The 57671-nt window shown below is 53.5% G+C and carries 45 protein-coding genes, 1 rRNA gene and 1 pseudogene (1 of these 47 running past the window's edge); 22 read left to right on the top strand and 25 right to left on the bottom strand.

Going from position 1 to position 57671, the window contains the following annotated elements; translation table 11 throughout:
• The 5 genes from IMQ33_RS08205 to IMQ33_RS08185 form a co-directional block, all read left to right on the top strand.
• On the top strand, window positions 1-536 hold the 3' portion of the coding sequence (locus IMQ33_RS08205; RefSeq protein WP_024527844.1) for a fimbrial protein. 52 nt of this gene lie to the left of the window's left edge; only the last 536 of its 588 coding nucleotides appear in the window; the start codon falls outside the window, past its left edge; the stop codon is at window positions 534-536.
• Window positions 537-540: 4 nt separating this feature from the next.
• Window positions 541-1059, top strand: coding sequence for a fimbrial protein (locus IMQ33_RS08200; protein WP_196061719.1), 519 nt, complete (start codon window positions 541-543; stop codon window positions 1057-1059).
• The gene (locus tag IMQ33_RS08195) at window positions 1056-1538 is read left to right on the top strand and encodes a fimbrial protein (RefSeq protein ID WP_186580538.1); all 483 of its coding nucleotides are present in this window, start codon (window positions 1056-1058) and stop codon (window positions 1536-1538) included. The genes IMQ33_RS08200 and IMQ33_RS08195 overlap by 4 nt, the downstream gene beginning before the upstream one ends.
• A 21-nt stretch (window positions 1539-1559) precedes the next feature.
• A complete protein-coding gene (locus tag IMQ33_RS08190) occupies window positions 1560-2093 on the top strand; it encodes a fimbrial protein (RefSeq protein WP_196061718.1) in 534 nt (177 codons plus the stop codon).
• Between the two features lie 82 nt (window positions 2094-2175).
• Complete coding sequence (locus IMQ33_RS08185; protein WP_186580534.1) at window positions 2176-3042, top strand: hypothetical protein; 867 nt, start codon at window positions 2176-2178, stop codon at window positions 3040-3042.
• 291 nt (window positions 3043-3333) lie between these two features.
• On the opposite strand, the gene IMQ33_RS08180 is transcribed toward IMQ33_RS08185, so the two are convergent.
• Window positions 3334-3771, bottom strand: a complete 438-nt coding sequence (locus tag IMQ33_RS08180) for a DUF3574 domain-containing protein (RefSeq protein WP_098929389.1) — start codon at window positions 3769-3771, stop codon at window positions 3334-3336.
• A 231-nt stretch (window positions 3772-4002) separates the two neighbouring features.
• On the opposite strand from IMQ33_RS08180, the gene IMQ33_RS08175 reads away from it, so the two are divergent.
• Window positions 4003-4620 carry a trimeric intracellular cation channel family protein gene (locus tag IMQ33_RS08175; protein ID WP_024527839.1) on the top strand — a complete coding sequence of 206 codons (618 nt, stop codon included), beginning with the start codon at window positions 4003-4005 and terminating at the stop codon, window positions 4618-4620.
• Here IMQ33_RS08175 and ligB read toward each other — a convergent pair.
• Window positions 4617-6338, bottom strand: coding sequence for an NAD-dependent DNA ligase LigB (ligB, locus tag IMQ33_RS08170; RefSeq protein ID WP_196061717.1), 1722 nt, complete (start codon window positions 6336-6338; stop codon window positions 4617-4619). The genes IMQ33_RS08175 and ligB overlap by 4 nt on opposite strands.
• Before the next feature lie 284 nt (window positions 6339-6622).
• Between ligB and gmk the strand changes: the two genes are divergently transcribed.
• The 5 genes from gmk to recG are packed head-to-tail and all read left to right on the top strand — an operon-like array spanning window position 6623 to window position 12491.
• A complete protein-coding gene (gene gmk, locus IMQ33_RS08165) occupies window positions 6623-7246 on the top strand; it encodes a guanylate kinase (protein WP_024482944.1) in 624 nt (207 codons plus the stop codon).
• A gap of 54 nt (window positions 7247-7300) precedes the next feature.
• Window positions 7301-7576, top strand: a complete 276-nt coding sequence (rpoZ, locus tag IMQ33_RS08160; protein WP_024482945.1) for a DNA-directed RNA polymerase subunit omega — start codon at window positions 7301-7303, stop codon at window positions 7574-7576.
• Window positions 7577-7594: 18 nt separating this feature from the next.
• The gene (spoT, locus tag IMQ33_RS08155; protein ID WP_024482946.1) at window positions 7595-9709 is read left to right on the top strand and encodes a bifunctional GTP diphosphokinase/guanosine-3',5'-bis pyrophosphate 3'-pyrophosphohydrolase; all 2115 of its coding nucleotides are present in this window, start codon (window positions 7595-7597) and stop codon (window positions 9707-9709) included.
• Window positions 9710-9714: 5 nt separating this feature from the next.
• Entirely contained in the window at window positions 9715-10413 is a 699-nt protein-coding gene (gene trmH / locus IMQ33_RS08150; RefSeq protein ID WP_196061716.1) for a tRNA (guanosine(18)-2'-O)-methyltransferase TrmH, read from the top strand.
• On the top strand, window positions 10410-12491 hold the full coding sequence (gene recG, locus IMQ33_RS08145) for an ATP-dependent DNA helicase RecG (RefSeq protein ID WP_196061748.1): 2082 nt from the start codon (window positions 10410-10412) through the stop codon (window positions 12489-12491). Before trmH ends, recG begins: the two co-directional genes overlap by 4 nt.
• Before the next feature lie 40 nt (window positions 12492-12531).
• Here recG and gltS read toward each other — a convergent pair whose 3' ends face one another.
• Window positions 12532-13734 (bottom strand): sodium/glutamate symporter, encoded by a 1203-nt coding sequence (gene gltS, locus IMQ33_RS08140; protein ID WP_065683717.1) that lies wholly within the window; start codon window positions 13732-13734, stop codon window positions 12532-12534.
• A 237-nt stretch (window positions 13735-13971) separates the two neighbouring features.
• On the opposite strand from gltS, the gene IMQ33_RS08135 reads away from it, so the two are divergent.
• Window positions 13972-15369 (top strand): NCS2 family protein, encoded by a 1398-nt coding sequence (locus IMQ33_RS08135; RefSeq protein ID WP_024527836.1) that lies wholly within the window; start codon window positions 13972-13974, stop codon window positions 15367-15369.
• A gap of 141 nt (window positions 15370-15510) precedes the next feature.
• On the top strand, window positions 15511-17175 hold the full coding sequence (locus IMQ33_RS08130) for an AsmA family protein (protein WP_196061715.1): 1665 nt from the start codon (window positions 15511-15513) through the stop codon (window positions 17173-17175).
• A gap of 460 nt (window positions 17176-17635) precedes the next feature.
• Here IMQ33_RS08130 and IMQ33_RS08125 read toward each other — a convergent pair whose 3' ends face one another.
• The 6 genes and pseudogenes from IMQ33_RS08125 to IMQ33_RS08100 form a co-directional block, all read right to left on the bottom strand.
• Entirely contained in the window at window positions 17636-18343 is a 708-nt protein-coding gene (locus tag IMQ33_RS08125) for a YnfC family lipoprotein (protein ID WP_196061714.1), read from the bottom strand.
• Window positions 18344-18534: 191 nt separating this feature from the next.
• Window positions 18535-18723: a hypothetical protein gene (locus tag IMQ33_RS08120; RefSeq protein ID WP_161738537.1), complete on the bottom strand. Its 189-nt coding sequence runs from the start codon at window positions 18721-18723 to the stop codon at window positions 18535-18537.
• A 184-nt stretch (window positions 18724-18907) separates the two neighbouring features.
• Window positions 18908-19024: pseudogene (locus tag IMQ33_RS26140) on the bottom strand (IS5/IS1182 family transposase); the annotation flags it as partial.
• Between the two features lie 83 nt (window positions 19025-19107).
• Window positions 19108-19398, bottom strand: a complete 291-nt coding sequence (locus IMQ33_RS08115; RefSeq protein WP_059199308.1) for a barstar family protein — start codon at window positions 19396-19398, stop codon at window positions 19108-19110.
• Window positions 19399-19653: 255 nt separating this feature from the next.
• On the bottom strand, window positions 19654-20088 hold the full coding sequence (locus tag IMQ33_RS08105; RefSeq protein ID WP_196061713.1) for a hypothetical protein: 435 nt from the start codon (window positions 20086-20088) through the stop codon (window positions 19654-19656).
• Window positions 20088-20477 (bottom strand): hypothetical protein, encoded by a 390-nt coding sequence (locus IMQ33_RS08100; protein ID WP_196061712.1) that lies wholly within the window; start codon window positions 20475-20477, stop codon window positions 20088-20090. Before IMQ33_RS08100 ends, IMQ33_RS08105 begins: the two co-directional genes overlap by 1 nt.
• A gap of 553 nt (window positions 20478-21030) precedes the next feature.
• Between IMQ33_RS08100 and IMQ33_RS08095 the strand changes: the two genes are divergently transcribed.
• Window positions 21031-21375: a hypothetical protein gene (locus tag IMQ33_RS08095; protein WP_196061711.1), complete on the top strand. Its 345-nt coding sequence runs from the start codon at window positions 21031-21033 to the stop codon at window positions 21373-21375.
• Window positions 21376-21412: 37 nt separating this feature from the next.
• Here IMQ33_RS08095 and IMQ33_RS08090 read toward each other — a convergent pair whose 3' ends face one another.
• The 8 genes from IMQ33_RS08090 to typA form a co-directional block, all read right to left on the bottom strand.
• Window positions 21413-21769: a hypothetical protein gene (locus tag IMQ33_RS08090; RefSeq protein WP_074029789.1), complete on the bottom strand. Its 357-nt coding sequence runs from the start codon at window positions 21767-21769 to the stop codon at window positions 21413-21415.
• A gap of 2 nt (window positions 21770-21771) precedes the next feature.
• On the bottom strand, window positions 21772-33786 hold the full coding sequence (locus IMQ33_RS08085) for a hemagglutinin repeat-containing protein (protein WP_196061710.1): 12015 nt from the start codon (window positions 33784-33786) through the stop codon (window positions 21772-21774).
• Between the two features lie 22 nt (window positions 33787-33808).
• Window positions 33809-35479 carry a ShlB/FhaC/HecB family hemolysin secretion/activation protein gene (locus tag IMQ33_RS08080; RefSeq protein WP_098929380.1) on the bottom strand — a complete coding sequence of 557 codons (1671 nt, stop codon included), beginning with the start codon at window positions 35477-35479 and terminating at the stop codon, window positions 33809-33811.
• 357 nt (window positions 35480-35836) lie between these two features.
• Window positions 35837-36784: a fatty acid biosynthesis protein FabY gene (gene fabY, locus IMQ33_RS08075; protein WP_024482957.1), complete on the bottom strand. Its 948-nt coding sequence runs from the start codon at window positions 36782-36784 to the stop codon at window positions 35837-35839.
• A 21-nt stretch (window positions 36785-36805) separates the two neighbouring features.
• Entirely contained in the window at window positions 36806-37243 is a 438-nt protein-coding gene (gene dtd / locus IMQ33_RS08070) for a D-aminoacyl-tRNA deacylase (protein WP_024527827.1), read from the bottom strand.
• On the bottom strand, window positions 37240-38133 hold the full coding sequence (locus tag IMQ33_RS08065; protein ID WP_196061709.1) for a virulence factor BrkB family protein: 894 nt from the start codon (window positions 38131-38133) through the stop codon (window positions 37240-37242). The genes dtd and IMQ33_RS08065 overlap by 4 nt, the downstream gene beginning before the upstream one ends.
• 50 nt (window positions 38134-38183) lie before the next feature.
• The gene (gene yihX / locus IMQ33_RS08060) at window positions 38184-38774 is read right to left on the bottom strand and encodes a glucose-1-phosphatase (protein ID WP_196061708.1); all 591 of its coding nucleotides are present in this window, start codon (window positions 38772-38774) and stop codon (window positions 38184-38186) included.
• 165 nt (window positions 38775-38939) lie between these two features.
• Window positions 38940-40763, bottom strand: a complete 1824-nt coding sequence (typA, locus tag IMQ33_RS08055; RefSeq protein ID WP_059199303.1) for a ribosome-dependent GTPase TypA — start codon at window positions 40761-40763, stop codon at window positions 38940-38942.
• Between the two features lie 370 nt (window positions 40764-41133).
• Between typA and glnA the strand changes: the two genes are divergently transcribed.
• The 4 genes from glnA to IMQ33_RS08035 all read left to right on the top strand — a co-directional run bounded on the left by glnA (window position 41134) and on the right by IMQ33_RS08035 (window position 45630).
• Window positions 41134-42543, top strand: coding sequence for a glutamate--ammonia ligase (gene glnA / locus IMQ33_RS08050; RefSeq protein ID WP_024527823.1), 1410 nt, complete (start codon window positions 41134-41136; stop codon window positions 42541-42543).
• A 208-nt stretch (window positions 42544-42751) separates the two neighbouring features.
• Window positions 42752-43801, top strand: coding sequence for a nitrogen regulation protein NR(II) (gene glnL / locus IMQ33_RS08045; RefSeq protein WP_024482963.1), 1050 nt, complete (start codon window positions 42752-42754; stop codon window positions 43799-43801).
• A 10-nt stretch (window positions 43802-43811) separates the two neighbouring features.
• Window positions 43812-45224 carry a nitrogen regulation protein NR(I) gene (gene glnG / locus IMQ33_RS08040; RefSeq protein ID WP_024482964.1) on the top strand — a complete coding sequence of 471 codons (1413 nt, stop codon included), beginning with the start codon at window positions 43812-43814 and terminating at the stop codon, window positions 45222-45224.
• A 283-nt stretch (window positions 45225-45507) separates the two neighbouring features.
• The gene (locus IMQ33_RS08035) at window positions 45508-45630 is read left to right on the top strand and encodes a YshB family small membrane protein (RefSeq protein WP_137751101.1); all 123 of its coding nucleotides are present in this window, start codon (window positions 45508-45510) and stop codon (window positions 45628-45630) included.
• A gap of 48 nt (window positions 45631-45678) precedes the next feature.
• Here IMQ33_RS08035 and hemN read toward each other — a convergent pair whose 3' ends face one another.
• The gene (gene hemN / locus IMQ33_RS08030) at window positions 45679-47052 is read right to left on the bottom strand and encodes an oxygen-independent coproporphyrinogen III oxidase (RefSeq protein WP_121608278.1); all 1374 of its coding nucleotides are present in this window, start codon (window positions 47050-47052) and stop codon (window positions 45679-45681) included.
• A gap of 186 nt (window positions 47053-47238) precedes the next feature.
• The gene (gene yihI / locus IMQ33_RS08025; RefSeq protein WP_024482966.1) at window positions 47239-47787 is read right to left on the bottom strand and encodes a Der GTPase-activating protein YihI; all 549 of its coding nucleotides are present in this window, start codon (window positions 47785-47787) and stop codon (window positions 47239-47241) included.
• A gap of 746 nt (window positions 47788-48533) precedes the next feature.
• Between yihI and yihA the strand changes: the two genes are divergently transcribed.
• Window positions 48534-49181 (top strand): ribosome biogenesis GTP-binding protein YihA/YsxC, encoded by a 648-nt coding sequence (gene yihA / locus IMQ33_RS08020; RefSeq protein ID WP_024482967.1) that lies wholly within the window; start codon window positions 48534-48536, stop codon window positions 49179-49181.
• A gap of 554 nt (window positions 49182-49735) precedes the next feature.
• On the opposite strand, the gene polA is transcribed toward yihA, so the two are convergent.
• Both polA and IMQ33_RS26135 read right to left on the bottom strand, forming a co-directional pair.
• Complete coding sequence (polA, locus tag IMQ33_RS08015) at window positions 49736-52531, bottom strand: DNA polymerase I (RefSeq protein WP_141133231.1); 2796 nt, start codon at window positions 52529-52531, stop codon at window positions 49736-49738.
• Window positions 52532-52933: 402 nt separating this feature from the next.
• Window positions 52934-53173: a hypothetical protein gene (locus IMQ33_RS26135; RefSeq protein WP_230326676.1), complete on the bottom strand. Its 240-nt coding sequence runs from the start codon at window positions 53171-53173 to the stop codon at window positions 52934-52936.
• On the opposite strand from IMQ33_RS26135, the gene IMQ33_RS08010 reads away from it, so the two are divergent.
• Window positions 53058-53921, top strand: a complete 864-nt coding sequence (locus IMQ33_RS08010; protein ID WP_337925194.1) for an acyltransferase — start codon at window positions 53058-53060, stop codon at window positions 53919-53921. The genes IMQ33_RS26135 and IMQ33_RS08010 overlap by 116 nt on opposite strands.
• A 49-nt stretch (window positions 53922-53970) precedes the next feature.
• Here IMQ33_RS08010 and dsbA read toward each other — a convergent pair whose 3' ends face one another.
• The 3 genes from dsbA to IMQ33_RS07995 all read right to left on the bottom strand — a co-directional run bounded on the left by dsbA (window position 53971) and on the right by IMQ33_RS07995 (window position 55973).
• Window positions 53971-54594, bottom strand: coding sequence for a thiol:disulfide interchange protein DsbA (gene dsbA / locus IMQ33_RS08005; RefSeq protein ID WP_121608275.1), 624 nt, complete (start codon window positions 54592-54594; stop codon window positions 53971-53973).
• A gap of 29 nt (window positions 54595-54623) precedes the next feature.
• Window positions 54624-55610 carry a serine/threonine protein kinase gene (locus IMQ33_RS08000; protein WP_196061706.1) on the bottom strand — a complete coding sequence of 329 codons (987 nt, stop codon included), beginning with the start codon at window positions 55608-55610 and terminating at the stop codon, window positions 54624-54626.
• Between the two features lie 93 nt (window positions 55611-55703).
• A complete protein-coding gene (locus IMQ33_RS07995) occupies window positions 55704-55973 on the bottom strand; it encodes a YihD family protein (protein WP_024527814.1) in 270 nt (89 codons plus the stop codon).
• Window positions 55974-56124: 151 nt separating this feature from the next.
• Between IMQ33_RS07995 and mobA the strand changes: the two genes are divergently transcribed.
• Complete coding sequence (gene mobA, locus IMQ33_RS07990; RefSeq protein ID WP_065683697.1) at window positions 56125-56715, top strand: molybdenum cofactor guanylyltransferase MobA; 591 nt, start codon at window positions 56125-56127, stop codon at window positions 56713-56715.
• The gene (gene mobB / locus IMQ33_RS07985) at window positions 56712-57233 is read left to right on the top strand and encodes a molybdopterin-guanine dinucleotide biosynthesis protein MobB (protein ID WP_196061705.1); all 522 of its coding nucleotides are present in this window, start codon (window positions 56712-56714) and stop codon (window positions 57231-57233) included. The genes mobA and mobB overlap by 4 nt, the downstream gene beginning before the upstream one ends.
• 279 nt (window positions 57234-57512) lie before the next feature.
• On the opposite strand, the gene rrf is transcribed toward mobB, so the two are convergent.
• Window positions 57513-57628, bottom strand: a 5S ribosomal RNA gene (rrf, locus tag IMQ33_RS07980).
• Between the last annotated feature and the right edge of the window lie 43 nt (window positions 57629-57671).

Raw genomic sequence — 57671 nt, 5'->3', positions numbered from 1 at the left:
CTCATGCGCAAACGAACCTGCCTGGTCAATGGAACGGAGATGGCGTATCAGGAAAAATTCAAGTTCGGGGAGTACTGACCGAAGGCGCCTGTAGATTAGATCTACATTCGTCTTATCAGGAAATCGATCTTGGAACGCTGTCGGCTGCGCATTTCCAGCACGTTGGGGATCCTGGCATACCCGTACCCTTTAGTTTGATGCTCAGGGACTGCATAAGTGCTGGTACCCTGAATCGCGATGATTGGACGGGTAATAAAGTGATAGACCGTCATCAGCCCTCAGTGACCTTCTCGTTTTTAGCCCCTGCGGTTACATCAAATCCCGGGCTGGTCGCTGTGACTGGGGCTTCTGGAATAGGTCTGGCAATAAAAGATGAAAATAATAAACCTGTCAGGCTCGGTTTCAGGGGAGTACCACTGCTAGTTACACCAAAGCAGGACGCCCTTAATTTCACTATTACACCGGTGAGAACAGCGGCACCGCTTGGTGCCGGTGCATTTCGTGCCAGCCTCTTTTTCTATATGAGGTATGACTAAGAATATGAAATCTATGATTCGGCTCACCGTAATTTATCAGGTCTTCGCCCTGATCCTCGGATACAGCACTTTTTCGCGGGCTGTCCCTGCCCCGCAAAGTATTACCGTGAATATTCAGGGAAGAATTTTGGAACCTGCGCCCTGCGTCATTGCGGGTACTGGAGATAAAGGTGTTATCTCGGTTGATTTTGGCAACAATGTCATGATAAACCACATTGATGGCATTCAGTACCGAATGCCTGTGAGTTACGACATAAATTGCTCAGCACAATATACCAATTCGATGATGATAAGAGTCGTAGGAACAGTCGCAGGGTTTGGAGACGGTAATCTGCAGACCACCGTTACCGATCTGGGGATAGCCTTAACCGATGGCACAACTGCTTTTCCGGTGAATTCGTTCCTTAACTTTAACTATCCCGTCTTACCTCAGCTTTACGCTACTTTGGTAAAACGACCAGGGGTAACACTCAAAGGACAAGTTTTTTCCGCGACAGCGATCATGCAGGTATATTATCAATGATTAATATATGGCGGCAGATACTTATAAGCGCATTAGTTGGTTTTACCGTGTCTAATACCTATGCAGTTGACATGGTATTTAAAGGGACGCTGATTGAACCCCCTCCTTGTGTAGTTAACGGCGGGCAAGATATTAACGTTTCATTTGATAAGGTCGGCATTAATAAAATCGATGGTGACAGTTATCGTAAGGAAATTAATTTCATATTAGACTGTATAGATTCTCCGCCTTGGACCATGAGTATGACATTATCGTCTAGTTCGGTTGCTTCTTTTTCGTCTGGGACAATTCAGAGCACGATTAACGGACTTGGCATAAAGATTTATAGTGATGGAAAACCCATTGTATTTTCTCAGCCCATTTTAATTGATCCCGCGCGTAGGCCAAAGCTTGAAGCGGTTCCGCTGAGCGAAAGTGGTGTGACTCTCTCCGAGGGGAAGTTTACTGCATCTGCAACGTTAACCGTACAGTATCAGTAGAAATATTAGGAAGATGAATCAATGAATGTTGGACTATTCAGAAATTTGATACTGAGTTTCATATTTATTTCATCTGGCGGGTATGCGGCGGAAAATCTTAAATTCTCCGGGGAACTGGTTAGACAGCCTTGCGTACTTTCACCGGGTGATGAAAGCATACCTTTGGACTTTGGTGAAATCATCGATAAATATCTTTATACTCACGAAAGGGTGAAGAGCCAGACGATTACTATTCATTTGCAGAATTGTGATACATCGCTGGCAAAAATGATTCGTGTTTCTTTTACCGGAGCAGGAAATGACGCTCTACCAGGTTATTTGTCGGTGAGTTCCGGTGATATAAATTCAGGATTGGCCATTGGCCTTGAAAATACGAAAAACGGCGAGCCGATAAATATTAACAATGGCACAAATATGAGCATTGAAATAAATCCCGGCACTATGGATATAAACTTTAATGCCTTCGTCCGTGGTGAGCCTAAAGCTATAGTCAATAAGACAATCAGCCGTGGTGTTTTTAATGCGATACTCAACTTTAGTTTGATTTATGAATAACTTTTACTTTGTTAAATAATGATTACGGCCACGGAATTTTCAGGAAGAACAATGGAAATGCCTATTCAGGAGTATTTTGATCATGATAAATAAAATTATAAATATGGGACGTTTTTGTTTAATCCCATTCCTTCTTGTTTTATCTCCGGTAAGTTTGGCTGAAACAGTTTACATTGGTCGTATTTTTGTGACTTCACCAGATAGTGCAGGTATGATGACTATTCGTGCAATCGAATGGACTGCTGCCGCACCACCTAGTGTTATACGCGCCTGTACCCCAAACAAAGACCCCGCTCTTGAAACATGTATGGTGGAAATGTCTTGCATGGTAAAAAACTTTGTAGACTCTTCAGGAGAGGTCTTGGGGCAAGAATATAAAATGACCAAGGCGGGTTTGAGGAATATTTTATACGCTTATGTTGGTAATAAAATGTCGTATATAGGTTGTTTTAGAAAGAGCAGCGGGGGACGTTATACATTTGTCCGTACCCCCTCTTTGTTTGTGGGTGCATTACCCATAACAGGTGGGAAAAATACCGATATAGATCTGTATTTGTTTGATGCGATTGATATGATAGATCCAACACCTAATCTGAGCTGTAAGGCCACGAGCACAAATGCGACAATAGATTTTGGAGAAATCCTCTATAATTCTGTCAATGGATCAACAAAGAGTGCCACGATAGATATTAGTTGTACTAATGGCGATGGCTTTGCGCACGTTTCTTCCGTTAGTTATGATAATAGCACAGGTGTTTTACTCAGGCCGGACGGTTCTCTTAGCGCTTTGATGGAATTTAATGATGTGCCAGCAGATGTGCCATCCAGCTATTATATTGAGAATAATACCTCACGCAGTCTGGTGATCAAGGCAACCTTACGCTCCACCAACGCTCTTAAAGGTGGACTTTTCAGCGGTTCGCTGGTTGTTAATATCACTTATGATTGATATCCGAAATATTAAAGCATGAAAGGCTGACAGATTATCCAACGTCTATGCTTATCAATTTCGGAGGTTCCTGGAGTAAAGCCAAGAGTCCGGTCGGCTTCATTGTCCGCTAGCCTTTCCGAGCTTTATTAGTAAGGGGCTACAATGGTTTTTAACTCAGCCAGCTGAAATATTTCAGAAAAATTGAGCCACACTTTTACGTTGCTGCAGGCAGATTTTATTGTCTGCTCAGCAGCCATTTTGCTGGAACAATAAACCTGCTTGTTGCAGTTGCGGCAAGCCGGGTATTCATTAAAACGCGACGCACACTGGCGCATCGACACGCATCACAGAGTCTTGGCTAAACTGTTGTTTATAGCGGGTGCGCAGCGCCTCAATGTTTTGCTCACTGGCCGTATCAGGGCTATGGATCAACATCAACGCCTTGCTGTTTTCCCGCGCCAGCTTGCCATCGTTCCCCAACCATTGCCCTTTGGCATCAAATACCGATAACCCATCTTTAAAACGCGGGGTTACCTGCTGATCGACAAAGGTCTGCCATTCAACCGCCGTAATTACCGGCCCTGCCGGGCGATTCAAGCCAAAATAGAGCGTGGTCTGGGTCATCGGCTCGCCGATGCTGCACGTTGCTTCCGGTTTAAACGGTGATGCCTTTTGCACTGGCGCTACGCAACCGCTCAACAGCAAGGTTATGGCGACGGTGGCCGCCAATATCGGGGTGTTTTTCATCTCGCTTTCATATTCCTTAAATAATTACCAACAGATACTAGCGATAAATTTCTAATGCGTTGTAAAAATCACAAGTAGCACTAGAGACTAGCAGTAAGCAAAAATAACCCATTTAACATTAGTTAAAGTAATTCGAAAGTAACACCAGCAAAAAAACTCAGTGGTGCGTTGCCACCAGGCTCGTTACCCTCCGGCGTTGACACTTTTGCCCTCCGACCCTGTGAATCCACTATGTTACTGAGCATTCTTTATATTATCGGCATCACCGCAGAAGCCATGACCGGCGCGTTAGCCGCAGGCCGCCGCCAAATGGATTTGTTTGGCGTGATTTTTATCGCCTCCGCTACCGCCATTGGCGGGGGCTCGGTGCGAGATATGCTGCTTGGGCACTTCCCACTGAGCTGGGTAAAACACCCTGAGTATATTGTTATCATAGCCATAGCGGCAATTATCACCACCTGGATGGCTCCGCTGATGCGCCACCTGCGCCATCTGTTCCTGGTGTTGGACGCCATTGGGCTGATTGTTTTCTCGATCATCGGCGCGCAGGTGGCTCTGGATATGGGCCATGCTCCACTGATCGCAGCCATTGCCGCCGTGATCACCGGCGTTTTCGGCGGCGTACTGCGCGATATGTTCTGCAACCGTATCCCGCTGGTTTTCCAGAAGGAAATCTATGCAGGTATCGCCTTTGCCGCTGCCTGGCTGTATATCGGCCTGCAATACCTTAACTTGCCGCATAACATGGTAATTATTATTACCCTGGTTGCAGGCCTCAGTGCTCGCCTGATCGCACTGCGCTTTCGCCTTGGCTTGCCCGTGTTTAACTATCAGCATCCCGACCATTAATTCGCGAACGCATCGCCAAGCGGTTCGGCACGATCGGGAACCGTTTCAAAGCCGCTAATATGGTGCTGCTGCAAGGTTTGAACCAGTGCCAGAAAGGTAGGGTGTTGCAAAAATTCCTGCACTTTTCTGGCTTTTTGCGCACCCATACCAGCAAGCTCCTGCCACTGTGCCAACGTCATCTGCTGTAGCTGTGACCAATTTTGCAACGTGGCCGACTGCAATGGCGAAATGGGTACGCCGAGGGCGATCGGCCAACGCTCGAAAGGCTGCCGCCGCGCCAGACGAAATTGTTGGTAAAGGACCTGTGCACGCTTTGCCCCCAAGCTGGGCACCGCGCTGAGCTGTTCGGGAGTTAACTCCAACCAATCCAGCAGGTTATTCACCAATCCCTGATCGACCAGCACCTGCCAACCAGCTTTATTCAACCCGCTAATGTTCAGCCCATTGGAACTGCTCAACCAAACCAGCCGCGCCAGAAACTGCTGGCGGCATCTGGGCTGCAAGGTAAAGCAACTCAGCGCATGATAATCCTCCGGTTTTGGCGCAATGGGTGTTGCCCTGGTAACCTCACGCCAGACCACCTGTTTCAAATGCGGAATGCCATGCCCCATCAGGCTAATCGCAATATGATCGCCAGGTACGATGTCCCCTTTTTGCCACAGAGCTAGCGAGCCCACGTTAACTCGCCGGATCCATTTATCGTCCATACGCACCGGATCCAGGCGGAGCATCACGGCAATTTTGCCGGTACGGCCTATGGCAAACTCAACATCCGTGACTCTGGCCACTTGCTGGACCGGGGGATATTTCCAGGCAGCCGCCCAGTCATTGGGTTTAGCCTGCCAGTAGCGCCCCTGAGGTTCTTGCCCTTGGTGGATCACCACGCCATCGGTGACAAACGGCAAAGGGCCGCTGTACCAAGCTGCCCGCCACTGCTCCACCTCCGCCAACGTGGTGACCGGCTGTGAATATTGCTGCGGCAGCGTAAACCCCATGGCGGCAAGCTGTTGCACGCGTTCGTCCATGGTTGGCGGGCCATCGGGCCACGCCCAGACGAACAGGCCAAGCTGCTCAAGTTGCGCAGTGCGCGGATTACGCATCATCATCCCGGCAACCTTGGAGCGGGCGTTGATGCCCCCTTGGGTTTGCTGGTGATGATCGTTCACCATCAGGAACAGCTCCCCTTGCAGTACCAAATTGGCCGTAACCTCCGGTAAAACGTTGGGGATAGCGGGGATCGCCTTGACCTTTTCCAGCCAGTTTTCACCCTTTTGCCCGTCCCCCCGGCTAATGGCGTTCACCAATACGCCTTGCCGGTAAACCAAAGTGACCGCCACACCATCAACCTTGGGTTGCACCCACAGATCGTGACGGCCCTGCATCCATTGTTCTACGGCACGAGAGTTGCGCAGTTTACGCAATCCGGTATGCGCCACCGGATGCGGTACTTTGCCCACTGGCAGTGGCCGCGTATCCTCTTCCACCGCACCGACACAACGCCGCCAGTCTTGCAGTTGCTGTAGCAGGCTGTCGTAGAGCTCATCATCAATCGGGCTGTTACCCAGGCGATAATAAGCCTCATCCCAGCGCCCCAGTTGATCATCCAGCGCCGTAATTTCCACCTGCATGCGCTCTGGCGACCACGCCGGACAGCTTGCCCATGCCGAGCTACACAGAACTCCAATCACCACCAACGCCCGATAAATACCTCTCCACATTGAGCACCTCCTTGCTTCCCGGCAGTAAATACTCAATCGCCTTTGCTGGCTAACGCCAAAAAACGGAGGTGCTAAACACTTCCCAAAAGGAATGTGCATTTGCTGAAAACGGCAAAAATTTCCAGATCCGCCGCGCAAATTGACTTTTTCACGCTGTTTTTAGCAGAAAGCGGCGGCCAAAATGCGAGCTAACGCTGCATACCGCCCGTTAGCCGTGTATACTGTGCGGAGAATTTACACATCCGCTGTAACTGACTTATCAACCGCTAGCAACGAACATCATCATGGCTCAAGGCACGCTTTATATTGTCTCTGCTCCAAGTGGCGCAGGGAAATCAAGTCTGATTCAGGCTTTGTTAAAGACGCAACCGCTGTACGATACGCAGGTTTCGGTTTCACACACCACGCGCGATAGCCGCCCGGGTGAAAATCACGGCGAACACTACTTTTTCGTCTCCAAAGACGAATTCCGCCGTATGATTGAGCAGGATGCGTTTCTTGAGCACGCAGAAGTGTTCGGCAACTATTACGGCACGTCCCGCGCGGCCATCGAGCAGGTACTGTCGACCGGCGTTGACGTCTTCCTGGATATCGACTGGCAGGGCGCACAGCAGATCCGTGCCAAAATGCCCCAGGCGCGCAGCATCTTTATTCTGCCGCCGTCGAAGGAAGAGCTTGGCCGCCGCCTGCGTGGCCGTGGGCAAGATGCGGATGACGTGATCGCCAAGCGCATGGCGCAGGCCGTCGCGGAGATGACGCATTTCGCGGAGTATGATTATTTAATCGTGAATGACGATTTCGATTTGGCCCTGTCCGATCTGAAGACCATTATTCGCGCCGAACGCTTGCGTTTGGGCCGTCAAATGCTGCGGCATGATGCTTTAATCAGCAAACTATTGGCAGACTGAAGACAGTTTCAGTATTATGCCCAGTCTTTTCGTCACCTGTGGAGTAGCACAAATATGGCACGCGTAACTGTTCAAGACGCTGTAGAGAAAATTGGTAACCGTTTTGACCTGGTGTTGGTCGCTGCTCGTCGGGCACGTCAAATCCAGACCGGTGGTAAGGATGCACTGGTACCTGAAGAGAATGATAAGTACACCGTTATCGCTCTGCGCGAAATCGAAGAAGGCCTGATCAACAGCCAGATCCTCGATGTTCGTGAGCGCCAGGAGCAGCAAGAGCAGGAAGCCGCAGAGATCCAGGCGGTTACCGCGATTGCTGAAGGTCGTCGTTAATTAGACTGTGAGTCTGCCTTGTACCTGTTTGAAAGCCTGAATCTGCTGATTCAACGTTACTTGCCTGAGGAGCAGATTAAGCGCCTCAAACAGGCATACCTCGTCGCACGTGATGCTCACGAGGGACAGACACGCTCCAGTGGTGAGCCCTACATTACTCACCCGGTTGCCGTGGCCTGTATTCTGGCGGAAATGCGTCTCGATCATGAGACGCTGATGGCAGCCCTGCTGCACGACGTCATCGAAGACACCCCGGCCACCTATCAGGATATGGAACAACTGTTTGGCAAAAGCGTTGCCGAACTGGTTGAGGGCGTATCCAAGCTAGACAAATTAAAATTCCAGGATAAGAAAGAAGCGCAGGCGGAGAACTTCCGCAAGATGATCATGGCGATGGTGCAGGATATCCGCGTCGTGCTGATCAAGCTGGCGGACCGCACCCACAATATGCGAACGCTTGGCTCACTGCGCCCGGACAAACGGCGGCGTATCGCCCGTGAAACCCTGGAAATCTATAGCCCACTGGCCCACCGCCTGGGTATTCATCATCTGAAAACCGAGCTGGAAGAGCTGGGTTTTGAAGCGCTTTACCCGAACCGCTACCGCGTCATCAAAGAAGTGGTGAAAGCCGCGCGCGGTAACCGTAAGGAGATGATCCAGAAAATCCTCTCCGAGATCGAAGGGCGTTTGACCGAAGCGGGTATCCCCTGCCGCGTCAGCGGGCGGGAAAAGCACCTCTATTCCATCTACTGCAAGATGCACCTGAAAGAACAGCGCTTCCATTCCATCATGGATATTTACGCGTTCCGGGTGATCGTCAAAGAAGTGGATACCTGCTACCGGGTGCTAGGCCAGGCACACAGCCTGTATAAACCGCGCCCGGGCCGGGTAAAAGATTATATCGCCATTCCCAAGGCCAACGGCTATCAATCGCTGCATACCTCACTGATCGGCCCGCATGGCGTGCCGGTTGAGGTACAGATCCGTACCGAAGATATGGATCAGATGGCCGAAATGGGGGTCGCCGCGCACTGGGCCTATAAAGAAAAGGAACAGGGCGAAACCGGCGGCACTACCGCACAGATCCGCGCCCAGCGCTGGATGCAGAGCCTGTTGGAGCTGCAACAAAGCGCCGGTAGCTCGTTTGAATTTATTGAAAGCGTAAAATCCGATCTGTTCCCCGATGAGATTTACGTTTTCACCCCGGAAGGCCGTATTGTCGAGCTGCCTGCCGGTGCTACACCGGTCGACTTTGCCTACGCCGTGCATACCGATATCGGCCACGCCTGCGTTGGCGCACGTGTCGATCGCCAGCCGCATCCGCTATCACAAGCTTTAGCCAGTGGCCAGACGGTAGAGATCATCACCGCTCCGGGTGCCCGGCCAAATGCCGCCTGGCTGAACTTTGTGGTGAGCTCCAAAGCCCGCGCCAAAATCCGCCAGATGTTGAAAAACCTCAAGCGCGATGATTCCGTCAGCCTGGGCCGCCGTTTGCTAAACCATGCACTCGGGGGCAGCCGCAAACTTTCGGAAGTGCCGCCAGAGAATATCCAGCATGAACTGGACCGCATGAAGCTGGCCACGCTGGACGATCTGCTGGCAGAAATCGGCCTCGGTAACGCCATGAGCGTGGTTGTCGCGAAGAACCTGCAGGGCGATCAGTCTAGCCTGGGCTCGTCGAACGGCGTGCGCAACCTGGCCATCAAAGGCGCCGATGGCGTCCTGATCACCTTTGCCAAGTGCTGCCGCCCTATCCCAGGCGACCCGATTATTGCCCACGTCAGCCCGGGCAAAGGCCTGGTGGTTCATCATGAATCCTGTCGTAATATCCGCGGCTACCAGAAAGAGCCAGAGAAATTCATGGCGGTCGAGTGGGATATGGAAACCGAGCAGGAGTTCATTGCGGAAATCAAAGTGGACATGTTCAACCATCAGGGTGCGTTGGCCAACCTCACGGCGGCGATCAACGCGGCCGAGTCGAATATTCAGAGCCTGAATACCGAAGAGAAAGATGGCCGGGTCTACAGCGCCTTTATCCGCCTGACTACCCGCGATCGCATCCACCTGGCAAATATTATGCGTAAGATCCGTATCATGCCGGATGTGATTAAAGTTAACCGTAACCGAAACTAGCGCCTATGAGCCCCGAACGCTATGCGCGGATTTGTGAAATGCTGGCCACCCGGCAGCCCGATCTGACGGTCTGCCTGGAACAGGTTCACAAACCGCATAACGTCTCCGCAATTATCCGTACTGCCGATGCCGTCGGCGTACATCAGGTGCATGCCGTGTGGCCTACTCCACGGATGCGTACCCTGGTCTCCTCCGCTGCGGGCAGCAATAGCTGGGTGAGCGTCAAAACCCACCCCACCATCGCCGATGCGGTCACGCATCTGAAGGGCCAAGGGATGCAGATCCTGGCAACTCACCTCTCTGCCCGCGCCGTCGATTTTCGCGAAATAGACTACACCCGCCCCACCTGCATACTGCTGGGGCAGGAAAAAACCGGCATCACCGAAGAGGCGCTAGCCCTGGCCGATCAGGACATTATCATTCCGATGATCGGTATGGTGCAGTCGCTGAATGTCTCTGTCGCTGCGGCTCTGATCCTGTATGAGGCCCAACGCCAGCGGCAAAACGCCGGTATGTATCGCCGCGATCTCAGCACGTTAGATGAGCAGGAACAGCAACGCCTGCTGTTTGAAGGCGGCTACCCGGTGTTAGCCAACGTGGCCAAGCGCAAAAAGCTGCCGCGCCCGCAGATTGACGATCAAGGCCAAGTGGTTGCCGACGCCGAATGGTGGGCAGCCATGCAGGCAACGACGGTACGCCGATGAAAGGCCGCCTGCTGGATGCCGTCCCACTCACTACACTTTCCGGGGTTGGAGCCAGCCAGGCGGGGAAACTGGCCAAAATCGGCCTGAATACCATCCAGGATCTGCTGCTGCACCTCCCGTTACGTTACGAAGACCGCACCCGCCTCTACCCAATCAACGATCTGCTGCCAGGCATTTTTGCCACGGTGGAAGGGGAAGTGCTGCGCAGCGATATCAGCTTTGGTCGCCGCCGCATGCTCACCTGCCAGATCAGCGACGGCACCGGCATCCTGACTATGCGCTTCTTCAACTTCAACGCGGCGATGAAGAACAGCCTTGCTACTGGCCGCCACGTAACGGCCTATGGCGAAGTCAAACGCGGGACCCACGGCGCAGAAATCATCCATCCGGAATACCGTATCCAGGGGGAAAACAGCGAGGTCGAGCTGCAAGAAGCCCTGACGCCGGTGTATCCCACCACCGAAGGGATCCGCCAGGCCACGCTGCGCAAGTTGACCGATCAGGCGCTGGAGTTGCTGGATACCTGTGCGATTGCCGAGCTGCTACCACCGGAATTAAGCGGCGGTTTGATGAGCCTGCCACAGGCGCTGCATATGCTGCACCGTCCACCGCCGGATATCCAACTGGCTGATTTGGAACAGGGCAAACACCCGGCACAAAAACGCCTGATCCTTGAAGAACTGCTGGCGCATAACCTCAGCATGTTGGCCGTCCGCGCCGGAGCGCAAAGCTACCGGGCATTATCGCTAACGCCTGACGATCGGCTGAAAAACAGTTTCCTGGCCCAGCTCCCCTTCTCGCCTACCGGTGCACAAACGCGGGTTGTGGCAGATATTGAAGCGGATCTGCAAAAAGGTTTCCCGATGATGCGCCTGGTGCAAGGCGACGTCGGCTCAGGTAAAACCCTGGTTGCTGCCCTGGCCGCACTACGCGTCATTGCTCACGGCAAACAGGTAGCGCTGATGGCTCCCACCGAATTACTCGCCGAACAACACGCCAATAACTTCCGCCAGTGGTTTGAACCCTTGGGGATTGAGGTGGGTTGGTTAGCCGGCAAGCAAAAAGGCAAGGCACGCCTCGCCCAGCAGGAAGCTATTGCCAGTGGCCAGGTGTCGATGGTGGTAGGGACGCATGCCATCTTCCAGGAGCAGGTGCAGTTCAATGGCCTGGCCCTGGTGATTATCGATGAACAACACCGCTTTGGTGTGCATCAGCGGCTGGCGCTGTGGGAGAAAGGCGAAGAACAAGGGTTCCATGCTCATCAGTTGATCATGACCGCCACGCCAATCCCACGCACGCTGGCGATGACCGCCTACGCCGATCTGGACACCTCGGTGATCGATGAATTGCCGCCGGGCCGTACGCCAGTGACAACGGTGGCGATCCCCGATACACGCCGGGCCGATATTATCCAGCGGGTGAAAAGCGCCTGTATCGAAGAAGGCCGTCAGGCGTATTGGGTTTGCACGCTGATCGAAGAGTCTGATTTGCTGGAAGCCCAAGCCGCAGAAGCAACCTGGGAAGAATTGAAGATTGCGCTGCCGGAACTGAAGGTGGCGTTGGTGCATGGCCGGATGAAATCAGCGGAGAAACAGGCGGTGATGCAGGCCTTCAAACAGGGCGAACTGCAGCTGCTGGTAGCCACCACGGTGATTGAAGTGGGGGTGGACGTGCCAAACGCCAGCCTGATGATCATCGAAAACCCGGAGCGGCTTGGCTTGGCCCAGTTGCATCAGCTACGTGGCCGCGTTGGCCGTGGTGCGGTAGCCTCTCACTGCGTGCTGCTGTATAAAACCCCGCTCAGTAAAACCGCCCAAAAACGCCTGCAGGTGCTGCGCGACAGTAACGACGGCTTTGTGATTGCCCAGCAAGATTTGGAAATCCGTGGGCCGGGTGAGCTATTGGGGACGCGCCAAACCGGCAGTGCAGAGTTTAAAGTGGCCGATTTGTTGCGCGATCAGGCCATGATCCCCGAAGTTCAGCGCGTTGCGCGCCATATTCACCAGCAGTATCCACAGCATGCGCATGCCTTAATTGAGCGCTGGCTGCCGGAAACAGCTCGCTACTCCAACGCCTAATCAATTAACCCCTCTTGTCGCCAAGAGGGGTTATCATCACTTAACCGAACACCGGCAGCATCAGATACAGCTTAATCACGATGGCGTTAGCGATATCGATAAAGAACGCGCCCACCATCGGCACCACCAAAAATGCCAGATGCGAAGGGCCGAAACGATCGGTGATCGCCTGCATGTTGGCAATGGCCGTTGGCGTCGCCCCCATGCCAAAACCACAGTGCCCCGCAGCCAGCACGGCAGCATCGTAGTTTTTACCCATCACGCGGTAGGTCACGAAGATAGCATACAGTGCCATGACCAACGTCTGCACCGCCAGGATCGCCAGCATTGGCAGGGCCAGCGAAGCTAGTTCCCACAGGCGCAGGCTCATCAACGCCATCGCCAGGAACAGCGACAGGCTCACGTTACCCAGTACGGAGACCGCACGCTCAAACACCTGGTAGAAGCCCGTTGCCGACAGGGTGTTGCTGAGGATCACGCCAACAAACAGCACGCAGACAAAGGTCGGCAGTTCAAAGGCGGTACCATTCAATAACCCGGCAATAAAGTTACCGAGGCTCAGGCAGATGGCAATCATGGCGATGGTTTCTACCATCACCAGCGAGGTGATCAGGCGGCCACTTTCCGGCTTTTCAAAGCCACTCGGCTGCACACTATCATCCGGTGTGCCTTCCGGCGTTGAGGAGTGTTTCACCAGATAGCGAGCCACTGGGCCACCAATCAGACCGCCCAGCACCAGACCAAAGGTGGCGCAGGCCATGGCCACTTCAGTGGCATTCTCAAACCCGTAGCGCTCGATGAACACCTTGCTCCAGGCCGCCCCGGTGCCATGCCCGCCAGAAAGCGTAATCGAGCCCGCAATCAGCCCCATTAATGGATCCAGGCCCAGCATTTTCGCCATGCCGATACCGATGGCATTCTGTACCAACAGCAGACCCAGCACCACGAACAGGAACACGACCAGTGCCTTGCCCCCCGCCCGCAGGCGCGCCAGGTTGGCATTCAGGCCGATAGTGGCAAAGAAGGCCAGCATCAGTGGGTCTTTCAGCGACATATCAAAGCCGACTTCCCAGTTCACCGTTTTCTTCAAAACCAAGAGCAGGACCGCCACCAGTAAACCACCGGCAACGGGAGCAGGAATAGTATATTTTCTCAGCAGAGGAATGGAGCGCACGCATTTGCCCCCAAGCAGCAGGACCAGCGTGGCGGCAACTAAAGTGCCGTAAGTATCGAGATGAAACATCTAGCTACTCCGTGTAGTAATTAAATCCAATAAATTAATAAGTTATAAAATTTACTCAGTTTTTTAACTTGATGAAGGGTGGATTAAAAGTAAAAACGGCTAATAACACAAGAAAAAATGAACGAAAATGCGACATTAATGGATTCAGCGTCGTACAAAATATTAATGCGCAACCGTTTGCTTTTGTGAGGCAGATCATTAAAATGCCTTCTTTGCCGCCTTTGGGAATGCCACACCATGTCCAGCCAAACCGCCGAGCTTGATGCCGCGCAAAAAGCATCAGCCCCCGTTTCACACAATAGTGAACTGATTTACCGCCTGGAAGATCGCCCGCCGTTGCCGCAAACGCTGTTTGCCGCCAGTCAGCATCTGCTGGCGATGTTTGTTGCCGTGATCACCCCGGCCCTGTTGATCTGCCAGGCGCTTGGCCTGCCTGCGCAGGATACGCAACACATCATCAGTATGTCGCTGTTCGCTTCCGGTTTGGCCTCCATCCTGCAAATCAAAACCTGGGGCCCGGTGGGGTCTGGCCTGCTGTCTATTCAGGGCACCAGTTTTAACTTTGTCTCACCGCTGATTATGGGCGGGCTGGCGCTGAAAAACGGCGGCGCAGACGTGCCCACCATGATGGCTGCACTGTTTGGCACCTTGATGGTCGCCTCTTGTACCGAAATCCTGCTGTCACGCGTGCTGCATCTGGCACGCCGTATCATTACCCCGCTGGTCTCCGGCATTGTGGTGATGATTATCGGCCTGTCGCTGATCCAGGTCGGGCTGACCTCCATCGGTGGCGGCTATGCGGCGATGGGCGATCACACCTTCGGCGCGCCCAAGAATCTGCTGTTGGCAGGCGCAGTGCTGGTGGTGATTATTCTGCTTAACCGCCAGCGTAACCCTTACCTGCGCGTCGCTTCGTTGGTGATCGCCATGGCCATAGGTTATCTGCTGGCCTGGGCCATGGGCATGCTGCCGGAAACCGAACCGGCTACCCAAACGACCTTGATCACCGTTCCTACCCCGCTGTATTACGGCCTAGGCTTTGACTGGAACCTGCTGTTGCCGCTGATGTTGATCTTTATGGTCACTTCGCTGGAAACCATCGGTGATATCACCGCCACCTCCGACGTTTCTGAACAGCCGGTCAGTGGCCCGCTATATATGAAGCGCCTGAAAGGCGGCGTGCTGGCCAACGGCCTGAACTCGATGTTGTCAGCGGTGTTCAACACTTTCCCGAACTCCTGCTTTGGTCAGAACAACGGAGTGATCCAGCTAACAGGCGTTGCCAGCCGCTATGTCGGTTTTGTGGTGGCACTGATGCTGATCCTGCTGGGGCTGTTCCCGGCCGTTGCCGGTTTTGTGCAACACATTCCTGAGCCGGTGCTGGGCGGCGCGACCATCGTGATGTTCGGGACCATTGCAGCCTCCGGCGTGCGTATCGTTTCCCGCGAGAAGTTAAACCGCCGCGCCATCATGATTATGGCGCTGTCGCTGGCCGTCGGTATGGGGGTTTCCCAACAGCCGCTGATCTTGCAGTTTGCACCGGACTGGCTGAAAACCCTGCTTTCTTCCGGTATCGCCGCCGGTGGTATCACCGCCATTGTGCTGAACCTGCTGTTCCCACCAGAAGAAAAATAAGCGCTTCCCGCAGCAAACCAACGGCCATTGGCAAACCGCTACTGGCCGTTTTTTTATTGTCTTTCAGGCCATTGCCCTTGAGCTGGAAGGCTAATTGCGGCATAAACAGGGTATCTTTTCTGTCCGCTACGGATCCACACGATGAAATTTATCGGAAAACTATTGATCACGTTGCTGCTGCTGATAGTGCTGGCCATTGTGCTGCTCTACGTGGTGGGGCAAACCCGCTGGGCCGCAGGCTGGTTGAGTCACTGGATCAGCGATCGTGGTGATTACCAGCTGTCGGTAGAAAAAATAACGCATTCGTGGAGCAAACCAGGGCAACTCAGCCTGGAGGGCGTAACCCTCGCCTGTGCCAACCAACCGCAGCTCTTGGCGGCCAAGCAGGTCGATATGGCTTTCAGCCTGCGGCAAATTACCGAGCCACGCTATTTCGATAGCATCACGCTGCGCGACGGCACCTTAAACGTTCAGCCTTTGCAGGGCGCCCCCCTGCCAATACAGGCCGATGTATTGCAACTGAGTAATATGACGCTGCAATCCAACAATGAGAGCTGGCAGCTTAACGCGCAGAAGGTCAACGCCGGGATCAACCCGTGGCAGCCTACGGCAGGCCATTTGCTCGGGGATAACAATCAGTTCCAGTTCAGCGCCGGTTCGATGGTGGTCAACGGTATTCCGGCCTCGCAGGTGTTGATCCAGGGCGAAATCAAACAAAATCAGCTGATATTGAGCGATTTTGGTGCCGATCTGGCACAAGGCGATCTGACCGGGGTAGCCAGCCGAGCTGCCGATGGCAGTTGGTTGGTTGAACGGTTGCGGCTGAGCAACGTCCGCCTACAAGTACCAATGACGCTAGAACAGTTCTGGGGCCGCTTCATGGCGTTGCCACCCATTACGTTAAAACGCTTTGATCTGATTAACGCCCGCCTTGAAGGTAACGCTTGGGCGGCGAACGATCTCGATCTGTCGATGCAGAATATCACCTTCCAACAGGGGGATTGGAGCAGTCAGGATGGCGCGATCAACTTCACCGCCGACGACCTGATCAATGGCAACTTCCATCTGATCGACCCGATTATGGATATGCAACTCTCGCCAGCCGGGATTGCCATTGGCCAGTTCAGCACCCGCTGGGAAGGTGGATTGCTGCGTACCACCGGCAACTGGCTGCGCGCCAATAAGCGCCTGCAACTCGACGAGGTGGCAGTTTCTGCGCTGGAGTACACCTTGCCCAGTAACTGGCGTGAACTCTGGTTACAGCCGTTGCCAAGCTGGCTGGCGGAGGTGTACGTCGCCAAGATGAACACCAATCGTAACCTGATCATTGATATCAACCCGGATTTCCCCTTCCAGCTCACCTCGTTGGATGGTAACGGCAGCAATCTGCTGTTGGCCAGTGACCATCAGTGGGGGATTTGGTCCGGCTCGCTGAAACTCAACGCCGGTGGTGCCACCTTTAACAAGATCGACGTGCGCCGCCCTTCGCTGGCGTTGGATGCGGATGCACAGCAGATCAACGTTACCGAGCTGAGCGCCTTTATGCCTGATGGCCTGTTGGATGCCAAGGCCAACGTCAGCCAACTGCCAGGTAAGCCGTTTACGCTGTCCCTTAACGGGCGTTCGGTGCCTGTGAATACCTTGCAGCAATGGGGTTGGCAGCATGTGCCGCTGGAGGGTGATGGTAATCTGCAGTTGCAGCTGAAGGGATTACTCAACAGTGATGGGCCGTTTAAGGCGTCTTTGCGGGGCCAGTTGCAGGCTACCAGCAAGGATGGGCAGACTCTGGAGCAGCAGGTGCCCTGAACTGATGTTGAATACCGCTGCTTCTGGAGTGATCTGGTGGCAGCGGCAAGAGATTGGCGTTTGCAGAAACAAAAATCCCGGCTAATTTGGTCGGGATTTATTACTTAACCAAAGAGCTACTACTTACTGATATATAAGGTTTTATATGTATTATGACTTTCGTAATAAGCCCATTAGTCATTACTTCAGCAAACAAATACTCCCCTGAATTGTCACTTTTTATACTGAATGAGCTAACCCCATCAATGGCGTTACGTACACATTCATTTCCATCAAGTTTTATGATGTACTGAATCCATCCCTCTACAACACTGAAAAAGAAGTCGATGCAAAGCCCTTTTTCATCTTTAGCCGTATATAAGTAACTTACATTATCTCGATCAAAGTAAGTTGGCACTTATCTGCCAACTTAAAAGATCACTGCCTAAGCCATGGCGATTCATATCTCGCGGAGCGGTAATCAGAAAATTTCTGTTTCGTGATTTGCGATCCATATTGTTGAGTCGCGATAATTTTTATTAGTAGCTGATATCAGCGAGCACTTATCTGCATTTCCCTCAGTAGTATATGAACAATTTTCTTTCACATAGACCGTCATATTAGGGTATTTTGAGACCAATTCCATGTCTTGAAACTGCTCGCTTCCGGCTTGGTAAAAGAAGCGTTTGTCATTTTGGTTTCGGAAGTCTTTTACGCGCACAGGGAATTGTCTATTACCATATTCATATCGGACTGCTACGGCACCAGTTTCTCTGTCCACCATTGTTTCAAGCAACCCTCGAACATTATAGGTCAGAGTGAATTTGCCCTCTTCATTCTCAAGCTCAGTGATTTCACAACGCTTATTAACTGCACCTGTAATTCGCTGTCCCTTAAAAGAAGATAACACTCCATCTTTGTTTACTAAATGGAACTCCCGATTATTGGCTTTATCAAGCATATTTATGCTAGTAAAGCATCCGCTGCGGTCATAGCTGACTTCTGTCGTTGCCATCAGTTTACCATGAACATCACGAATCCACTGGAGGCTATGTTTTACGTCTCCGTTTGAAGCATCATGATCGAACAAAATAGCTGCGTTTAAGACTGCTGGTTTGAATACTGTTAATGCATGGGCATGAACTGACACAGTCAACCATATAATACTTAAGAGTATCTTTATTTTCATTGGTAATTTCCTTATTGATTTAAATTCACTCTAAATAGATGCTTTACTTCTCATCATACGAGGCCCATTCCGACGGGATGTTCATGTAACCTTTCTCCACTGCTCGGATTTTCACCATTGAGTGCTGCATGTCACATGGTGGTTTAGTTAAGTTGTAGCGTCCGCTTATCGCTCATGACTGCCTTTCGATCTCACGGTGAACGATATGAGCTTCCTTTAACGTCAACTTTATTGCCAGTAAGCCTCTCAATAAATTCAATTGCGTCTGGGTCGCCATGCCAGGCCATGCAATTTAAACAATCGCCTCCACAATCAAGATTGAGGGTTTCTGGTATTTTGCTCATTGGCTGACTGCAGGTCAGGCAGTTGTTAGTTTCCATTGGGAGGGCATCCTTTTTTTTTCAAATCAAACTGTTCAATATTGCCTACATACCACAATGTTAGACCGCTTCGCTCGAAACCGTCATAGGACAGCAATGAGCGAAAAGCGGAAGTTCATACCTTTCTGGGCCTTGTTGAATAAATCAGATTTGGACAAAAGAATCCCTTGAATGTGCATATACCTCAGGCAACTCGCACACTTTTTGGCATACCCGCGAGCGTCATCTTGTTCATTGCACGGATCATCACCATAGCCTAACCGACCTGCGCATCATAGTCACGCAGCGTAAGGTACCCGCCCGGTGTGATCCGGTTGCAGCGGCGGGAAGATGGGGGATTTTAGGGCATAAAAGCAACAACCCCGACCAAGGCCGGGATTCTCGTTACTTCAAGGTATAATCAAATTTCTCATCCCAGTTAAATCGAATGTCTTGTTCTTTTGTTTGCTCGAAGATTTGAACAATTTGATCAAAGCATTCACCAAGATATTTTTTTGATTGCTCGGAGTTTAGCCAAATTATTGTTACTGGCCTTTCTACGTCACTACTTAGGCGATCTCTGAGGGCATCAAGATTGCCCCCATAGTAGGGACCAAAATCTAATAAAGCAGACATAACCTTATGGAAGTCATACTCATTTTTTATGTTTGTCCCATCTAAAATTATTTCACTCATACTCACTTCCACTTACCTATTGAAGTCGCAGTCCCATAGTGGTCAGTCGTTATATAAAGCAAACCATCATTTGAATATAACAATCTTGTGCCTGGTTGGTTGCTTCTCGACATAGTGTTATTTAACCCTATATCAGCTTCTCGCCACACTCTAGCATGAACATCACCTACACACCCCAACCGATCCCGGAGCTGACGATCGACGGCGGCATGCTGGCTTAGATGCAAAAACCCCGGCCAACTGGCCGGGGTTCTTCTATAGTGCTAATAATGATACTTTGCTTAATAACGCTGACTGATTAAATTCTATATGCAATGCATAATTATCTTTATCATATTTAATCCAACGCCCGATATAACCTAAAAGCATATCTGACTTACCACCACCAGTTGATGATGGCTCGCCAAGAACTGTAATAATCTCGTTTTCTGTAGCGCTACCACTTATAGGTAGCTCACCAACATATTTTGAAAAGCCTTCTGATGGCGTTATGAAGAAGCAAATCTGACTTACCTTTTCCTCCTCCAACAAAAATAGAATTCCTGATTGAAAGAACGAGTAATAAGTTCTATCGCCTAACATATCAGGCTCTACAGCTGGCATCTCACTAAGCGATTGAGACAATGAGATAATTTCCCCATCAAGCTTCGAGCAACCAAGCATATTTATAAAATCTATCCATCCCAACATTATTTTATGACTCCTGCTTTTCGGTTTCGCTCAATTATTTTACTTATCGCCTCATCGACTAATTTAGGATCATAGCCTTGCGCTACCATGTTAACTCTCAAAGCGTTAGTATCACGACACACTGCTCCACAAAGGTTTGCCGCATCTTGCTGAACCTGCGCGGCTGTATTTTTACCTTTATAGGTTGGGCCAGCTGCGTGAACATCCTTAGGAACCTCAACCGTTGTAGCATTTTGGTATAAGGCTTTATCCTCTGCTGGAGTTAATTTTCTTCCTAACTCTTTTTCTTTTGCTGTACGCAAAGCAGCATACGATGGGATATGATCATGCTCTAGTCCGTCACCAACCTTTTCACGTGCTTTTAGATCTTTATAAGATCCGACATCCAACGCCTTGACTGCTTAAATCTCATCGCTGGCTTTATTCAGCAGCTTGGATGCTTCAGCGACATCACCTTTCTTCAGCGCCGTTTCTGCCGCTTTGATCACTTTACCCGCAGCATCACCAGCACCCGGTATCAGGGTTCAGAAGTTAACAGAGGTCGATCGAATAGATGGAAGTGGTTGTTAGAACCATGAGGTGAGGAAGATAAAAGACAAGCTACCGCCCTGCCTTGGCATCCTTGCCTGCTCATTAGTCATAGTACCAACAAGATCCCTTGCTGCCATTAGCTGTTTAATTCATTGACGTTTACTCCCGGCCAGAGGATCGAAACGATCACCGAGCCGGGTCAGTAGATCATCCGCGTCGTTACGCAGTAACAGGGGGGTTCATCATGGCCAAGACCAACGCATAACGTCAGGCCGAGTAACGCACACGCCGTCGCCACGACGGGGTGAACACGCGCCAGATGCTGGAACAGCTGATCACAGGCCCCCATAATGCCCTGTGCAAGAACCTCGAGGGCGACGATTTCCGACGCTATATCGATATGGAGGCAGCATGAACATTACCTTCACACCCCAACCGATCCCGGAACTGGCTATCGACGGTGGCACACTGGCAGGTCTGGGTTTTACTCCCGGCCCCCCCTTGCAGCTCACACTGCGACCCGATGGGCTGTGGATCACCCCAGTCACCGATGCGGCCACCAGGAACACATTGTGTGAAGCCAGCCAGCAGCGGCAAGATTTGGGAGCGGATTGGGTACAGCAGAAAGGCGAGCTGATCATCGGCGGCGATTGGTTGACCGCGTCCGGGATCACCGATGCAGAACAGCTGGAGATCACCGCCGCACCCGGTGTGATCCGGTTACAGCGTCGGGAAAATGAGGTATTCAAGGCTTAAAAGCAAAGATCCCGGCCAGTTGGCCGGGATTCCTACCTTAACTTTGTTTTTGATAACGTTCATCTTGCTGAATAAGGGGCTCTATTACCTCTTCCCATACTCGCTTCTGGAAGAGTTGGCCTTGGGTTGGCTCTATTCGGCTGTTAATACACTCCCGAATAGCTTTTACAACCACATTGAACTCCTCTTTTTCCAACTCAGCTAACGTTATTTGATCTAATGGTAAATACAACATTATCTTTTCATGCATGCCTGGATAACGTTCCTGCAAAGCATCGTCAAACAATACTTCTAAAGCATTAGACCATGTTCGATTAAGGCCTATGGTAAGACCTTTCCCTTGATAGCTGTCATTATATGGTGGCTTATATCCCACGTTAACGAAAGAACCCATAATCACCTCATAATGATAATTTTACTTTGTTGATTTTTAGGTAAAGTTTTTATGTAGTCCATAAAAACCTTCTGGTTTGATGGCGTTAACACTGTAAAATCAACAGGAACTATGTCTGCTTTTTCCAGATGCTCAAGAATTTGTTTCTGGCCTCCTGGAATGTCTCCCGTCTTTAAGGGGGTAGTCATATTTTTTTCAAAAAATTTGTTAATCCCATCAATCTCTTTCTGAGACAAATTCTTTGTCGTATACATAAAGTCAACCGTTTTCCCAGCATTAGGCCCGGTGCTAATAATAAAATCAGCTGTTTTTCCACCTGTATCAGGCGCTCTTTCCAACGGCCCAAGAACACCTTCCAACCTTGCAGCAGCCGCAGCTTCTGCTGGGTTATACTTCCCGTTACCATTTACATCTGGCGTGTTTAAGCGGTCATGGCCTTCCAGAGGAGTCGAGCTAACTTTTACCTCCGTTATTCCATCACTATTTTTTTGAAGGACTGGGATTTTTCCTGTACCAGCAACGCCATCAGGTAATTTCTTGCCTGGCAGGAACAGCCCCGCCAGCATTCCACCTGTGGCTTCCAACGCAAGCTGGTTACCTTGCGCGGCTTCTTTCACCTGCCCGGCAACAGCTTCCCAGGTTTCACTCTTCATCAGAGCTTTCAGTGTATCTGCCGCAGCCTGATTTTTACCCTCCAGATCACTTAACGCTTTGGTACAGTAACTATCACCCATAGCGCAGGAAGTAAGCGCCATTGCTGCATCAGCACCGTAATCCGCCCCACCTAATACCGCATCACCGGTATCCGCCGCCGCACCGATAATGCTGTTAACGATAGCGGAGAGTGTGCCTTCGCCCAGTTTATCCCTGACCTGATCCTTCATATTTCCGGCGATCTGCTTAACAGATTCACGGGATTTATCACCGCTCAGCGAGTTATTCTCCACCGCATTCTTACCGGCCTGAGCACCCGCCAGAGCATTCGCAGTGCTATCCCCCGTCACTCCACCTGCCAAACCTGCTGCCAGCGTCGATAGCGCACTGAGACTCTGCTTCTGCTCCTCACTCAGTTTAGCAATTTTTTCCGGCGTGTCTGCACCATATAACTTTTCTGCCAGATAACGCGCGGCCAATTCACCACCAGCGGCCCCCGCAGCACCCGCGGCTGCCGAGTTGCCACTCACTTGTGCCGCTATCGCCCCCCACACCGCATGGGCAAGCGCGTTGGCCGTTTCATTCGTACCGGTATACTTCTTGATTTGCTCGGCCGCGTACGGACTCAAACCACCAGCAAGAGCCTGGGAGATATTTCCCCCTGCCAACCCCTGCAATGCAGCCGTTACCGCCTGCGCCGCTTTCTGCAAGTCACTGCCCGTACCATACTGCTTCATGGCCTCTTTATACGCAGTGGTGTCTTTCAGGATACTGACGTACCGGTCAATCTCTTCCTGCTTGGCATTTTTCCCCGGCTCCGGCGGCAGTTTGCCATCTTTCGCCAGATCGGCTTTCGCCGCATTCAGCCCGTTTATCTCACCCTGCGTGCGGATGATATCCGCTGCCTGCCCGCCGATCTCGCCAATCAACTGCGCCTGTTTCAACCGGTTCTGCTCTTTCTCCTTGTCGAAGATCGGCGCAATGCTGCCGTTGGCATTCTCCGTATCCCGGCTCAGGTCGGCGACATTTTGTTGCTGGTTGTCTTTGTCACGAACAGTGATGTTACCTTCGCTCACCGCTGCCTGCGTGGTGCCGCTAGCATGGCCGCTGCCGTTCAGGCCCGATAGCATCCCGCCCGCCAGGTTGCCCTGGAACTCCTTACCGCCAAAGTCGCCGCCGCCACTTATCCCGACCCCGACATGTTCAACGTTGTAGTCCGCCTGATTGTGCAGGTCACTAAAGCCCAACGTCCCTGTATCCAGGCTGTTTTTGTCCGCCGTGCCCGTTGAACTGATTACCGCGCCATCCAGTTGGGTATGCTCGCCGACCTTAACGTCAAAGCCACCCTTGCCCGCAAAGATCCCAGTCTGCTCCTGCACCGAGTCGTAGTTGCTGTGCATCTTGTCCTGGCTCAGGTTCAGGTAGCCAGAACCACTCATCGAGCCCCAGGTGAAGCTGCCACCCGCACTGGCGTTCTGCTGCTTCATGTCGTAGAGATCGCTGTCCTGCTGGCTGGAGAGCGTCAGGTTGCGTCCTACGTCAACATCCACCTTGTCACCGCTGACCTGTGCACCGGCCAGCGTGGTATCGCGCCCGCTGTTCATGGCAAGCATCTTACCGCTGTCGATGGTTGTCTCTGTCCACTGCGTACCGGTGCCTTTCTCACTGCCTTTGCCAGCGTTGACGTTGGCGAACACCTTGATACCCGTGTCTTTACCCAGGCTCAGGCCGATACCGATTTCACCGCCGCTGCTCTTGTTACTCCCCGTCTGCTGTTGGGAATTAGCCGCCCCGGCAAGCAAGATGTCGCGAGAGGCATCGATGGTGGTATCGCCACCCGCTTTCAACTGGCTACCCGCAATCACCACATCGCCACTGTTGGCACCGCTGCCTTTACCGGTTGCGGTCACTGACAGATTATTACCCGCCGTCAGCGTCGAACCGGTGACATTATCAGAGACCTGTTTTTGCGTGGATGAAGACTTTTGGGCCCCCAGAGAAAGGCTGATACCAATCGCATTACCTGCATTACCCTTGGTATTCTCCAACACAGCGGCCTGCCCTGCCTGCACCCCGGACAACGCGGCTTTGGTGCCCTGCAAGGCGGCCAAACGGCCATCGCTTTCACTTTTGGCACTCTGCGCTGCCGCTATCGCTGAGTTGGCCGCTGCACCTGCCGCACCGGACAACGCCACCGTCAGGCCACTCTGCTTCTGCTCAAACCGCTCTTCTACCGTACGTAGGTCATGCCCCGGTTCGATAACGACGCTGTCGCCAGTAACGTTGAGATTTTTACCGGCAATCAGATCAGCACCGCCGATATGTGCCTTGCCGCCCGCAACGATATTCACATCGCCACCGGTCGAGCCGATAGTGCTGACACTCTGGCTCTGCGTCGTACCGTCTTCGTTCACCTGATGGCGAGAGCTGGAGCTACCAATCGTCACCCCGATACCACCGGTGCCCATCAGTCCGCTCTTTTTCTTCTCATCCAACCGGTAGCTGGACTGTTCTTCCGTCGCCGCCACGATCTCGACGTTGTTGCCTGCTTGCAGGTTAACTTTACCGTCACCCACAACCGAAGATCCCTTCACCGTCAGATCGTTACCCGCAGACAGCGACACATTGTCGCCACTCAGCAGCGTGCCTTTTTCCTGCGTGGCGTAATCTTCCCGCACCGTGTGGGTGGTGGTCTTTGACAGGAACCCTTTCTTGGTTTTGGTTTCTTCGAAGAAGGAGTAGTCACTTTCGGTGGCGCTGTTGAGCGTCAGATCGCGTCCGGCGTTTACCGCCACATCACCGCTGGCCTGCACCTGTGCCGCATTCAAGGTGGCATCTCGATCGGCGCGAATGGTGGTGTTGCCCCCGCTAGCAATCTCCGTTCCCTGCTGGCGGATAGACTCGTCCACCTGCTGGCGTTTACCTTCCTTGCTCTCGCGGTATTCGCTGGTTTGCTGGGTATTGAGGTTTACGTCACGCCCGGCGTTCAGTTTGACGTTGTTGTCCGCCACCATTGCTGCGGCCTGCGAGTTCACATCCCGGCCGGCATCCAGCGTTAAATCGCCGCCGCTGGTGAGGGTGGTGCGCGTGGCATCGTTACTGCGCTGTTCGGTGCCGTTATCTTTCTGCCGGGTGCTCGCTTCCTGCGTTTGCAGGTTGATATCGCGCCCAGCTATTAGGGTAGTATCACTCTGGCTGCCAACCTGGCTGGCCTTCACGTTGACATCACGGCCTGCATCAACCGTCAGCGGCCCACCAGCGCTAATTTCGCTACCCTGGCTGCTGTGAGTTTCGCTCTCTCTTACGTTCCGCCAGCCCTGATATTTATCGGCACTGTAGGTGGTGTTGGCCAAGACGTTGATATCGCCCCCCGCCAGCAGATCCATCGCACCACCGGAAGTCAATTTGGCCCCCAGAATATCGATGTTGTTGCCAGCGCTCAGGCTCAAGCTGTCCAAGGCCTGGATGGTGCCGATATCGCCGATTTCCGTGCGTGACAGCGACAGGCTTTGTGGCATCCAGCCCCCCAGGGAACCCTGGGTATTCCACTGGTTAGTCAGCGTCTGGTTGATGATGCTGCCATCAAGGCTTTCCAACTGCACCGATTTGCCGCTGATGATTGAGCCGATATTGTTGATATCGCCAATCGCGCTCAGTTGCAGGTTGCCGCCCGCATTGAGCAGGCCTGCATTGAGGTTGCTGATGCTGTTCTGGCTATCGAGCGTCAGCGCGTTCTGTGCGGTCAGCGTGCTGCCACTGTTGGTGATATTACCGGCGGTGAGTGAGACATTTTTCCCGGCAATCACGCTGCCGTTATTGATCGTCACATCCTTTGGTGACAGGTAAAGCTTCGGCACCATCACCGTCTGGCCATTGATGCTGGTCGCTTCCCACCACAAGATGCTGTGATCCAACGAGGCGATCTGCTGCGCCGTCAACGAAACCCCAAACTTCAGCCCCAGCGATTGTTGCGCCCTGGCGGCGTTATCCATCAGGGTTTGCATCTGCTCCAGGTCTGAACCGATCCCGTTCAGATAGCGGCTCCCCGTCTGATTGAGCATTGCATTGCTGACGTAACGGGTGTCAAAGGCCGCATCCCCCAGGAAACGGTAATCGTAATCCGGGTGGAGGTTTAGGCGGTCCAGGAAATAGGAAGAGCCGATAAATTTGTCTTCTACCGTGAACTGTTCGTTGGTTTCACGCGGGCTCTGGCCTGGGTTGATCCCCAGCAGCGCGTAGAGATCGCCAAACAGGCTCGGATCGAGTTGCCCCAGCCCGTTAAGTTTCGGGTTGGTGGTGATCAGATACGGGCTGTCCGGATCGGTGGACGCTACAAAATAACCGTTCTCGCCCGTAGGCAGAGGATACGCACTGGTATCGACCGTTTTGCCTTGATACGGGTTTAAGGCCTTACCCTCCGTGCCGATCAGGTCCTTGCCATCGGTGGTGGTGTTTTGTAACTTGGCGCCATCCCCCAGATTGGCGCTGCCCTGGTCACCGTCGTTGTATTTTCCTAACCCAGTGAGCTCAGGGGTAACGTTATCCAGGCCGCTGCCCCCGTTAATCTGTTGCAGGGCATTTTGCAGGCTGTCTTGCCATTCAGGCGAATTGACCGCTGCCTTATCACCGGCAGACAGCGCCTGTTTCTCTACGGCACCGCCGATAGTCTGTTGGCTCAGGGTACTGAGCGTAGGCGTAGCAAGGGTATTGCTTACTCCACCCGCGTTAGCCAAGGTGTTGGTATTACTGATGTCATTAGCAAAGTTTGCCGAGACGTTACCGCCAGCCTGAATAACGGCGCGGTAGATTTCACCTTCTCCACGTTCATAGCGTACTTCGCCCGTCGCCGTGTAGACGATGTAGTTGGATGTAATCTCCCCTTTAGAAACACTGGTTTCTGGCACCGGAACTGTGCTCAGGCCATAACCATACTGATACGTTTGATAGCGGGTTTCACTGCCCGAGAACCAGGATTGGTTATTCAGGTTACTCCCTGAAAGATAGGCATTGTTGTTGGCTAGAATATTGCTGGCCTGATTGTCCAGTTGGCCGGCATAAAGGCTGAGATCGCGCCCGGCCGCGATACGGGCTGCGCCACCGTTTGCCGTGACGGTGACCGTCGAAACGCCAGAGGCAAACTCCTTAATCCGTTGGTTAAGATAAGGCGTTGGCGTTGAACTGTAATACCTTGTCGGAGACGCTCCGTGGCCAGGACTGCCGCCGCCCGATTCCCAGGACTTGATGACATAGCCGTAGTCGCCTTTGTTGAAGAAGGTTAACGGTATTTTGGCCTCAAAATCTGTCACCCAGGAATACTGTGGTGCGCTGCTTTCAGAGCTAACCACACTCAGCCCATCGCGCTGATTCAGCAAATGGGCGGTGTTAATGGTGATATCACCATATTGCGTCTCGATGGTGCCGGAACTGTTCACCACCTCGGCGTTAGCATTACCCGCCATATCACGCTGCATCCACAGGCTATTGCCCGCCAGGATGTCACCGCGCAGGTTTTTGATGCTGTTGGCCAGTAGGAACAGGTTGTTACCGGCATACAGCAAGGCGGTGTTAATCAGGCTGCCAGCCGCATTCAGCGTCATCGAGCCCAGCGTGCCGGTAAACCCGTCAACGGTGATATCGCTCTGGCTGTTCAGGGTTACGTCGCCCCCTGATTGCAGCGTTCCGACCGCATTCATGGCAATGGAGCTGCCATTGAGGGTGCTAACCCCACTTCCGCCGGTGATTTGCCCGTTGTTGGTCAAGATGCCGTACGCCGTGAGGTTGATGCTCTGCCCCTGTAGAGTGCCTTGGTTGGTCAACGCCCCCTGGCTGTTAACGTTCAGGCTCTGGCCTGCGGCAATCACGTTCTGGTTGGTAAAGGCGTTCACCAGTTGCAGCGTCAGATTGCCCAATGCCACGACCTGGCCACGTTGGTCAAAATCGCCACTGCTCAGCAGTAAATCGCCCCCGCTGAACATTTTCCCTGTCTCTTGAAGCGCCACCTGACCGGCATGGATGCCAAGCCCGGAACTGCCAAGCAGCGTGCCACCGTTAGTCAGTTGCTGGGTATTCAACGCCAGATTATTTCCCTGAACCGTGCCCTGATTGTTCAGGCTGCCTGCGATCAACGTTCCTTGCAGTTCTGCCAGCAAGGTACCGCTGTTGTCCAACGCATCCGCATTCAGTAACAGGGAGCCTGCCTGTAGCCAACCGGTGTTGGTAAATTGCGAGCCATGGAGTGACAGATCGGAGCCAGCAAGCAGGCTTCCGTCATTACGCCCTGATATCGTCCCCTCGAACCGGGTTTCAGCACCGCTTTGTATCAGGCCGCTGTTGACCCAGTACGGCGAGGTAATGGTGAGTGCGTTCTGGCTGAGAAGGGTGCCCGTAGCGTTATTGGTCAACCCACCGGTAAGGTTCAGCGTTAAGCCTGTTTCACCTTGTACGCGCCCACTGTTGGTTAACGTACCGCCGTTAACCCACACGCCGTTCCCCTGGATACGCCCAAGGTTGGTGACCGAGGCCGCATCCAGTTTCAGATCACCCGCCGTCAGCAGGGTTGTATCTTGCTGTTGGGTGAAATCCCCGCTCAGCGCGACCGTCAGGCCGTCAACGCCGCTGATTTCGCCCTGATTATTCAGGGTGTCAGCGTGTAGGGTGAGATTTTTTGCCAGCCACTGCCCGGCGTTAATTAACGACTGTGCCTGTAATGCAGCTGCACCATTGGCGATAATTTTGCTGCCAGCCGTCGAATTCAATGCCCCAGACAGAGCCATTTGCAACGCATCCGCACTCTGGATTGAGCCACTGTTATTCAACGTCTGAGCATTCAGCAGGATCTGTTGCCCCTGCCAGCGGCCATCATTGGTCACCGTACTGCCATTAACAGAAAGCGTTCCCTGCGTCAGGAGTGAGCCCTGGCTGCCGTTCACCAGCGTCAACAACGGGACGGAGAATGCCTGAATACCTAACGTCAGCGACTGCAGGCCGATCAGCGTACCTGCGTTATTCACCAAGTTCTGCGTCAGACTGAGGATGTTACCCTGTACGGCACCTTGGTTATTCAACGTAGCGCCCGCCAAAGACAGACTTCCGTCACTCAGGACGGCACCGTTATTGGTCAGCGTCTGCGCCTGTATTTCGCTGTTACCCTGGCTAAGCAGTGACCCTTCATTCACCAGTTCATCAGTGACGTTGACGGCTAGAGAATCGCTCCCCAGCAGGCTGCCACGGTTCAACCAGCTAGTGGCAGTGACGTGGGTTTGTCCACCCTGAACCAACCCCTCTGAGCTCAGTTGCCCGGCATTCAGTGATAACGCGCCCCCTGCCAACGTACGGCTTGACGCACCCAGCGTCAGCGTATCACCGTGGGCATTCAGCCACTCGCTACCTTGCCATAATCCCGTGTTATTCAGCGTAGCGGCATCCAGCATCAACCGGCTGGCCACCAGCTTGCCGCTGTTGGTCAGATAGTCGCCGCTCAGGTTCAGCGTCCCCAGGCTTCCCATCTGTCCGCTGTTTTGCAGCGTATTGAACACCGTACCGGTCAGGTTTGAGCGCGCGCTCATCGATCCGCTGTTATCCAGGCTGTCGACACCGAAGGTCAGGCTATTCCCCTGCCAGGATCCGGCGTTGGTGACTGCACCACCGTTGATTGCCAGCTCACCATCGCTCAGCAGTTGTGCACCAGCCAGCACGTTCAGCGCGGTGCTGTTCAGAGTCAGCCCGGCATTGCCCTGCATGATGCCGCTGTGAGTCACGGTGCCACTATCCACCGCCAGCGTATTGCCCGCCAATACCCCGGCATTGTTCACCGATTGGCTGCGGAAAGTGGCATTTTCACGGGCCACCAGTTGGCCGCCTTGCTGGTTTACCAAGCCACCCTGCACATCCAGATTCAGGTTGTTCGCCAGGATGCTGCCCTGGTTGGTGAATTGCAGGCCGGTGAGAGACAAATCATCGTTCACCTGCAATAGGCCAGCGTTGTCCAGTTGATCGAGCGCCAGCTCCAGCGCACCGCCGCTGACCAGCTTCCCGCTGGCAAGGTTACTGATAGTGGGGATAGCCAGTTGCAGACGGCTGTTGCCCTGTAACAGGCCGCTGTTGGTCAGCTGTGGCGCGGTCAATACCACCTTGTCTGCCGCCAGGGTGCCCTGATTGAGAATATGGGCCGCCGTGAGGTCAAACCGATCCTGGCTCAGCAACAGGCCACTGTTGAGCATGTCACCGGTCAGGTCTGCCGTCAGGCGATCTTGCGCCTGGGCACTGCCACTGTTCTGCCAGGTCTGGGCTTTCACCGCCAGTTGTTGCCCTTGCAGAGCGCCCTGGTTAACCAACTGTTGGCCTTCAAGGAGTACCGCCCCGCTCGAAAACATCTGGCCTGTGGCAGCATTATTGAGATGAGTACCGGAAAGTTGCAGGGATTGGCTACCCTGCACCAGCCCCTTGTTGATAACGTCGCCCACAACGGAGAGCACGGTGGCCGCCAGCCATCCTGCGTTGTCCACTGAGCCCGCAGAGACAGTCATCCCTTGCTGGCCGAGGATCTTCCCTTGGTTGGTCAACGTATTGGCGACTACCAGGCTCGCCGTTTGTTCACTCAGCGCATTGCCGTTGTTAAACCACTCTTGGGTGGACAGATCCAGTGTCTGGCCCTGAAGCAATCCGCTATTGGTCAGCGAATCTGCCCGTATTGTCAGTGCTCCGCCACTGAGTAAAACACTACCGAGTTGGTTGTCTAACGTGGAGGTGCCGATATTGAGCTGATGGCTGCCTTGTAGTGTCCCCGTATTGAACAGGGCCGTGGTATCCAAGGTCAGCGTCGTTGCGGCCAGCAGGCCGTCATTACTGAACTGAGGGGTGGCCAGCGCCAGCGAACCACTCACGTTGACGGAGCCGTTTTGCTGGTTGCTGAACTCTTTGACCAGTGACAAGACCATCATAGCCGCCTGCATCGTCCCGGCGTTGGTCAAGGTGTCTGCAATCAGGTTTAGCGAACCGCCGGTGAGGATACGCCCACGGTTGGTGGCTTCCGCAGCCTTGATAGCAAGGGCGCTGTCACCCTGCAACGTGCCGCTATTGGCGATGCTGTTGGTGTTCAAGGTCAGTTGATCGGCAGCCAGTTGCCCGGCATTGGACAACGCCATACCGTTCAGTGACAGCTTATCTTTCGCCAGCAGCAAACCGCTCTGCTGGTTATCAACTTGCAGGGTTTTGGCCGTCAGGTTCACGGCATTGATTTCACCGCTGTTCAGCAGTTGATCGCCACTCAGCACCAAATCCCGATCGGTGGTGATCAGCCCGGCGTTTTTCAGCGTCGGGATAGCCAGCGAAAGGGCATTGGCCGTATACACGGTGCCGCCCTTCTGGTTGTACATCAGGCGGGCGATAAGCTCCAGGGTCTGGCTGCCTTGTAGCAAGCCGCTGTTGGTCAACGTCTGGCTGTTAATCTTCAAGACAGGAGCGACCAGCGTGCCCTGGTTTGTCAGGGTGTCCGCCTTCAGGGCCAGGGTTGCGGCATGGCTTTTACCACTGTGCAACAGTGAATCCGCCTCTACCGTTAATGCCCCTTTCGCCGTTTGGGTGCCCGCCAGCGTGGCTTGTTGGGCCTGGATGTTGAGATTGCCCCCGCTTTGTATCTGAGCGCCCGGCTGCGTGTTCAACGTCGTACCATGCCAGGCCAGATCGCCCCCCGCATTCCATTCCCCGCCTAACGTGGCGTTACCCGCGTTAACCGTGATCTTGCCTTGGCTGGTGGTGAGAGCATCTGCCGCCGTGGTCAGCGTATCGCTGTTGAGGGTTAACCCCGTCGCGCCGGAGAGCAGGCCGTTCTGTTGCAGCGTTCCAGCCCACAGCGTCAGGCTGTCGTCACTCAGCAACTCGCCGTAACTGCCGTTTCGCAACATCCCGCTGACGTTAAGATCGGCTTTGCCTTTAGCACTCAAGGTGCCGTCTTGATCCAACGTCTGGCTGGTGACGGCCAGCGATCCCCCACTCAGTATCTTGCCGCTGTTGGTGAGAGACTGACCGTTCAGCGACAGGTTACCCTGGCTCTGAACGGTTCCACTATTCTCCAGATGGGAGAGGGTGCTTTGTATCGCCCCATTGGCCGCCAGCGTGCCGCTGTTGACCAAGCTGGCACCGCTGAGGGTGAGGTTTTGCCCGGCAGTCACTTGCCCCTGCGTCATGCCGCTATTGAACAACGTCATGTCGACATGGCGGGCTGCATCAATCTGGCTGGAACTGTCCACCCGCGCGTCACGAGCCCGCAGGCTGACATCGTTGCCAGCGGTCAGTTTGCCGCTGCTCATCTGCAACGCACCGCCGCTGGTGAGAGCGATATTCTGGTCACTGACCAGCGTGCCGCCCTGCTGGGAGAGATCCCCCTGGCTGTTTAACGTAATGGACTGGGTGGCCTTGTGGTCGCCCAACATGCTGATACTTTGCCCTGTCGCCGTTAATGCACCACCTTGGGCCAGCGAATTATTGAGCGTCAATTTGCCGTTGGCATCCAGGGTGATATCCCCGGCACGGGCATTGAGGTTACCGAGGTTGACGCCAACGCCCTTGTCGCTGGAAACCAGATGGATTCGGTTGGCATACATGCCCCCCAACGCACCGGTATCGACCGCCACTTTAGGCGCTTCGCCCTGGCCCGCAATCGGGGTTGCATTACCCTGTGCATCCACACGGTTAGCACCCAGCGTAATGGTGGCATCCTGGGCATACAGTTGGGCGTTGATCTCGGTGGCACGGGCAATCAGGGCAAATTTCCCGCTCTGGCTGGCATCCAGACCTTTGCCCTGAATGCTGATCGCCCCTTGCGTGACTTCCAACGCCTGCAGTTTGCCGTCCGGCCCTAACACCGGTTTACCGGTGGTCAGCGTCGCGTTCGGGGTGTTGATGAAGCCACAGCCATCGCAGGTGATACCGTAAGGGTTGGCAACCATCACGTTGGCCTGCTTGCCCGCCACCTCCAGATAACCTTGCAGTTGGGAGCGGTTAGGGGCGACAACCTCGTTGATGATGCCTTGGGCTTCCTGCCCGGCCTTCAGATTGGGGTTGTTCTGGATCAGGCCGCCAAGCTGGGTCTGATTGAGCTGCCCGGCGGCGTTATTGAGGATCAGCCCCTCTTTGCCCACGTTGAATTCATTGTATTTATTATGGGAAATGCCCGCCTGATTAGGCGTAGCGATATTGACCACCGGCACGCCATTGCCAGCCTGATCGAGCCGGGTATTCCCTTCGGCGACGTTAACACCGTTCGCCAAGGCGGGCAGCAACGGCTGCCAGGCTAGCAAGCTGCACAGGGTATAGCTCAACCAACGCTGGCTGGCATGAATGGGCCGATCGTCTTTTTGCGTCATCCTTGAAACCTTTCCCTGTAAATTAAAGAACGATGTTAATACGGTAGTAAATCGACACCCGATCCGGCTCTAACCAACTCGGATGCGCCAGCGGCCAGCCCACGGTAAATTGGCTGCTGAAATAGCGGTTACGGCTGCCCAGCCCCACCGCGCCGCCCCACAACGTGCCGGAAGCGTAGGCGTCCACGGAGTCGTGGCGCAGATAACCGCCATCTACGGCAGCCAATACGGAAATATCCCCCAGATACGGCAGGCTGAACGGCGACCAGTTGACCTCGTTACGCCAGTAGCCGCCTTTGTCGCCAGAGAGATACTGTTCCTTGAAGCCACGCACCGAACTTTCACCGCCGAGGGTCAGGCGCTCGCTGCCGTAAAGGCGATCGGGCGTCCACTGGCCGTACAGGCTGGTGAGGTAGTTCCAGTTCTGCGCCAACGGCAAGTAATAGCTGCCGGAGAGCGTGTATTTATTAAACTCCGCCTTAGGGGCTTCACTGGCCTTGCCGCTGTCATCTTCCGCGCCTAACCAGGGAACGCCACGGCTGTAGGAGGGGTTAAGCGTGGCAAAACCGCCCCACAGTTTTTGGCTATGGCTCACGCCCAGAGATACGCTGGTCAGTTTACGGCTGCTGCTGTCCAGCCGGGTGTCATTCAGATAGTTGCGGTTGATACGGTGGGTCAGGCCCAGCGCCAGGCCGGTTTTCATATCACTGTTACGGAACAATACGCGCGAAACGTTGAAGCGATGGGTCTGGCTGTCGCCGGTGGATCGCCAGTCAAAGCCCTGATTGTCGATCGTCGAGAGATAGTCGCTGTAGGAATAGTTGTAATCCATCAGCCAGTAGCCATAGGGCAGACTGACACCGGCCTGGACGCTGCGGGCATCGTGATCGTTGGCGAAATCGCTGCTGCGCGCGCCGGTCACAAACCACTGATCCGCCAGCCCCAGCAGGTTATTGCCGGTCAATGAGCCGTTGATCTGCCCGGTGCCGGTACTTTTTTGCCCGCTGTTGTCAAAACCCAGCCCCAGCATCACCGGGAACTCTGGCTTGGCGGTCAGGTTGACCACCGAATAGCCCGGTTGGCTACCGGGCAGGATTTCAATCTGCACCGGTTGCTGGCGCAGGCGGTTGATCTGCTCCATGCCCTGCTCGATATCGCGCAGGTTAAGGATGTTGCCCACCAGGCCGGGGAACGCCATCTTCAGCATTCGGTCATCCCGTTGGTCCAGCAAGATCTTTTCCAACTGCCCTTCCAGTACCAACAGCTTCAATTCCCCATGGGACAGGTCTTGCTCGGTCAGGAAAGCGCGGCTGGTGATATAGCCCCGTTCGATATACCAATCGGAAACCTGCTGCACCAAGGTGTTGATCTGGGCCAGATTCAGGCAGCGTTGCAGATAGGGTTGCGTCAAGGCTTGCCGCGCACGGGCGGGCAGATGGCTGGCACCTTCAAGGCGAATGGTCGTAATGGTGAAGCACGGCCCGCCGGGGGCTGTGGCTGCTGGCGTTTTTGGCAGCACCGGCGTCAGGCTGCGTTGCAATTCCTGACGTTGTTGTTGGTTTTGCTGCAACAATTCACGTTGTTGCTGTTGGATTGTATCTCGATCCGCCGGGCTGAGCATATTGGCGCCAACCGCCGAACTGAGAGAAAGAAACAACAATGATACTGCCAACCGCTGAGCTACTGAGTCCATTCAGATAAACCGCCTTAATGATTTTGCGGCATTCTAACGACATAATTCGGCATCAGACAAGCAAGAGATCGTGACTGTACGGGACTTAGAGGCATCGTAATTGGCATAAATCTCAGAGTGAGGCGGGGTAAATATTCTGAAACTGTTTTAATGCCTGCACTTTATTTGCTGTATGTAAACTAAACAGTCAATTATGCTAAATAGAGGCGGATTTTTCTTATTAAAAAAACAATCGGCAGCCGTGCCCAATTTATACGACAGATTAAGTCATCAATTAAGCCAAACCCGTTAAGTGGGCGCAGCATGCAGCGCCCAACTGGATAGGTTTGGTCACAGAATTTATTCTGAGCTTGATGCTCAGCTCGCTATCGGCTCTGAACCGCCCTTGTCCAACGGCTCTTCCGGTTCGGCAGGCAGCACCATATAGGTGCCCTCAAATACTGCCCCTTTGTCATCATCACCGAATAAATGCACTTCTGCCTGCACGCGCGCCCGGCGGCCACGCGCCAAACGGGCGAGATCGCCACTCAGTGAGCTAAGATCGGCTACTGCCCTCGGCCTGCCGGTGATCGGTTTGCTGTAGCGAATGTGGGCGTCTGCCAGAATAATCGTGCCCCCCAGATGACGCTCACGCAGCAGCAGCCAGATCAGCCCCCAGGCGGTCAACGTTGCCAGGGAGAACAGGCTACCGGCAAACAGCGTATGGTGAGGATTCTGATTACCCACTTCCGGCATGGTGGTAACAAAGCGTTGGCCGGTATATTGGCTGATGCGCACCCCCATCTTTTCACTAAGCGGGATATGTTCATACCAGGCTTGCTGCAGCTGCCCGCACCAGTCGGGGCGATGCAGAATATCGTCCAGCGTGGCGACGGGTTTGATCATCAGGTAATGGCGGATCGGCGTAGTTTGCGGCGCAGTGATTTCGCCCTGGTTAATAAAGCCCAGCTTGGCAAAGAAGTCTACCGCATCCTCACGGGCGCTACACACCACCCGTTTTACCCCTTCCTGGCGCGCTACAGACTCCAGGGTCATCGCCACCAGCGTGCCAAGGCCTTTGTCCTGCACCGTGGGATCAACCGCCAGGAAGCGGATAGCGGCTTCGTTATCGGCATTGATATACAGACGGCCAATCGCCACAATCCGGCCGTTCTCATCCACCACCATCTGATGGTGCGCCATGGCGTCGTAGGCATCCTTTTCCGAACCCACCGGCTGGTGTAATGGCTTGCGCAGCATCTCCCAGCGAAACTGGTAATAGTCTTTCAGTTCTTGTTCTGTAACGGGTACTCGTAGGTGATACATAGACGCCTTCTCTTGTGATCTTTAAACCTGCAGCCAGAACGTCACCGGGCCATCGTTCACCAATGCCACCTGCATATCGGCGGCAAACTCACCGGTCTGGGTTTCAATACCACGTTCCTGGCACTGCCCAACAAAATAGCGGTATAGCCGATCGGCCTCCTGCGGCACCGCACCGCGCGAAAAACTCGGCCGCATGCCTTTCTGGGTATCGGCTACCAGGGTGAACTGCGACACCACCAACAGGCTACCACCAGCCTGCTGAACGTTGAGATTCATTTTGTCATCCTCGTCGCCGAAGATGCGATACCCCAGCACCCGCTCACACAGGCGTTGGGCTTTTTGCTCGTTATCGTCCTGCTCGACGCCCAATAACACTAACAAACCGGGGCCAATCTTGCCTACCGTCTGACCTTCTACCGTAACGCTGGCGTTTAATACCCGTTGAATTAACGCAATCATAACGTTCCTTCCTGCTCCTGTTTTTGCTGTTGTTCTGCTTTCTGCTGCCGGTAAAGACGGTACTCGCCCATCGTAACGGTGATTTCGGCACCCAATAACACGATACACCAGCTCCAGTAGACCCATAAAAATAAAATCGGGATCACCGCCAGCACGCCGTAGATCAACTGGTAGGAAGGGAACATGGTGACATACATCGCAAAGCCTTTCTTACCCAGCTCGAACAGCACCCCTGCCACCAGCGCCCCAACCAGCGCATCTTTCGCAGGCACGCGTACCGTAGGTACCACGCTGTATAACAACCAGAAAGAGACCCAGGACAGGATCAGCGGGAAGATGCGCAGCACCTCATCTACCAGGCTGTTAACGCCGGTTTGCGCTAACCAATTTAGCGACAACAGATAAGAGCTGATCGCCATACTGGCCCCCACCAACAGCGGGCCAAGGGTCAGCACCATCCAGTAAACGGCAAAGGAAACCACGATCGGCCGTTGGTTCTTACTGCGCCAGATGGTGTTCAACACGCTATCCACCGAATAGATCAGCAGCAGCGCGGTGACAATCAGGCCGCAGATCCCCACGGCGGTCATCTTGCTGGAGTTGGCAACAAACTGCTCCAGGTAACGTTGCAGCACGTTACCGGCGGCAGGCATAAAGTTGGAGAAAATAAAGCTTTTTAGCTGCACGCTGATATCCGCAAACATCGGGAAAACGGCAAACAGCGCAAATACCACGGTGATCAGCGGCACCAGGGAAAGTAGCGAGACATAGGCCAGATGGCCCGCCAACATGGTCAGGCCATCCTCATCAATACGTTTAATCAGCAACCGCCCGAAGGTTATTCCGGGTTTGATCGACGATGGCAGCTTTTTGCGGCGGAAAAACGACATAGCTTCATCCTAAATGTCAGTCTGGACGCCTTAAGCTTAACGTACGGTGATTATTGAGCAAAATAAGCCGGTACAACCTGGCGATCGATGACGTGCACCGCCTTGATCCCCAGCGCTGCGGCCGCTTCTACGTTCGCCGCCACATCGTCAAAGAATACCGCTTGATCCGCCGGGGTGTTTTCCGCCTTCAGTACGTGCTGATAGATGTTGGCATCGGGTTTACGCATGCCAAGATCCTGCGACAGATACATGTGATCGGCTGCTTCAGCGACCTGAGGGTAGTGCTGAGGCCAATAATTACAGTGCAGGCGGTTGGTATTCGATAACACCACCACGCGATGCCCCTCGTTGCGCAGACGGTGCATAATCTCGATCACTTCAGGGCGCAGGGCAACAAACACCGCCTGCCAGCCGGTGGCAAACTGCTCGTAGCTGAGCGCTATCCCCATTTCTTCACAGAGTTTTGCCGCAAAGTCTTCGTCGCTAATCTCGCCGCGCTCATGCTGTTGGAATACCTCACCCATGCTAAAACGTTCGGACAACGTCGCCAGCGGTGTGCCGCTCAGGTTGCTCCACACGCCCAGTACACGTTTGAAATCGATATCGACAATCACATTACCTAAATCAAAGATATACAGCATAGTCCTCTCCCATGGGCCAGTGAGATTTCACTGTAACGGGAAAAGTTAAGGCTGAACAGGGAGCAGTGTGAAAAGCGCATGGCGCGCCGCAGAAAGGGGGAAAGACAGAGGAAAAAACTCAGGGCGCTGTGACACGCCCTAAGTATTGCGGATTAAATCGGCGAATTAAGCTTCTTTAGGACCGCGGTTGGCACGCTTACGATCGTTTTCCGTCAGGTGACGCTTACGGATACGGATCGAGATTGGCGTGACTTCTACCAGTTCGTCATCATCGATGAATTCCAGAGCTTGCTCCAGAGACATTTTGATGGCCGGAACCAGGGTAGTCGCTTCATCGGTACCCGATGCACGCATGTTGGTCAGTTTCTTACCGGTCAGGCAGTTCACGGTCAGGTCGTTAGAACGTGAGTGAATACCGATGATCTGGCCTTCATACACTTCAGCACCGTGGCCCAGGAACAGCTTACCGCGATCTTGCAGACCGTACAGAGCGAACGCTACCGCTTTGCCCTGGCCGTTAGAGATCAGCACGCCGTTCTGACGCTGGCCCACTTCGCCCGGACGCACATCGTCGTAGTGGCTGAAGGTGGAGTACAGCAGACCGGTACCAGAAGTCATGGTCATGAATTCGTTACGGAAACCGATCAGGCCACGGCTTGGGATCACGTAGTCAAGACGCACACGGCCCTTGCCATCTGGATCCATGTTTTTCAGGTCAGCTTTACGCTCACCCATCGCCTGCATCACAGAACCCTGGTGCTGTTCTTCGATGTCCAGCGTCACGTTCTCGAACGGCTCTTGCTTGCGGCCATCGATTTCACGGAAGATAACTTTCGGACGGGAAACCGCCAGTTCAAAACCTTCACGACGCATGTTTTCGATCAGAACCGACAGGTGAAGTTCACCACGGCCTGAAACACGGAATGCATCAGCATCTTCGGTTTCTTCAACGCGCAACGCCACGTTGTGTACCAGTTCCTTGTTCAGACGCTCAAGGATTTGGCGTGAAGTCACGAACTTGCCTTCTTTACCACAGAACGGTGAGGTATTGACGTTAAAGAACATGCTTACGGTAGGTTCATCAACCGACAGTGCTGGCAACGCTTCAACCGCGTTCACATCACAAATGGTGTCAGAGATGTTCAGCTCGCCCAGGCCGGTGATGGCAACGATGTCGCCCGCTTCGGCAACGGTGGCTTCGATACGTTCCAGACCCATATGGGTCAGCACTTTACCGATTTTACCGTTACGGGTTTTGCCTTCGCTGTCGATCAGGGTGATCTGCTGGTTAGGCTTGACTTTACCACGCTTGATACGGCCGATGCCGATAACGCCCACGTAGTTGTTGTAGTCCAGCTGCGAGATCTGCATCTGGAAAGGTGCTTCCAGCTCAACCTGCGGCGCAGAGACGTGATCGACAATCGCCTGGTACAGCGGAGTCATGTCTTCGGCCATATCGTTATGGTCCAGACCCGCGATACCCATCAATGCGGATGCATAGATGATTGGGAAGTCGAGCTGTTCGTCGGTAGCGTCCAGGTTAACGAACAGGTCGAAGACCTGATCCACAACCCAGTCAGGACGCGCGCCAGGGCGGTCAACCTTGTTGATTACCACGATCGGTTTCAGACCATTAGCAAACGCTTTCTTGGTCACGAAACGGGTTTGCGGCATTGGGCCATCCATTGCATCCACAACCAGCAGCACCGAGTCGACCATTGACATCACGCGCTCTACCTCGCCGCCGAAATCGGCGTGTCCTGGGGTGTCTACGATGTTGATGCGGTAGTCTTTCCAATTAATGGCGGTGTTTTTTGCGAGGATGGTAATCCCACGCTCTTTCTCCAAATCGTTGGAGTCCATTACGCGTTCTGTCGCTTCTGAACGCTCTCCGAAAGTACCGGATTGTTGCAGCAACTTGTCAACCAGGGTGGTCTTACCATGGTCAACGTGGGCAATAATGGCGATGTTACGCAAATTTTCGATCACAGCTTTGCCTCAGGCATTAGAAATAGCGCGCTATTGTACACGTATTAAGCGAGGTACTAAACAAGATCACAACACTCTCTTATAAACAACTGTGTACAGGCTAGTTTGTGATCCCTTTCACGGTGCAAAAAGCAGCAATCGATGATGATTTGCACCATTCCAGTGCCCCACCCCAGGTTATTTGCACCACCATAGTGCATTGCATCGCTAATGGTGCATACTGGCAAAGAGCAAAACCCGCACAAACCGGCGATTTTTTCGCTTTTATAAAGTTGGCACAGTTTTCGCTTTAGTCTACACAGGGCAAAAACAGGCCATCACACAGATTCGTTCCACGACGATGACAACGATAAATCCGGGAGAGTTAAGTATGTCCGCTGAACACGTTTTGACGATGCTGAATGAGCATGAAGTGAAATTCGTAGACCTGCGTTTCACTGACACCAAGGGTAAAGAACAACACGTCACCATCCCTGCTCATCAGGTAAATGCCGACTTCTTCGAAGAAGGTAAAATGTTTGACGGCTCCTCAATCGGTGGTTGGAAGGGCATCAACGAATCTGACATGGTACTGATGCCAGACGCCAGCACGGCGGTTCTGGATCCGTTCTTCGAAGAATCTACCCTGATCATTCGTTGTGACATCCTCGAGCCAGGCACCATGCAGGGCTACGATCGTGACCCACGTTCGATCTCCAAACGTGCTGAAGACTTCCTGCGCTCTTCCGGCATCGCCGATACCGTGCTGTTCGGGCCAGAACCTGAGTTCTTCCTGTTTGACGACGTGCGCTTTGGCAGCAGCATCCGTGGTTCCCATGTCAGCATTGATGACATCGAGGGCGCCTGGAACACCAGCACCAAATACGAAGGCGGCAACAAAGGCCACCGTCCAGCGGTAAAAGGCGGTTACTTCCCAGTACCACCGGTCGACTCTTCACAGGACATCCGTTCTACCATGTGTCTGACCATGGAAGAAATGGGCCTGGTGGTTGAAGCTCACCACCACGAAGTGGCAACCGCCGGTCAGAACGAAGTGGCTACCCGCTTCAACACCATGACCAAGAAAGCCGACGAAATCCAAATCTACAAATACGTGGTTCACAACGTGGCTCACGCATTTGGCAAAACCGCGACCTTCATGCCAAAACCGATGTTCGGCGATAACGGCTCAGGTATGCACTGCCACATGTCACTGTCCAAGAACGGTACCAACCTGTTCGCTGGCGACAAGTACGGCGGCCTGTCTGAAATGGCGCTGTTCTACATTGGCGGCATCATCAAACACGCTAAAGCGATCAACGCCCTGGCCAACCCGACTACCAACTCATACAAGCGTCTGGTCCCAGGCTATGAAGCGCCGGTTATGCTGGCTTACTCTGCCCGTAACCGCTCTGCGTCTATCCGTATCCCAGTGGTTGCCAGCCCGAAAGCGCGCCGTATCGAAGCCCGCTTCCCGGACCCAGCGGCTAACCCATACCTGTGCTTCGCCGCGCTGCTGATGGCTGGCCTGGATGGCGTGATCAACAAGATCCACCCTGGCGATGCCATGGATAAAAACCTGTATGACCTGCCGCCGGAAGAAGAAGCTGAGATTCCAAAAGTAGCTGGCTCACTGGATGAAGCAATGGCCGCACTGAACGAAGACCGTGAATTCCTGACCCGCGGTGGCGTATTCACTGACGACGCGATCGATGCCTACATCGAATTGCGTAAAGAAGAGATGGATCGCGTGCGCATGACGCCACACCCGGTTGAGTTCGAACTGTACTACAGCGTTTAAGTCATAGCGTTTAAGCCTTACCCGCGCTGTCTACGGATGGCGCATCGCTCGCTATTTATCTAAGCCGTTTTTTTGTTGCCGTGGAAACTTTTAGCCCATCTTCGGATGGGCTTTTTTCTCCACCGTATGTTCTGCAAAACTATTTCATACCGTGATGGTTGCGGATGGAGTAGGATGGATGCACTAAAAAGGTGCAGGAGACTGCTGTATGGCAACCGGCAAGCTGCCCGATGCTGGGCAGATCCTCAATTCTCTCATCAACAGCATTTTGCTGTTGGATGACACACTGGCGATCCACTACGCCAATCCGGCGGCGCAACAGCTGCTGGCACAGAGTTCTCGTAAACTTTTCGGTACACCGCTGCCCGATTTACTCGGTTATTTTTCGCTGAATATCGATCTGATGCGCGAAAGCCTGCATGCCGGCCAGGGCTTTACCGATAACGAAGTGACCCTGGTGGTCGACAGCCGCGCCCATATCCTCTCCCTGACCGCTCAGGCGCTGCCTGAAGGCTTTATTCTGCTTGAGCTGGCCCCAATGGACAATCAGCGTCGCCTCAGCCAGGAGCAGTTACAGCACGCTCAACAGGTTGCGGCTCGCGATCTGGTGCGTGGCTTGGCCCATGAAATCAAAAATCCGCTCGGCGGTTTGCGGGGTGCCGCGCAGTTGCTGGCGAAAGCTTTGCCAGACCCTTCGCTGACGGAATACACCAAGGTGATCATCGAACAGGCCGATCGGCTGCGTAATCTGGTAGATCGCCTGCTAGGGCCACAGCGCCCCGGCCAACATATTACCCAGAGTATCCATCAGGTAGCGGAACGGGTCTTCCAACTGGTGTCGTTGGAGAAACCCGATAACGTCACGCTGGTGCGTGATTACGACCCAAGTCTGCCGGAACTGGCGCACGATCCCGATCAAATCGAGCAGGTGTTGCTCAATATCACCCGCAACGCGCTGCAGGCGCTGAGCGAAACCGGTGGCACCATCACGCTGCGCACGCGTACCGCGTTTCAGATCACCCTGCACGGCACCCGCTACCGGCTGGCGGCACGGATCGATGTTGAGGATGACGGCCCGGGCGTACCGGCCCTGTTACAAGACACTCTGTTCTACCCGATGGTCAGCGGCCGCGAAGGCGGTACCGGCCTGGGGTTATCCATCGCCCGTAATCTAATCGATCAGCATTGCGGAAAAATTGAATTCAACAGTTGGCCAGGTCACACCGAATTCTCGGTTTTCCTGCCTATTCGCCAGTGAGGTTTGTGCTATGCAACGAGGGATAGTCTGGATCGTCGATGACGATAGCTCCATCCGCTGGGTGCTCGAACGTGCGCTCACCGGAGCCGGGGTGAACAGCGTCACCTTCGACAGCGGCAATGCCGTGTTGGAAGCATTGGCCACGCAAACTCCCGACGTGCTGCTGTCAGATATCCGCATGCCGGGTATGGATGGCCTGGCGCTGCTCAAGCAGATCAAACAGCGTCACCCGATGCTCCCGGTCATCATAATGACGGCGCATTCGGATCTGGACGCGGCGGTTAGCGCCTATCAACAAGGGGCGTTCGATTACCTGCCAAAACCCTTTGATATTGACGAGGCCGTCGCGCTGGTAGAGCGTGCCATCAGCCACTATCAAGAGCAGCAGCAACCCGCTCGCAACCAACCCGCCAACGATCCCGTCGCCGATATTATTGGTGAGGCCCCGGCGATGCAGGATGTATTCCGCATTATTGGGCGTCTGTCGCGTTCCTCCATCAGCGTGCTGATCAACGGGGAGTCGGGAACAGGGAAAGAGCTGGTTGCCCATGCGCTGCATCGCCACAGCCCGCGCGTCAAATCACCATTTATCGCCCTGAACATGGCCGCGATCCCCAAAGACCTGATCGAATCTGAACTGTTCGGCCATGAGAAAGGGGCATTTACCGGCGCTAATCAGATCCGCCAGGGCCGTTTTGAACAGGCCGACGGTGGCACGCTGTTCCTGGATGAAATCGGGGATATGCCGCTGGATGTGCAAACCCGCTTGCTGCGGGTGTTGGCGGACGGCCAGTTCTATCGTGTGGGTGGCTATGCGCCGGTGAAGGTAGATGTGCGTATTATTGCCGCTACCCACCAGAACCTGGAGTTGCGCGTCCAAGAGGGTAAATTCCGTGAGGATCTGTTCCACCGCCTGAACGTGATCCGCGTACATCTGCCGCCGCTGCGCGAACGCCGTGAGGATATTCCGCGCCTGGCGCGCTATTTCCTACAGGTGGCCGCGAAAGAGTTGGGTGTGGAGGCGAAGAACCTGCATCCGGAAACCGAAACCGCCCTCACTCGCCTGCCGTGGCCGGGCAACGTACGCCAGTTGGAAAACACCTGCCGCTGGCTGACCGTGATGGCCGCCGGACAAGAAGTGCTGATCCAGGATCTGCCCTCGGAACTGTTTGAAACCGCCGCGCCGCAAGCCAGTAGCCACGGCTTGCCGGACAGTTGGGCCACGTTGTTGGCACAGTGGGCCGACCGGGCGTTACGTTCCGGTCATCAAAACCTGTTGTCCGAAGCTCAGCCGGAAATGGAGCGCACCTTGCTCACTACCGCGCTACGGCATACCCAGGGGCACAAGCAGGAAGCTGCCCGCCTGTTGGGATGGGGCCGGAATACCTTAACGCGTAAGCTGAAAGAATTAGGGATGGAGTAAGTAATACCCCTCACCCTAACCCTCTCCCAAAGGGAGAGGGGACCTAACGTGCTACAAATTACCCCTGCGCTCAACTGCTACATTGTTCTTGAGAAGTGCCACAGAATAACTCCATACCTGATATCAACTCCGTACCAGCTCCCTCTCCCTGTGGGCTGAGGGTTGGGGTGAGGGGAACTTGATGATTAAAAATACAATCCAGCGCACAAAAAACCAGCAATTTAAGGCTTTTACCGGATATGCGGGAGCAGTATGATCGAAACGCAAACTCAGGAGGCTTTTGATGCTGGATACACTCATCGTCTTTCTTACCCAAGGCGCAGACGTCGGCTCTGCCGTCAGCCATTCACCGCAGGCGGCAGTTGCCACGGTGTTGTGCGCGGCACTGATAAATTTCTTCAGTTAACAGGGCGCAGTACGCTGCGCCTCTACACATCCGCCGTGGTGTTGCGCGTCAGATAACCCGGGAGAACTGTTGGGCGCGGGCCTGTTTACGCAGGTAGATATCGAAGCACATGCAGATATTGCGGATCAGCAAGCGCCCACGAGGCGTGACGCGAATGCCGTGGTCATCTCGCTCCACCAGCCCGTCACGTTCGAACGGCGCCAGCAATTCCAGATCGGCGGCAAAGTAATCCGCAAACGCAATGCCGTATTGCTGCTCAATCGGTTGATAAGCCAGCTGGAAATTACAGATTAGCGTCTTGATCACATCACGGCGCAGGCAGTCATCTTCCGTCATCGCCAGGCCACGCCACAGGGCGTTCCCCTGCTCTTCCACATTAGCGTAATACACCTTCAGCTCTTTCTGGTTCTGCGCGTAGCTGTCACCCAGCATGCTAATGGCGGAAACCCCCAGGCCCAGCAGATCGCTGTCCCCTTGGGTGGTGTAACCCTGGAAATTGCGGTGCAGCTTGCCTTCGCGTTGGGCAATGGCCAGCTCATCGTTCGGCCGGGCAAAATGGTCCATGCCGATAAACTGATAGCCCGACTCCGTCAGCGAAGCGATCGTTTGCTGCAGAATATCGAGTTTCTGCTGGGCGCTAGGTAGATCGGCGTCCTTGATTTTACGTTGGGCAGCAAACAGGTTCGGCATATGAGCGTAGTTAAATACGCTCAGGCGATCCGGATTGAGCTCCGCCACCCGCTGCAGCGTGAAGGCAAAACTTTCTGGCGTCTGCTTCGGCAGGCCGTAAATCAGATCGATATTGGTCGAGTTGAAGCCTAGCGCTTTAGCCCGGGCGATCAGGGCAAAAATGAACTCTTCATCCTGCTCGCGGTTAACCAGACGCTGCACTTCTTTATTGAAGTCCTGCACCCCCATGCTAAGGCGGTTGAAGCCTTCGGCACGCAGGTGGTCCAGCACGTCCAGCTCGATTTCCCGTGGATCAACTTCGATCGACATCTCCATTTCTGGCTGGAAATCAAAGTGCTGGCGTAGCATGGCGACCAAGCGGCTGATTTGCTGCTTATCGAGATAGGTTGGCGTACCGCCGCCCCAATGCAGTTGGCTGACCTTGCGGCCGGCAAACAAGGGGGCACGTGCGATGATTTCACGCTCCAGCACGGCCAGGTATTCATCGGCCTTGTGAGTCTGGCGTGTGACCAGCTTATTGCAGCCGCAGAAATAGCAGAGCTTATGACAGAAGGGAATATGGACATACAGCGACAGCGGGCGCTCAGGGTAGCGCGTAGCTGCGCGTTGGAACGCAGCTTCGTCGTAGCCCTGGTTGAACTCCAGCGCCGTGGGGTATGACGTATAACGCGGGCCTGAATAGTTATATTTTTGGATCAGGGCCAAATCCCAGACAATGGTCTGTTCTGACATGCTTGCTCACTCCTTCCGATATTTTTTCCTACCGGGCCGGGAAATGGGCAGTTGTCTACGCTGTCTGGCCGCGGAAGCGCTGCGAAAACGCGTTTTGCGCTTCGACAGCCGCCACAGTTTACCGAATAACCACAGTAGATAACATGTCAACAGTAGGGCTATTGCCGGGATCAGCCACATAACCGCTTAAAATACGTCTTTCGGGTTACCGCCTTTCAGCAGTTTCAGAATGTCTTCCTGCTTCTCTTCCGGCTCTTCGTCGTCTTCATCACCCAGTTCGATGCCTAACTGCTCCATCAGCGCATCGATACGATCCAGGGTTTGATCGACGTAAGCCTGATCTTCCGCGCTCAGCTTGGCGCCTTCATCCAGGCGATCCAGCAAGGCATCCAGACGCTCATCGTTTTCCAGCTTGGTCAGTTCTTCTTCTGGCGTGAGGCGCGGTTTTTCCGCCTTCGGTTTTGGCTGCGGCTTGGTCGCCTTCACTTTAGCGTCAACCACCAGCGCAACCGGCACTTTACTGCCGAGACGAGGATCTTTGGGTTGCGCACCGGTTTTATTTTTCTGGTTGGCAGACTCAACCTGGGTACGTGAACCGGAAGCCAGGCCACGGCGCTTTTTCAGACGCTTGCGCTCGCGCGCTTCCTGATCGAGCTCCACACGACTTTTCTTTTTACTTTTTGACGTCGCCGCGCTGCTGCGTGGGCCGCGAGGTGCTTTTGATGGCTGGTTCATGGCTTTTACTCTTAGGTATGTAGATCCAGTATAGAATTGCTATACGGTTGCGGCGGAATCTAGCAGAAAGCAGACAAAGAAAAAAGGCGGCAGGTTAAAACCTGCCGCCTATTTCGCACCTTCACTCGAAGGATATTCCTGCTCCGCGCTCCATGCGCACACTCAACATCCCGGTTTTTCCATCTGCGATAACCGCGCTCCCTGCTACTACGTCTTTCATCCTGAAAGAAAAAATCATCCGTGCTGCGATCCATTCGCTTCCACTCTTCCTGAGTGCGCTTCCCGCGGGCGTCCTGATTGCAGTCACTTCATCATCCGTGTACTATTCGTGCGCTCCGGCACCAATAGTTTCAATTCCATCTGCCATCATCCTAGTACTCATTACACTACCTGTGCATTCCCTGAGATTTTTCACCCTTCCTGGATGTTCCTGTTTCCTTGGCCTCCTGCCTTGCAACCTACTTTACGCTTTTATGGGATGTGCTCAAGATACCTACAGGCGGCTTACGGCGATCTTTTACTTAACGAAATTACAACATGCTGTTTTATAACAAATAAAATATTTACAGCTTTCGAATAAAGCGACATTACCCCCAATTCGAATGGTCAATGTCTCACATGGCAGGCGACCTTTTGCCACAAGGGCTCTGTGGTTAAAACGCTTAAAAACCGAGAAACACACCCTTTTAGCGCTGATGCAGTTATAATCGCCCACCAGATAGCCATCCTCACGGAGACGAAAAATTTTGACCAGCAAGAACTACAATTACCATGTGACCCATTTCGTCACCAGTGCGCCCGATATTCGCCACCTGCCGGGGGATGAAGGTATTGAAGTTGCGTTCGCCGGCCGCTCCAACGCCGGGAAGTCCAGCGCACTGAATACCCTGACCAATCAGAAAGGCCTGGCACGTACCAGTAAAACGCCGGGGCGTACCCAGCTGATTAACCTGTTCGAGGTCGAAGAAGGCATTCGCCTGGTCGACCTGCCAGGCTATGGCTATGCCGAAGTGCCAGAAGAGATGAAGAAGAAATGGCAGCGGGCGCTGGGTGAATACCTGCAAATGCGTAACTGCCTGAAAGGCCTGGTGGTGCTGATGGATATCCGTCATCCGCTTAAAGACCTGGACCAACAGATGATCCAGTGGGCCGTCGACGTTGGCACGCCAGTGCTGGTCCTGCTGACCAAGGCCGATAAGCTGGCCTCTGGCGCTCGCAAGGCGCAGCTCAATATGGTGCGTGAGGCCGTGCTGCCATTTATGGGTGACATTCAGGTAGAAGCCTTCTCGTCACCGAAAAAGATCGGTGTCGATAAACTGAGCCAGAAGTTGAATACCTGGTTTAACGAGATCCCACCGGAAGTGCTGCCGGAAGACGATATCGGCGGGGAATGATACCGCTGCGGGTATTTCGTAGGGGCGCCGCATGCTGCGCCCAATGAGCCGATGCTGAGACATCGGCTTTTTTACGCCCGATATCACACCGCACGAGGCCACATTTCGTTATCTAATTACAATTTTGACTAAAAACCATCACAAAAACTTATGGCAGATGTTGCGCTGTCAGGAGATAAATGCAGATAAATCAGCCAAGGGAACGGCGGGAGAGAGAAAGGTGAGGATAACTAAAATCGATGGTTTTGACGTTGTTTTTACAATAAAAAACGCCCCAGTCAATACTGACTGGGGCGGCTAAATATTCAGCCAAATCCGATTACGTGAAGTAAAAGGTCTGAAAGATAGAACATCTTACCTCTGTACCCTACGCCTGTAACTCTACATCATTTTTTCACGCTGCAAAAGAATTTTTTGTAGTTTACTTACACGATCCGGGCACTAACAACGCCAATTTAGTCGAAACAATCGCCGAAGGATGTTGCTCAGTTACCAAAAATGCTTATGTTTTCGCCAGTTAGCGAAAACTAGCCATAACACATCACCCAAGGTAATCAGTGAGCCTCATCCCAGTTTTTACCTACGCCGATATCCACCCGCAGCGGAACAGCCAACTGCATGCTGTTTTCCATCAACTCATGAATACGCAGGCTGGCCTCTTCGATGGCGGACTCGTGGATTTCAAACACCAGTTCATCGTGTACCTGCATGATCATGCGCACCAGCGGCTTCTCAGGCCCTTGCAGCCAGGCATCCACCTCAATCATCGCACGTTTGATGATATCCGCAGCAGTGCCCTGCATAGGGGCGTTAATCGCCGCTCTCTCGGCCGCCTTGCGACGCATACCGTTACTGGAGCGAACGTCCGGCAGATACAACCGGCGGCCATCCAGCGTGCTGACGTAGCCCTGCTCGGCAGCCTGCTGACGGGTGCGTTCCATATACTCCAACACGCCAGGGTAGCGCTCGAAGTACAGATCCATATAACGCTGCGCTTCGCCGCGCGGGATCCCCAACTGGCGAGCCAAACCGAATGCGCTCATGCCATAGATCAGGCCAAAGTTAATCGCCTTGGCACTGCGACGCTGTTCGTTGGTGACCTTCTCCAACGCCAGACCAAAGACTTCTGCCGCCGTTGCCCGGTGTATGTCCTTACCTTCAGCAAACGCCTTGAGCAAGCCTTCGTCCTGCGATAAATGGGCCATGATGCGCAGTTCAATCTGCGAATAGTCCGCCGCGACAATACGGTAGCCCTCAGGCGCAATAAATGCCTGACGGATACGGCGCCCTTCATCGTTACGTACCGGGATGTTTTGCAGGTTTGGATCGCTGGATGACAGGCGACCGGTGGCGGTGACCGCCTGGTGATAAGAAGTATGCACCCGCCCGCTAACCGGATTGATCATCAACGGCAGTTTGTCGGTATAGGTGGTTTTCAGCTTCGCCAGGCCACGGTATTCCAGGATCACTTTCGGCAACGGATAATCCAGCGCCAACTCGGCCAGCACTTCCTCATTGGTTGAAGGAGCACCGCCAGGGGTCTTTTTCAGCACCGGCAGCTTTTGCTTTTCATACAAAATGGCCTGCAATTGCTTGGTCGAGGCCAGATTAAACGGCTCTTCTGCCAGTTCATGGGCCTGCACTTCAAGCTCGCCAAGGCGCTTGGTCAATTCAATGGAGTGAGCAGCGAGGATGTTAGGATCGATCAGCACCCCGGTGCGTTCGATATGGGAAAGCACCGGTAACAGCGGCATTTCAATCTCATTGAATACCGTCAGCAGGCCTTCACTCTCTTTCAACTGCGGCCACATCGCCAAATGCAGCTGTAGCGTAACGTCGGCATCTTCTGCCGCATAAGGGCCCGCCTCTTCAAGAGCGATCTGGTTGAAGGTTAACTGTTTTTTGCCTTTGCCCGCGATCTCTTCGAAGGTAATGGTTTTATGGCCAAGGTAGCGATCGGCCAGGCTATCCATATCGTGACGGCCACTGACGCTGTCGAGCACGTAGGACTCCAGCATGGTGTCGTAGGCGATACCGCGTAGATCGATGTCATAGCGCGCCAGCAGGCTCTTATCAAACTTCAGGTTCTGCCCCACCTTCAACGCCTTCTCGTCTTCCAGCAGCGGCTTCAGGGTGGCCAGCACGTGGTTACGATCCAGCTGTGGGGGAGCATCCAGATAATCGTGTGCAACCGGCAGATACGCCGCCACGCCTGGCTCAATGGCGAAGGACAGGCCGATCAGGTTGGCCGTCAGGGTATCCAGGCCGTCAGTTTCGGTATCGAAGGCGAAAACTTCGGCCTGTTTCAGGCGCTGCATCCAATCGGCGAAGGTTTCCTCATCCAGAATGGTGACATAGCCTTCCTGCGACAGGGTAGGCTCTGCAGCAGCTCTTGGTGCTTCTGCCGTTGCGGCTGGCTTGGCCGCCGCGCTGGCCTTACGGCCTGACCCTTTGTTTTCTAACCAGGTCCCCGCTTCAACATCGGCCATCCAGCGTTTGAACTCGTAGCGCTTAAACAGTGCCTGCAGTTGATCGACATCCGGTGGGGTCACTTCCAGCTCACTGCATTTCAGATCCAGTTCAACATCGGTTTTGATCGTCGCCAGTTTGTAAGAGAGGTAGGCCACCTCTTTATTCTGCTCCAGCTTGGCCGCCATGGTCTTGGCACCGCGGAAACTTAGCGTGGCAATGCTATCCAGATTGGCATAGAGCTGATCCAGGCCCCCTAACCCTTGCAACAGGGCCTGGGCCGTTTTCTCACCCACCCCAGGTACGCCAGGGATGTTATCTGAGGAATCCCCCATCAGCGCCAGGAAATCGATGATCAGTTCAGGAGGGATGCCGTATTTATCACAGACCTCCTGCGGGCCGAGAATGGTGTTGTTCATGGTATTGATCAGGGTCACATTCGGCGTCACCAACTGAGCCATGTCTTTGTCGCCGGTGCTGATCAAAACGGCATGACCCGCTTTTTCTGCCTCTAGCGCCAGGGTGCCGATCACGTCATCAGCCTCTACGCCGGGTGTAACCAGCAGCGGTAAGCCCATGGCTTTAACCATCTGATGCAGCGGTTCGATCTGCGCTCGCAAATCGTCCGGCATCGGTGGCCGATGTGATTTATATTCGGCAAACAGCTCGTCACGGAAGGTCTTCCCTTTGGCATCAAACACCACCGCCACATGGCTGGGAGTATACTGCAGCAGCAGGCTGCGCAGCATGTTCAGCACACCGTACATCGCTCCCGTCGGCTCACCGACCGAGTTTGTCAGCGGTGGGAAGGCATGGTAGGCGCGGTAAAGGTAAGAGGAACCATCCACCAGGATTAATGGGTTTTCTGCAATCTGGGCCATAACGTTTCTTTTTCGTGAAAAGGACTGGGGTAAGCATGCCATAGCTAGCCGCTGGTGACGAACCTTAGCGTGCAATATGGCCAAATTAGATGAGATCCTGTGAAGCGATCCGCAAGATCCTGCCTGTGGATAACTTTGTGCATAGTTTAGCGACTGAATTATAACGAAGATAATATCGTTATAATGGGAAATAAAATTCCTAGACAAATCACACTGTTGAAAGAGGGAGTGGGCGGTTTTGCTATTTATCGTGTTTTCGGTAATTTGTGGATATAACTGGGGCCGGAGTTTAATCGCACGTTTAATCAATTTAGGCACCTCAATGACCATAGCACAAGATTGAAAACCTGCACGCCAACGGCAAACAACTGGCAATTTCTACCCGGTTAAGATCGCTTACTTTTAGCCGCGTATTCTTGGCCGGGATTCTGTTAAAATATTTTTTTGTTGGTACGTACTGACGTATCTAACGATGTTTCCTTCAACCGTCAGCACTAAACCCATGCCAAAATTGCTAGCCCCTGTTATTTTTATCTTTTCTGCGCTGCTTGCCATTGGCGTAACGATGCTGTGCTCCATTCCCATTGTTTTGGCCGGTATCATTAAGCTTTTGATCCCCATACCCGCGGTTTGGCGATACATTTCAGCCTTTGCTGACCTGATGATGTGGTGCTGGTGCCAATGCCTGGCGGTATTGTTACGAATTAACCCCCGCTTGCAATGTGATATTCAAGGGCTGCACGGGCTGGAGAAAAAGAATTGGTATTTGCTGATCAGCAACCATGAAAGTTGGTCGGACATTGTGGTGCTGTGTGTGTTATTCCGTCACCATATACCTATGAATAAGTACTTCCTGAAACAGCAACTGGCCTGGATCCCCTTCGTCGGCCTGGCCTGCTGGGCGCTGGATATGCCCTTTATGAAGCGCTACTCGCGGGCCTACCTGCACAGACATCCGGAGAAAAGCGGGCAGGATATCGAAACCACACGGCGTTCCTGCGAGAAGTTTCGCCTGCGCCCGACCACCATCGTCAATTTCGTTGAGGGCTCTCGTTTCACCGAGGCCAAGAAAATTAAAAGCCGCTCACCCTATCGCAATTTGCTCGCCCCCAAAGCTGCCGGGATCGCCTTTACGCTTAGCGTGCTTGGTCAGCAATTTGATAAGATCCTGAATGTCACCTTATGCTATCCGGATAACTGTGAGCATCCCTTTAGGGATATGTTGTGTGGCCGTTTGCAAAGGGTAGTCGTCAGGATTGAATGCCTGCCGATTGATGAATCGCTGCACGGGGACTACTTCAATGACAAACTGTTTAAACGTAAATTCCAGATTTGGCTGAATACGTTGTGGCAGGAAAAAGATGGTTTGCTTGACAGGCTCAAGCGTTAATAAGTTAAAAAAAACGCCGGGTTAACCGGCGTTGATTTCTTGCTGCGGGTTACTTTTGTTCGGTCAGGAACTTAACGACATCAGCAAATTGCTTGACGTAAACGTCCATGCTGCTGGTATCCAGGCCATCATTTTTCACCATGTATTTGCCGTTAACAAATACCGCTGGCACGCCACGCAGTTGCAAATCTTCTGCTGCTTTCTCTTGCTGAGCCACCAGAGATTTCACCACGAAGCTGTTTAAAGCCGCGTCAAAGTCTTCGCCTGCTACGCCAGCATTGACGAATACCTTGCGGATATCGTCAGGCGTTTGCACGGTTTGAGTTTTCTGAATCGCTTCAAACATTGGCTGAGTAATTTTGTCTTCTACACCCAGAGCCATGGCAACTGCCCAGGCTTGAGTTAATTGCTTACCCAATGGCCCCAGGAATTCCACATGGTACTTGGTCATCTTGGTGCCTTCAGGCAGCGCTTTTTTGACCGCATCAGAGATATGGTAAGTCTCTTCAAACTGGTAGCAGTGCGGGCAGTAGAAAGAGAAGAATTCCAGCACCTGTGGTTCGCCAGTTACCGGCTTATCCAAAGTGATGTATTGCGTACCGTCACTGAATTGCGCAGCGGAGGCACTGAATGCCATCACCATACCAACGAGTGCCAACCAAATTTTTTTCATAACACTAAACTCTCCATTATGTTAACGCTTCAATACATTGGCATGAGCTGCAGAGGAGGTTCCTGCAACAGCTTAACCTGTTCAGTAAATGACGCCGTCTGAGATAACCAGAAATCAGACTCCGCCATCCACGGGAAACTTTTTGGAAACGCGGGATCCTGCCAACGGCGTGCTACCCATGCCAGGTAATACACCATGCGCATGGCCCGCAAGGGTTCGATCAACGCCAGCTCGCGCTGATCAAATTCGGCAAATTCGCCATAGGCCTCCAGCAGGATATCCAGCTGCATCAGCCGATCGCGCCGTTCGCCGTGTAACAACATCCACAAATCCTGTATTGCTGGCCCGTTGCGTGCATCGTCAAGATCGACGAACAGCGGACCATCACGCCACAAGATATTGCCTGGGTGGCAGTCGCCATGCAAACGCAGCGGCTGCCAATCCAGCTGCCAGTGCGGTTTGATAGCGTCAATCAGCGTATCCGTAGCCCGCAGGAAAGTCTCGCGCTGGGCCTTGGGAACTAAATCACAGCTGGCCAGAACCTGCCGTGGCTCCGTGAGATACTCTTCAATGCCAATGGTCGGCCGCTCGGTAAACAGGCTTTCGCTACCCACCTGGTGGATACGGCCAAGAAAACGCCCGACCCACTCCAGTTGTTCCAGATTATCGATCTCATACTGGCGGCCACCGACGCTCGGAAATACGGTAAAGAAAAAGCCTGCATGGGTGTGCAGCGTATTTCCCTGTAATACCAGTGGCGCGACCGCCGGGATTTCGTTGTGCGATAAATCCAACGCGAACCGATGCTCTTCGCCGATTTGCTCGGCGCTCCAGCGCTCTGGGCGATAAAATTTCACCACGTAACGCTGACGATCTTCATCCATAAACTGGTAAACGCGGTTTTCATAGCTGTTGAGCGCCGTCAGCCCAGAATCAACACGCAAACCTATCCCTTCCAACGCATCCATAATCAGATCGGGGGAAAGGGTTTCAAAATTAAATGCAGAGTTGTTCATAACAACCGTTCAGTTCGCCAGATGACAACAGCGTGCCAAGAATAAGAATGAGTAGCACTAATCACCGCCACTGATGACCGCACCGTATGAATGCTAATCTTTTATCACGCCACGGGCACGCAGCAACGCCGTTTTAAAGTCGTCTTCGTAGTCTTTCTTCAAGCCTGGGATCTGTTCTGTGCCCGCACTGCCGCGCATTTTCAGGTGATAGATCAAGATGTCATCGCTCAGATCGCCTAACTCACCCTGAAAACCCGCTTCCTGCGCCAGCTTTTGCAGAAACTGAATCAGGTTGAGATCGGGATCCTGCTGCCAGGCCGGGTGCAAAAGCTCAATCAGTTCGTTTACGCGATGCGTTTTCATATCAAAATATCATCCAGTGAAGTGATAAACCCACAAAGTAGCAGGCTTGACTACGTAGTGAAAGAACCAGCGTGTCAATAAAGGTAAATCATGATGTCTGAACAGGTTTAGCGCTACAATCAGGGCATTGGAGAGGGGCAGGATGATGACTATGCATGCAAATATAACCGGCGTTATTCTGGCCGGTGGGCGCTCTACCCGTATGGGAGGGAAAGATAAAGGATTGGTTCAAGTGGGGGATAAAACCCTGTACCAGCACGTACTGGGCCGATTAACACCGCAAGTGAGTCAGGTGATCATCAGTGCCAATCGCAATCAGCAATGTTATCAGCAAAGCGGCTTAGAGGTCGTCGGCGATCTGACGGCAGATTACCCTGGCCCTTTAGCCGGCATATTGGCAGGCCTCACTTATGCCCGCACACCATGGATTGTCTGCGCACCCTGCGACGTCCCCGACTTCCCTCTCAACCTGGTAGAACAGCTTTGGTTGCATAAGGGCAATGCCTTGGCCTCCTATGCCAGCGACGGTGAGCGTGAACATCCTACCTTCGCTTTACTGCATACCAGTCTGGCTGATGAACTCACCCGTTATCTAGCCCGAGGGGAACGCAAATTGATGCTGTTCATGGCGGCTATTGGTGCACAACAGGTGATGTTCAGTGGGCAGCAAGACGCCTTCCGTAATTTGAATACCCCGGAAGATTGCCAACAGTGGCAGCAGGAAAAGGGGAGTGAACAATGACGGGTTTAATGCCCCCCTTGCTGGCTATCGCCGCCTATAGCGGTACAGGTAAAACCACGCTGCTTAAGCAATTGATCCCGCTATTAAAACAGCAGCAGGTGCGCGTTGGTCTGATCAAACATAGCCATCATGATATGGATGTAGATACGCCTGGCAAGGACAGCTATGAACTGCGCAAGGCCGGAGCAGACCAGACGCTGGTTGCCAGCGATCGGCGCTGGGCATTAATGAGCGAAACACCGGAGCAACAGCCTTTGGATCTCCAATATCTGGCCAGCAGATTCGATCACAGCAAGGTGGATTTGATCCTGGTGGAAGGATTCAAGCATGAGCAGATCAGCAAAATTGTTCTCTATCGTGAGGAGATTGGCAAACCGCTTGCAGATATGTTGGATCAGCACGTCATTGCCGTGGCCAGCGACAAGAAGATTGAAGGCATTATGCCTTTGTTAGATATCAATCAGCCTGAAACGATCGCTGGGTTTATCGTTCAGTGGCTGAAGCAGGCAAAGGCATAGTCCCCTCACCCTAACCCTCTCCCCCAGGAGAGGGAACCGATCGAGCTCGCTGATATTATTCATTCTTTCTGCAATCGGGTTCACGACACCGACTTCCCGAAGCAGTACGGGCTCATCCACGATGCCGGTCTGCTCCCTCTCCCCTTCACAAGTGTTCAGGATGTTCCCGGTCGTTGCATTGGGAGAGGGCTGGGGTGAGGGGCTTTCACTGCCATTTTCTGTTTTTGACCCATAGCAAAAAGCCTCATGCTTTCGCATGAGGCTTTCTACTTAATTGATGCCTGGCAGTGTCCTACTCTCGCATGGGGAGACCCCACACTACCATCGGCGCTACGGCGTTTCACTTCTGAGTTCGGCATGGGGTCAGGTGGGACCACCGCGCTATTGCCGCCAGGCAAATTCTGTTTCATTCCAACCGCTTCACTCTCGTGTCGCCAT

The sequence above is a fragment of the Serratia sp. Res13-Sevr-LER1-36-b genome (assembly GCF_015673035.1).
Taxonomy (GTDB): Bacteria; Pseudomonadota; Gammaproteobacteria; order Enterobacterales; family Enterobacteriaceae; genus Chania; species Chania fonticola_C.
This window is presented reverse-complemented; position numbering and strand designations above follow the sequence as displayed.

Bases quoted from the DNA above. Each gene is read 5' to 3' on its own strand.
- IMQ33_RS08000 (WP_196061706.1), bottom strand. From the start codon at position 55,610: ATGAACAACTCTGCATTTAATTTTGAAACCCTTTCCCCCGATCTGATT.
- polA (WP_141133231.1), bottom strand. From the start codon at position 52,531: ATGGCCCAGATTGCAGAAAACCCATTAATCCTGGTGGATGGTTCCTCT.
- glnA (WP_024527823.1), top strand. From the start codon at position 41,134: ATGTCCGCTGAACACGTTTTGACGATGCTGAATGAGCATGAAGTGAAA.
- recG (WP_196061748.1), top strand. From the start codon at position 10,410: ATGAAAGGCCGCCTGCTGGATGCCGTCCCACTCACTACACTTTCCGGG.
- IMQ33_RS26135 (WP_230326676.1), bottom strand. From the start codon at position 53,173: ATGTATCGCCAAACCGCGGGTATGGGGATCAAAAGCTTAATGATACCG.
- glnG (WP_024482964.1), top strand. From the start codon at position 43,812: ATGCAACGAGGGATAGTCTGGATCGTCGATGACGATAGCTCCATCCGC.
- hemN (WP_121608278.1), bottom strand. From the start codon at position 47,052: ATGTCAGAACAGACCATTGTCTGGGATTTGGCCCTGATCCAAAAATAT.
- ligB (WP_196061717.1), bottom strand. From the start codon at position 6,338: ATGTGGAGAGGTATTTATCGGGCGTTGGTGGTGATTGGAGTTCTGTGT.
- yihX (WP_196061708.1), bottom strand. From the start codon at position 38,774: ATGCTGTATATCTTTGATTTAGGTAATGTGATTGTCGATATCGATTTC.
- rpoZ (WP_024482945.1), top strand. From the start codon at position 7,301: ATGGCACGCGTAACTGTTCAAGACGCTGTAGAGAAAATTGGTAACCGT.
- IMQ33_RS08090 (WP_074029789.1), bottom strand. From the start codon at position 21,769: ATGGGTTCTTTCGTTAACGTGGGATATAAGCCACCATATAATGACAGC.
- fabY (WP_024482957.1), bottom strand. From the start codon at position 36,784: ATGTATCACCTACGAGTACCCGTTACAGAACAAGAACTGAAAGACTAT.
- dsbA (WP_121608275.1), bottom strand. From the start codon at position 54,594: ATGAAAAAAATTTGGTTGGCACTCGTTGGTATGGTGATGGCATTCAGT.
- IMQ33_RS08180 (WP_098929389.1), bottom strand. From the start codon at position 3,771: ATGAAAAACACCCCGATATTGGCGGCCACCGTCGCCATAACCTTGCTG.
- IMQ33_RS08115 (WP_059199308.1), bottom strand. From the start codon at position 19,398: ATGAGTGAAATAATTTTAGATGGGACAAACATAAAAAATGAGTATGAC.
- IMQ33_RS08105 (WP_196061713.1), bottom strand. From the start codon at position 20,088: ATGTTGGGATGGATAGATTTTATAAATATGCTTGGTTGCTCGAAGCTT.
- IMQ33_RS08095 (WP_196061711.1), top strand. From the start codon at position 21,031: ATGAACATTACCTTCACACCCCAACCGATCCCGGAACTGGCTATCGAC.
- dtd (WP_024527827.1), bottom strand. From the start codon at position 37,243: ATGATTGCGTTAATTCAACGGGTATTAAACGCCAGCGTTACGGTAGAA.
- IMQ33_RS08080 (WP_098929380.1), bottom strand. From the start codon at position 35,479: ATGGACTCAGTAGCTCAGCGGTTGGCAGTATCATTGTTGTTTCTTTCT.
- mobB (WP_196061705.1), top strand. From the start codon at position 56,712: ATGACGGGTTTAATGCCCCCCTTGCTGGCTATCGCCGCCTATAGCGGT.
- IMQ33_RS08065 (WP_196061709.1), bottom strand. From the start codon at position 38,133: ATGTCGTTTTTCCGCCGCAAAAAGCTGCCATCGTCGATCAAACCCGGA.
- IMQ33_RS08035 (WP_137751101.1), top strand. From the start codon at position 45,508: ATGCTGGATACACTCATCGTCTTTCTTACCCAAGGCGCAGACGTCGGC.
- IMQ33_RS08175 (WP_024527839.1), top strand. From the start codon at position 4,003: ATGTTACTGAGCATTCTTTATATTATCGGCATCACCGCAGAAGCCATG.
- IMQ33_RS08200 (WP_196061719.1), top strand. From the start codon at position 541: ATGAAATCTATGATTCGGCTCACCGTAATTTATCAGGTCTTCGCCCTG.
- IMQ33_RS08085 (WP_196061710.1), bottom strand. From the start codon at position 33,786: ATGACGCAAAAAGACGATCGGCCCATTCATGCCAGCCAGCGTTGGTTG.
- IMQ33_RS08185 (WP_186580534.1), top strand. From the start codon at position 2,176: ATGATAAATAAAATTATAAATATGGGACGTTTTTGTTTAATCCCATTC.
- mobA (WP_065683697.1), top strand. From the start codon at position 56,125: ATGCATGCAAATATAACCGGCGTTATTCTGGCCGGTGGGCGCTCTACC.
- IMQ33_RS08125 (WP_196061714.1), bottom strand. From the start codon at position 18,343: ATGAAAATAAAGATACTCTTAAGTATTATATGGTTGACTGTGTCAGTT.
- IMQ33_RS08190 (WP_196061718.1), top strand. From the start codon at position 1,560: ATGAATGTTGGACTATTCAGAAATTTGATACTGAGTTTCATATTTATT.
- trmH (WP_196061716.1), top strand. From the start codon at position 9,715: ATGAGCCCCGAACGCTATGCGCGGATTTGTGAAATGCTGGCCACCCGG.
- IMQ33_RS08120 (WP_161738537.1), bottom strand. From the start codon at position 18,723: ATGGAAACTAACAACTGCCTGACCTGCAGTCAGCCAATGAGCAAAATA.
- gmk (WP_024482944.1), top strand. From the start codon at position 6,623: ATGGCTCAAGGCACGCTTTATATTGTCTCTGCTCCAAGTGGCGCAGGG.
- glnL (WP_024482963.1), top strand. From the start codon at position 42,752: ATGGCAACCGGCAAGCTGCCCGATGCTGGGCAGATCCTCAATTCTCTC.
- IMQ33_RS08195 (WP_186580538.1), top strand. From the start codon at position 1,056: ATGATTAATATATGGCGGCAGATACTTATAAGCGCATTAGTTGGTTTT.
- IMQ33_RS08130 (WP_196061715.1), top strand. From the start codon at position 15,511: ATGAAATTTATCGGAAAACTATTGATCACGTTGCTGCTGCTGATAGTG.
- IMQ33_RS08135 (WP_024527836.1), top strand. From the start codon at position 13,972: ATGTCCAGCCAAACCGCCGAGCTTGATGCCGCGCAAAAAGCATCAGCC.
- IMQ33_RS07995 (WP_024527814.1), bottom strand. From the start codon at position 55,973: ATGAAAACGCATCGCGTAAACGAACTGATTGAGCTTTTGCACCCGGCC.
- gltS (WP_065683717.1), bottom strand. From the start codon at position 13,734: ATGTTTCATCTCGATACTTACGGCACTTTAGTTGCCGCCACGCTGGTC.
- yihI (WP_024482966.1), bottom strand. From the start codon at position 47,787: ATGAACCAGCCATCAAAAGCACCTCGCGGCCCACGCAGCAGCGCGGCG.